Source organism: Alloscardovia theropitheci, from assembly GCF_004332295.1.
GTDB classification, from domain to species: domain Bacteria; phylum Actinomycetota; class Actinomycetes; order Actinomycetales; family Bifidobacteriaceae; genus Alloscardovia; species Alloscardovia theropitheci.
In genome coordinates this window covers 45,558-103,228 of record NZ_RXLP01000026.1, presented here as the reverse complement: position 1 = coordinate 103,228, position 57,671 = coordinate 45,558, and the positions used below count along the sequence as shown (strand labels likewise).

General features: G+C 44.4%; 61 protein-coding genes and 2 tRNA genes. 58 read left to right on the top strand and 5 right to left on the bottom strand.

The window, feature by feature from the left end:
• Positions 1–222 precede the first annotated feature (222 nt).
• The 3 genes from EJ419_RS06985 to fdxA all read left to right on the top strand — a co-directional run bounded on the left by EJ419_RS06985 (position 223) and on the right by fdxA (position 2,980).
• A complete protein-coding gene (locus EJ419_RS06985; protein ID WP_131284997.1) occupies positions 223–1,263 on the top strand; it encodes a thioester-forming surface-anchored protein in 1,041 nt (346 codons plus the stop codon).
• 157 nt (positions 1,264–1,420) lie between these two features.
• Positions 1,421–2,617 carry a UDP-N-acetylmuramate dehydrogenase gene (locus tag EJ419_RS06980; protein ID WP_131284995.1) on the top strand — a complete coding sequence of 399 codons (1,197 nt, stop codon included), beginning with the start codon at positions 1,421–1,423 and terminating at the stop codon, positions 2,615–2,617.
• Positions 2,618–2,638: 21 nt separating this feature from the next.
• Positions 2,639–2,980, top strand: coding sequence for a ferredoxin (gene fdxA / locus EJ419_RS06975; RefSeq protein WP_131284993.1), 342 nt, complete (start codon positions 2,639–2,641; stop codon positions 2,978–2,980).
• A 23-nt stretch (positions 2,981–3,003) separates the two neighbouring features.
• On the opposite strand, the gene dinB is transcribed toward fdxA, so the two are convergent.
• On the bottom strand, positions 3,004–4,317 hold the full coding sequence (gene dinB / locus EJ419_RS06970; RefSeq protein WP_131284991.1) for a DNA polymerase IV: 1,314 nt from the start codon (positions 4,315–4,317) through the stop codon (positions 3,004–3,006).
• A gap of 79 nt (positions 4,318–4,396) precedes the next feature.
• On the opposite strand from dinB, the gene EJ419_RS06965 reads away from it, so the two are divergent.
• The 3 genes from EJ419_RS06965 (at position 4,397) to EJ419_RS06955 (ending at position 6,655) form a co-directional block, all read left to right on the top strand.
• Entirely contained in the window at positions 4,397–5,407 is a 1,011-nt protein-coding gene (locus EJ419_RS06965; RefSeq protein ID WP_131284989.1) for an EamA family transporter, read from the top strand.
• A gap of 102 nt (positions 5,408–5,509) precedes the next feature.
• Positions 5,510–5,596: transfer RNA gene (locus EJ419_RS06960), tRNA-Ser, on the top strand.
• A 243-nt stretch (positions 5,597–5,839) separates the two neighbouring features.
• Entirely contained in the window at positions 5,840–6,655 is an 816-nt protein-coding gene (locus EJ419_RS06955; protein WP_131284987.1) for a TMEM175 family protein, read from the top strand.
• Positions 6,656–6,783: 128 nt separating this feature from the next.
• Here the strand turns inward: EJ419_RS06955 and EJ419_RS06950 are convergent, their stop codons facing one another.
• Positions 6,784–8,409, bottom strand: a complete 1,626-nt coding sequence (locus EJ419_RS06950; RefSeq protein ID WP_165496271.1) for a DHH family phosphoesterase — start codon at positions 8,407–8,409, stop codon at positions 6,784–6,786.
• A gap of 310 nt (positions 8,410–8,719) precedes the next feature.
• Complete coding sequence (locus EJ419_RS06945; protein ID WP_131284983.1) at positions 8,720–9,481, bottom strand: acetoin reductase; 762 nt, start codon at positions 9,479–9,481, stop codon at positions 8,720–8,722.
• Positions 9,482–9,676: 195 nt separating this feature from the next.
• Between EJ419_RS06945 and EJ419_RS06940 the strand changes: the two genes are divergently transcribed.
• The 49 genes from EJ419_RS06940 (at position 9,677) to EJ419_RS06700 (ending at position 51,426) form a co-directional block, all read left to right on the top strand.
• Positions 9,677–11,032 carry an Mbeg1-like protein gene (locus EJ419_RS06940; RefSeq protein WP_131284981.1) on the top strand — a complete coding sequence of 452 codons (1,356 nt, stop codon included), beginning with the start codon at positions 9,677–9,679 and terminating at the stop codon, positions 11,030–11,032.
• Positions 11,032–11,664, top strand: a complete 633-nt coding sequence (locus EJ419_RS06935) for a YigZ family protein (RefSeq protein ID WP_131284979.1) — start codon at positions 11,032–11,034, stop codon at positions 11,662–11,664. The genes EJ419_RS06940 and EJ419_RS06935 overlap by 1 nt, the downstream gene beginning before the upstream one ends.
• Positions 11,665–11,673: 9 nt before the next feature.
• Positions 11,674–12,276, top strand: coding sequence for an AbrB family transcriptional regulator (locus EJ419_RS06930; protein WP_131284977.1), 603 nt, complete (start codon positions 11,674–11,676; stop codon positions 12,274–12,276).
• Positions 12,277–12,606: 330 nt separating this feature from the next.
• Positions 12,607–13,056 (top strand): 50S ribosomal protein L13, encoded by a 450-nt coding sequence (gene rplM / locus EJ419_RS06925; RefSeq protein WP_131285232.1) that lies wholly within the window; start codon positions 12,607–12,609, stop codon positions 13,054–13,056.
• A gap of 20 nt (positions 13,057–13,076) precedes the next feature.
• Complete coding sequence (gene rpsI / locus EJ419_RS06920; RefSeq protein WP_131284975.1) at positions 13,077–13,565, top strand: 30S ribosomal protein S9; 489 nt, start codon at positions 13,077–13,079, stop codon at positions 13,563–13,565.
• 98 nt (positions 13,566–13,663) lie between these two features.
• Positions 13,664–14,338 (top strand): TM2 domain-containing protein, encoded by a 675-nt coding sequence (locus EJ419_RS08505; protein ID WP_131284973.1) that lies wholly within the window; start codon positions 13,664–13,666, stop codon positions 14,336–14,338.
• Positions 14,339–14,850: 512 nt separating this feature from the next.
• Positions 14,851–17,649, top strand: a complete 2,799-nt coding sequence (locus EJ419_RS06910) for an LPXTG cell wall anchor domain-containing protein (RefSeq protein WP_131284971.1) — start codon at positions 14,851–14,853, stop codon at positions 17,647–17,649.
• 72 nt (positions 17,650–17,721) lie between these two features.
• Positions 17,722–19,821: a pilin N-terminal domain-containing protein gene (locus EJ419_RS06905; protein WP_165496270.1), complete on the top strand. Its 2,100-nt coding sequence runs from the start codon at positions 17,722–17,724 to the stop codon at positions 19,819–19,821.
• A gap of 45 nt (positions 19,822–19,866) precedes the next feature.
• Complete coding sequence (locus tag EJ419_RS06900; RefSeq protein WP_131284967.1) at positions 19,867–20,826, top strand: MSCRAMM family protein; 960 nt, start codon at positions 19,867–19,869, stop codon at positions 20,824–20,826.
• 58 nt (positions 20,827–20,884) lie between these two features.
• Complete coding sequence (locus EJ419_RS06895) at positions 20,885–21,865, top strand: class C sortase (RefSeq protein ID WP_131284965.1); 981 nt, start codon at positions 20,885–20,887, stop codon at positions 21,863–21,865.
• Complete coding sequence (locus tag EJ419_RS06890) at positions 21,852–22,805, top strand: class C sortase (protein ID WP_205668848.1); 954 nt, start codon at positions 21,852–21,854, stop codon at positions 22,803–22,805. Before EJ419_RS06895 ends, EJ419_RS06890 begins: the two co-directional genes overlap by 14 nt.
• A 219-nt stretch (positions 22,806–23,024) precedes the next feature.
• On the top strand, positions 23,025–25,751 hold the full coding sequence (gene adhE / locus EJ419_RS06885) for a bifunctional acetaldehyde-CoA/alcohol dehydrogenase (protein WP_131284963.1): 2,727 nt from the start codon (positions 23,025–23,027) through the stop codon (positions 25,749–25,751).
• Positions 25,752–26,266: 515 nt separating this feature from the next.
• The gene (locus EJ419_RS06880) at positions 26,267–26,662 is read left to right on the top strand and encodes a hypothetical protein (RefSeq protein ID WP_131284961.1); all 396 of its coding nucleotides are present in this window, start codon (positions 26,267–26,269) and stop codon (positions 26,660–26,662) included.
• A 91-nt stretch (positions 26,663–26,753) separates the two neighbouring features.
• Positions 26,754–27,350, top strand: a complete 597-nt coding sequence (locus EJ419_RS06875; protein ID WP_131284959.1) for a hypothetical protein — start codon at positions 26,754–26,756, stop codon at positions 27,348–27,350.
• Between the two features lie 396 nt (positions 27,351–27,746).
• Positions 27,747–28,055, top strand: a complete 309-nt coding sequence (gene rpsJ / locus EJ419_RS06870) for a 30S ribosomal protein S10 (RefSeq protein ID WP_006288664.1) — start codon at positions 27,747–27,749, stop codon at positions 28,053–28,055.
• A 12-nt stretch (positions 28,056–28,067) separates the two neighbouring features.
• Complete coding sequence (gene rplC / locus EJ419_RS06865; RefSeq protein ID WP_131284957.1) at positions 28,068–28,718, top strand: 50S ribosomal protein L3; 651 nt, start codon at positions 28,068–28,070, stop codon at positions 28,716–28,718.
• A gap of 4 nt (positions 28,719–28,722) precedes the next feature.
• The gene (rplD, locus tag EJ419_RS06860) at positions 28,723–29,379 is read left to right on the top strand and encodes a 50S ribosomal protein L4 (protein WP_131284955.1); all 657 of its coding nucleotides are present in this window, start codon (positions 28,723–28,725) and stop codon (positions 29,377–29,379) included.
• Positions 29,380–29,384: 5 nt separating this feature from the next.
• Positions 29,385–29,681, top strand: a complete 297-nt coding sequence (gene rplW, locus EJ419_RS06855) for a 50S ribosomal protein L23 (protein WP_131284953.1) — start codon at positions 29,385–29,387, stop codon at positions 29,679–29,681.
• 32 nt (positions 29,682–29,713) lie between these two features.
• Entirely contained in the window at positions 29,714–30,544 is an 831-nt protein-coding gene (gene rplB, locus EJ419_RS06850; protein ID WP_131284951.1) for a 50S ribosomal protein L2, read from the top strand.
• Between the two features lie 15 nt (positions 30,545–30,559).
• Positions 30,560–30,838: a 30S ribosomal protein S19 gene (gene rpsS / locus EJ419_RS06845; RefSeq protein ID WP_131284949.1), complete on the top strand. Its 279-nt coding sequence runs from the start codon at positions 30,560–30,562 to the stop codon at positions 30,836–30,838.
• Complete coding sequence (rplV, locus tag EJ419_RS06840) at positions 30,839–31,198, top strand: 50S ribosomal protein L22 (RefSeq protein WP_131284947.1); 360 nt, start codon at positions 30,839–30,841, stop codon at positions 31,196–31,198.
• Positions 31,198–32,010, top strand: a complete 813-nt coding sequence (gene rpsC, locus EJ419_RS06835) for a 30S ribosomal protein S3 (protein WP_131284945.1) — start codon at positions 31,198–31,200, stop codon at positions 32,008–32,010. The genes rplV and rpsC overlap by 1 nt, the downstream gene beginning before the upstream one ends.
• Before the next feature lie 5 nt (positions 32,011–32,015).
• On the top strand, positions 32,016–32,435 hold the full coding sequence (gene rplP, locus EJ419_RS06830) for a 50S ribosomal protein L16 (protein WP_131284943.1): 420 nt from the start codon (positions 32,016–32,018) through the stop codon (positions 32,433–32,435).
• Positions 32,436–32,669, top strand: coding sequence for a 50S ribosomal protein L29 (gene rpmC, locus EJ419_RS06825; RefSeq protein WP_131284941.1), 234 nt, complete (start codon positions 32,436–32,438; stop codon positions 32,667–32,669).
• A gap of 19 nt (positions 32,670–32,688) precedes the next feature.
• On the top strand, positions 32,689–32,955 hold the full coding sequence (rpsQ, locus tag EJ419_RS06820; protein ID WP_071414909.1) for a 30S ribosomal protein S17: 267 nt from the start codon (positions 32,689–32,691) through the stop codon (positions 32,953–32,955).
• A 142-nt stretch (positions 32,956–33,097) separates the two neighbouring features.
• Positions 33,098–33,466 (top strand): 50S ribosomal protein L14, encoded by a 369-nt coding sequence (gene rplN, locus EJ419_RS06815; RefSeq protein WP_021618612.1) that lies wholly within the window; start codon positions 33,098–33,100, stop codon positions 33,464–33,466.
• Positions 33,466–33,798: a 50S ribosomal protein L24 gene (gene rplX, locus EJ419_RS06810; protein WP_131284939.1), complete on the top strand. Its 333-nt coding sequence runs from the start codon at positions 33,466–33,468 to the stop codon at positions 33,796–33,798. The genes rplN and rplX overlap by 1 nt, the downstream gene beginning before the upstream one ends.
• Complete coding sequence (rplE, locus tag EJ419_RS06805) at positions 33,798–34,370, top strand: 50S ribosomal protein L5 (protein ID WP_131284937.1); 573 nt, start codon at positions 33,798–33,800, stop codon at positions 34,368–34,370. Before rplX ends, rplE begins: the two co-directional genes overlap by 1 nt.
• Before the next feature lie 3 nt (positions 34,371–34,373).
• Complete coding sequence (locus tag EJ419_RS06800; RefSeq protein WP_021618609.1) at positions 34,374–34,559, top strand: type Z 30S ribosomal protein S14; 186 nt, start codon at positions 34,374–34,376, stop codon at positions 34,557–34,559.
• A gap of 67 nt (positions 34,560–34,626) precedes the next feature.
• The gene (rpsH, locus tag EJ419_RS06795) at positions 34,627–35,025 is read left to right on the top strand and encodes a 30S ribosomal protein S8 (protein WP_131284935.1); all 399 of its coding nucleotides are present in this window, start codon (positions 34,627–34,629) and stop codon (positions 35,023–35,025) included.
• A gap of 14 nt (positions 35,026–35,039) precedes the next feature.
• Positions 35,040–35,579 carry a 50S ribosomal protein L6 gene (gene rplF, locus EJ419_RS06790; protein WP_131284933.1) on the top strand — a complete coding sequence of 180 codons (540 nt, stop codon included), beginning with the start codon at positions 35,040–35,042 and terminating at the stop codon, positions 35,577–35,579.
• Positions 35,580–35,951, top strand: a complete 372-nt coding sequence (rplR, locus tag EJ419_RS06785; protein ID WP_131284931.1) for a 50S ribosomal protein L18 — start codon at positions 35,580–35,582, stop codon at positions 35,949–35,951. It abuts the gene before it with no gap.
• On the top strand, positions 35,948–36,664 hold the full coding sequence (gene rpsE, locus EJ419_RS06780) for a 30S ribosomal protein S5 (RefSeq protein ID WP_131284930.1): 717 nt from the start codon (positions 35,948–35,950) through the stop codon (positions 36,662–36,664). The genes rplR and rpsE overlap by 4 nt, the downstream gene beginning before the upstream one ends.
• Positions 36,664–36,849, top strand: a complete 186-nt coding sequence (gene rpmD, locus EJ419_RS06775; protein WP_131284928.1) for a 50S ribosomal protein L30 — start codon at positions 36,664–36,666, stop codon at positions 36,847–36,849. The genes rpsE and rpmD overlap by 1 nt, the downstream gene beginning before the upstream one ends.
• Position 36,850: 1 nt before the next feature.
• On the top strand, positions 36,851–37,312 hold the full coding sequence (gene rplO / locus EJ419_RS06770; RefSeq protein WP_131284926.1) for a 50S ribosomal protein L15: 462 nt from the start codon (positions 36,851–36,853) through the stop codon (positions 37,310–37,312).
• 127 nt (positions 37,313–37,439) lie between these two features.
• On the top strand, positions 37,440–38,912 hold the full coding sequence (gene secY / locus EJ419_RS06765; protein WP_240680369.1) for a preprotein translocase subunit SecY: 1,473 nt from the start codon (positions 37,440–37,442) through the stop codon (positions 38,910–38,912).
• A 1-nt stretch (position 38,913) separates the two neighbouring features.
• Positions 38,914–39,477 carry an adenylate kinase gene (locus EJ419_RS06760; RefSeq protein WP_131284924.1) on the top strand — a complete coding sequence of 188 codons (564 nt, stop codon included), beginning with the start codon at positions 38,914–38,916 and terminating at the stop codon, positions 39,475–39,477.
• Positions 39,478–39,559: 82 nt separating this feature from the next.
• Positions 39,560–40,132 carry a LemA family protein gene (locus EJ419_RS06755; RefSeq protein WP_131284922.1) on the top strand — a complete coding sequence of 191 codons (573 nt, stop codon included), beginning with the start codon at positions 39,560–39,562 and terminating at the stop codon, positions 40,130–40,132.
• 180 nt (positions 40,133–40,312) lie between these two features.
• Positions 40,313–42,619 (top strand): DUF2207 domain-containing protein, encoded by a 2,307-nt coding sequence (locus tag EJ419_RS06750; RefSeq protein ID WP_165496269.1) that lies wholly within the window; start codon positions 40,313–40,315, stop codon positions 42,617–42,619.
• A gap of 160 nt (positions 42,620–42,779) precedes the next feature.
• The gene (gene infA / locus EJ419_RS06745; protein ID WP_003827269.1) at positions 42,780–42,998 is read left to right on the top strand and encodes a translation initiation factor IF-1; all 219 of its coding nucleotides are present in this window, start codon (positions 42,780–42,782) and stop codon (positions 42,996–42,998) included.
• Between the two features lie 12 nt (positions 42,999–43,010).
• Entirely contained in the window at positions 43,011–43,127 is a 117-nt protein-coding gene (rpmJ, locus tag EJ419_RS06740) for a 50S ribosomal protein L36 (protein ID WP_021618597.1), read from the top strand.
• A gap of 154 nt (positions 43,128–43,281) precedes the next feature.
• The gene (gene rpsM / locus EJ419_RS06735) at positions 43,282–43,659 is read left to right on the top strand and encodes a 30S ribosomal protein S13 (RefSeq protein WP_131284918.1); all 378 of its coding nucleotides are present in this window, start codon (positions 43,282–43,284) and stop codon (positions 43,657–43,659) included.
• 68 nt (positions 43,660–43,727) lie between these two features.
• A complete protein-coding gene (rpsK, locus tag EJ419_RS06730; RefSeq protein ID WP_018143440.1) occupies positions 43,728–44,126 on the top strand; it encodes a 30S ribosomal protein S11 in 399 nt (132 codons plus the stop codon).
• A 78-nt stretch (positions 44,127–44,204) separates the two neighbouring features.
• Positions 44,205–45,200, top strand: coding sequence for a DNA-directed RNA polymerase subunit alpha (locus EJ419_RS06725; protein ID WP_131284916.1), 996 nt, complete (start codon positions 44,205–44,207; stop codon positions 45,198–45,200).
• A gap of 117 nt (positions 45,201–45,317) precedes the next feature.
• Positions 45,318–45,812 (top strand): 50S ribosomal protein L17, encoded by a 495-nt coding sequence (gene rplQ / locus EJ419_RS06720; RefSeq protein WP_131284914.1) that lies wholly within the window; start codon positions 45,318–45,320, stop codon positions 45,810–45,812.
• A gap of 442 nt (positions 45,813–46,254) precedes the next feature.
• Entirely contained in the window at positions 46,255–47,211 is a 957-nt protein-coding gene (locus EJ419_RS06715) for a tRNA pseudouridine synthase A (protein ID WP_131284912.1), read from the top strand.
• A 132-nt stretch (positions 47,212–47,343) separates the two neighbouring features.
• Positions 47,344–47,429: transfer RNA gene (locus tag EJ419_RS06710), tRNA-Ser, on the top strand.
• 473 nt (positions 47,430–47,902) lie between these two features.
• Positions 47,903–49,906: a glycoside hydrolase family 127 protein gene (locus EJ419_RS06705; protein ID WP_131284910.1), complete on the top strand. Its 2,004-nt coding sequence runs from the start codon at positions 47,903–47,905 to the stop codon at positions 49,904–49,906.
• 101 nt (positions 49,907–50,007) lie between these two features.
• The gene (locus tag EJ419_RS06700; RefSeq protein ID WP_131284908.1) at positions 50,008–51,426 is read left to right on the top strand and encodes an MFS transporter; all 1,419 of its coding nucleotides are present in this window, start codon (positions 50,008–50,010) and stop codon (positions 51,424–51,426) included.
• Positions 51,427–51,675: 249 nt separating this feature from the next.
• On the opposite strand, the gene EJ419_RS06695 is transcribed toward EJ419_RS06700, so the two are convergent.
• Entirely contained in the window at positions 51,676–52,695 is a 1,020-nt protein-coding gene (locus tag EJ419_RS06695) for a LacI family DNA-binding transcriptional regulator (RefSeq protein WP_131284906.1), read from the bottom strand.
• Positions 52,696–53,124: 429 nt separating this feature from the next.
• Between EJ419_RS06695 and EJ419_RS06690 the strand changes: the two genes are divergently transcribed.
• The 3 genes from EJ419_RS06690 to EJ419_RS06680 all read left to right on the top strand — a co-directional run bounded on the left by EJ419_RS06690 (position 53,125) and on the right by EJ419_RS06680 (position 56,479).
• Positions 53,125–54,447 (top strand): ABC transporter substrate-binding protein, encoded by a 1,323-nt coding sequence (locus EJ419_RS06690; protein WP_131284904.1) that lies wholly within the window; start codon positions 53,125–53,127, stop codon positions 54,445–54,447.
• A gap of 267 nt (positions 54,448–54,714) precedes the next feature.
• Complete coding sequence (locus EJ419_RS06685; protein ID WP_131284902.1) at positions 54,715–55,641, top strand: carbohydrate ABC transporter permease; 927 nt, start codon at positions 54,715–54,717, stop codon at positions 55,639–55,641.
• Between the two features lie 19 nt (positions 55,642–55,660).
• Positions 55,661–56,479, top strand: coding sequence for a carbohydrate ABC transporter permease (locus EJ419_RS06680; RefSeq protein WP_131284900.1), 819 nt, complete (start codon positions 55,661–55,663; stop codon positions 56,477–56,479).
• Positions 56,480–56,705: 226 nt separating this feature from the next.
• Here the strand turns inward: EJ419_RS06680 and EJ419_RS06675 are convergent.
• On the bottom strand, positions 56,706–57,671 hold a 966-nt coding region (locus EJ419_RS06675), incomplete at its 5' end, for a LacI family DNA-binding transcriptional regulator (protein WP_240680368.1).

The window sequence follows — 57,671 nt, the reverse complement described above, 5'->3', positions numbered from 1 at the left end:
TGGTCAAAATCTGCATCTCCTGAATTTAGCGCCAATGTGCATAAGTTACGCCCCTTAAGAGCTCTATTTTTCGGCATATTTCGTATATTCTTTTCATTTGTCTGATATGTGGGGTATAATGAAAATATCTCATTTTTTTGTTGGGATATTTAAAAGAGGGGGTAAAAGAATGAGGGTTTTTGTTCTTTGCATCCCTTCAGAGATTTGAAGGAGAGTAGATAGATGTTGAAAAAGCATATTCGAATTGTTGTTGCTTTTCTTGCTTCTGTTGCATTAGTCGTAGCTGGCGTATTCGCTGCAATGCCATCAGCTATGGCGGCACCTGCACAGACTGCAACTGTTAAGATTTCAAAGAATGACGATAATGGTGCTGCCTTGGCAGGCGCTCGTATGCAGATTACTCACAAGAATGCTGCTGGTAAAGTAGTAGTAGACGATGAATGGACCACCGATGGTTCAGTTCATACAGTAGACCTTGCTGCTGGAGATTACACTTTGACTGAGGTTTCTGCACCTGAGGGATACACCAAGGCTGAAGATCAGACTTTCACTGTAACTGTTCCTGCAAGCCGTGCTCGTAACAATTACACATTCAATCTTATTAACTCAAGCTTGCGTGAAAGCACCTTGACCTCAAACGATGGAACAACAGTTGTAAGCTCGTTCTATTGCTTTAACTCTACAAAGCCAAATCCAGTAACTGGTGTACAGTATACCGAATTTGAAGGAAGCGCATCTGTCTTTAACCAGTTGGCTACTCAGCCACGTGGTACTGCAAATGAACTCTATCAGAATGTTTTGCGTATCCTCTATAACGGCTATCCAAATGACAATGCAGGCATTAAAGCTGCTTACAACTTGACTGATGAACAATTCCATTATGTTACTCAGCAGGCTGTGTGGTACTACACTGACTCTACAGCTCTTCTTGAGCCAGGTTCAACTATTTCCCAGCCAGCTCTCATGCCAGCTGTTCTCGCTTTGATCAACAGCACTGCAAATCTCCCTGAGAACATGACTTTGGACATTTTCGAATCGGCAAATGATCAGTATCAGCATATGCTCACTACCACCTTCCGTACTGTAACTCCACCAATCGAGTTGACAATGGTGGATCATAAGGCTCCAGCTCCTGTAGTTGAAAAGCCAAAGGCTGAGCTAGCTAACACCGGTAGCGACATTTTCAACGTAGCAGTAGCTTCTGCTCTTGTAATGATGCTTGGTGCAGCTTTTGTACTCGTTCGTAATCGTATGCGCAACTAGTAGCTATGCTCAATACAGATAACGCGTCGATATAGTGATATCTGGCGGGGCGGAAACCTTGAAGAAGGATTCCGCCCCTTACTATATTCACGTAGAAAAGCTGTGCTTATAATCACATTCGTCTGTACTGAGTCACTTGCTTAAGTACAATAAAAACATGGCACTTTCTGAAACTCCACGATTTTCTGATATCACAACTATTGCAGTGGGTGGTCGTATTGCGCGCTTTGTCGAGCCTACAACGCGCGCAGCATTTTTAGAGGCGGTTATCATGGCTGATACCACCGGGAAACCATTATGTGTCATCGGTGGAGGCTCAAATATGCTGGTATCCGATGATGACTTTGATGGGGTTGTTATTAGGGATGCCAGGCGAGAAATATCGGTCTTGGATGAGGTTACTCCTGTTGAAGAAGGGGCGGATCCGAGTGTTACCATAAGTGCCACGGCTGGAGTGCATTGGGATGATTTTGTCGCTTATTGTGTACGCATGGGTCTTGCTGGTGTTGAAGCATTATCGGGTATTCCTGGCACGGTTGGCGCGAGCGTTGTACAAAATATTGGTGCATACGGTCAAGAGGTCGCGAGCACAGTTTCAAGCGTAGAGGTATGGGATCGAGAAGAACGTACAGTAAAAACACTCAAGAGTGATGAACTGCAATTTTCGTATAGAGATTCGCTATTAAAACGCAGTATGTATACTAATGGCGCGCATAGTGCACCTAGTAGGTATTTTCCGTCACCGCGTTATATCGTTTTGGAAGTTACTTTTACCCTTAAGCATGCCACTCATAATACGGTTAATATGACTCAACTTGCCAGAGCTCTCAACGTGACAGTGGGGCAGGATTTCGAGATAGGAGAGATTCGTCGTGCTGTTCTCGATATTCGTGCTGGTAAAGGCATGGTCGAAGATGAGCATAGATATATGAATCATTGGATGAAAGATACTGTTGTTTCATCCGAAATCTACGACACAATGAGCTTAGAGGATGAGGATAGAAATCGCTATAGTTGTGGCTCATTCTTTATGAATCCTATTCTTTCTCAGGAAGTAGCAGATACTCTTCCTCAAGATGCTCCACGTTTTGATGCTGAACTTCCAGATGGAAGTAAAGGTATAAAAACTTCTGCTGCATGGCTTATCGATCATGCTGGATTTAAGCCTGGATATAAAATTGACGAATCAAGCCGAGCAGGATTATCGACAAAACATACTTTATCATTAACAAACCGCGGCGATGCGAGAGCTGTCGATATTATTGAGCTGGCACGCGTAATTCGCGATGGTGTGCGACAAACCTATGGAGTTACGCTAGTGCCAGAACCTGTATTTATTGGCGTGGAATTGTAAAGAATAAGGTAGAGTTAAAACATGACATACGTAATTGCTGAACCTTGTGTGGATGTTAAAGATAAGGCATGCGTGGACGAATGCCCTGTCGACTGCATTTATGAAGGGCCACGAACTCTTTATATTAACCCAAATGAATGCGTCGACTGCGGTGCATGTGAGCCAGTATGTCCGACTGAAGCCATTTTCTATGAAGATGATTTGCCGGATGATTGGGCATGGTATAAGGCAGTTGCTGATGACTATTTCGCCGAGGTTGGTGATTTCGGTGGAGCTGCTGGAGCAGGGCCAATTGATCATGATCACGCGGATATAGCCAAATTGCCAGCGGATATTAATGCTGAATATTTAGCGAATAATTAAAATTTGGTTGTCCTATAAAACAATTAGATACCAAAGTTTATAGCATCTTTCCCAAAACGCTTGCGTATATCGTCAAGCGTTTTTTCTGCTTTACGGGTACTTTTTAGCGTGGAACGAGTAGATGATAGCTTGCTTTCTGTGGCGGAAGTACCACTGTCATCAGATTCATGTGATGTATGGGGATCATCATCAAATAAATCTCCGAAGCTATCTTGGATCATAGTTGTCGATACTGCGCTTAGGTTTGACGTGCTAATACCTGCTAATCGAATAAATTGAGGAAGCAAATCCTTCTCATCGTTACGCGGAAGAATGAGATTGAGAAGTGTCTTAGCGTGGCTAAAAAGTTCAGCTGCCGACTGCGTGGGATAAGTCATCGTGAACGATTTACTCGCATAATTCAAATTCGCGAAGCGAAGTTTGACTGTAATAGTCCGTGCTACTAGGCCACGCGCGCGAAGCGTAGATGCAGTTGCGTCGCAACTTTGCCGTAAGAGATTGAGGACCGTACGTGCATCTCGAGTATCTTCTCTCAAGGTTCGTTCATGTCCAATTGATTTTTCTGGAGCGTTTACGACCACTTTGCGCTCATCTTTTCCTTGAGCAGCGAGATAAAGATTATGACCGCTAACTGCTGAACCTAGCGCATGAATGATATCAATTTCTCGTAGCTGGCTTAATTGAGCGACGGTAGTTACGCCGTATTCTTCCAAACGCTTTTGAGTAGATGGGCCGACACCAGGAATAGAGCGAACTGGCATCATGCGAATAAAATCTGCATGACGATTGGCTGGAATAAGCAACATCCCGTTCGGTTTGGCATTTGTAGAAGCGAGTTTTGCGATAAGTTTGTTTGTCGCAATTCCAACTGAACAAGTTAAACCCAGACGTTTATAAACGGTTGCACGAATCCATCGTGCAATATCTACAGGCGATTTCCATATACGTAAAGCATTACTGACATCCATGAAGCATTCGTCAACGCTCACGTGTTCTATACAATCCGTAATCTCGCCGAAAATGTCAAAAACTTGATGAGATATCGCACGATAATAATCCATATCAACGGGTAAGAAGACACCATGCGGGCATAATTTTCTTGCGCGAGCCACAGGCATAGCAGAATTAACACCGAAAACACGAGCTTCATAATTAGCAGCAGATACAACTGAACGGGTACCTGTCCCGATAATAACAGGCTTACCAGCAAGCTCAGGGTGACGTCTTATCTCACACGATGCATAAAAAGCATCCATATCGATGTGGAGTATAGTGCACCCAGAAGCATCATGACCCCAGTCACGCTTAACAGCCTCATTTCGTGGTGCAGTACTCATACGCTTATCATACTGTCAGACTTGCATATATCTTGCATATATTCAACGTTATCGGCTCAAGGCGATACTCTATTACCTTATGAAGAAATGGATAAGTCATGCGTTGTACACGTCACCGGTGTTGTATGTACTAGCATTCCAAATGATAGCTATCTCCTTAGCGAATGAGCTAAGCAAAATTGCCTTTACTCAAATCGAGCCTTTATATGTTTCATGGTGGCGAGTGGCGTTGACTGCTATCATCATGATGGCGTGGCGTCGCCCCTTATCGCGTAAAAAACGTGCACAGTTGCCTAAGGATGCTAAGACATGGATTATTCTTGCTGCTCTTGGTGTTGCGGTTGCAGGGATGAATGGAGTTTTTTATATAGCTATTAAAACTCTCAATTCTGGAGTAGCGATGGCAATTGAATTCATTGGCCCACTTGCAGTTGCAGTTTTTACCGGTAAGACTTGGCGCGAGTATTTAGGTGCTGCATTAGCTTTTGTAGGTTTGCTTACTCTGGCTGGTGGGGCAATTTTTGGAATCGGCCCATCATCGATCCCCGGTCTGATTGCGATTATCTGCAGTGGCATTATGTGGGGCATATATATCGTGCTTGGACGTATGGTAGCGCATGGTTCGTCCGGGCTTGATAATTTGACGATTTCCTTGACTTTAGGATGGATTATTCAAAGTTTCGTGTTAGCAGTTCCTGCAATACGTGGCGTTATGAATCCTGCTCCATATGCGACATGGGCTCGTGGAAATCATGGATGGCTCAAGCTTATTGTTTTGATGATTGTTATCACTTTAGGAGCATCAATCGTTTCATATGTTCTTGATCAGGTGCTCATGAGGCGTATGACGGCAAATCGTTTCTCTGTTATGCAATCGTTATTGCCAGCGGTAAATTTGTTCGTCTCGTTACTGTTTGGATCACGTCCTGGAATATTGGATTATTTAGGAGTGGGAATTATCGTTTTTGCTGTTGTTATTAGCTTCTCTAGTGATAATTCGCCTCTCCCGTCGCACGATTTGACGTCACGACATCATGCGAGAGTGGTCAATGACGAGGGGCAAAGTGAAGAAATTGATATCGAAGAATAATATAATGTCTTGGAATATATACGAATGTATCGTATAGTGTACACACCGATTTGCTCATTGCCGAAAAAATGATAAACTAGCAAAGTTGCATGTTTATGCAATGGAGACGTGCCTGAGTGGCCGAAAGGGGCACCCTGCTAAGGTGTTAACTGCGTAAGTGGTTCAGGAGTTCGAATCTCCTCGTCTCCGCGAGTAAGGCTTCTTAGATTTCGTGTGAATCTAAGAAGCCTTTTGATTATCTATTGCGACTGCTGTACATCATCTCTAAAGCGGCATACTCGCAGTTAGATATACTTAAGTATGTCGTCACAATGACTTGGTTTATAGGCAAGAATGTGCTTATAGGAAGTAATGAATAGTGATGCCTGGATGATACGTCCGCTTAGGCCATGTATACAGATGTTTTGGACAGAAGCGGGGAAGAGATAAAGTATGAGCGAAAAAGAGAATCGCGAAAATCGTCAAAATCGCCGTGCCGAGATGGAAAAAGAGCGCGAGAATCTTAACCGTGAATTAATAGAGAAAATTCAAGGTGCACATGAAGCACATAATCATATTCAAGATAATCAAGAGCAATTTATTCACGAACATATGAATGCTCTTGCTGATGGAATTTTCGCAATTGCGATGACAATTATCGTATTAGAAATTGCTGCTCCCCGTCAGTGGAGTGCTGTGCCAGAGGTTACAGTGCAAATAGGATTTTTTGCATTAAGCTTCGTTGTCCTAGCGAATTTTTATTTTGAGCGCTCGCGGCTTATGTCTATTATCACACACGCGAATATCCCTCTTATCACACTTGATTTCTTTTTCCTCTTAGGTATCTGCTTATTACCACTTTTTACGAAATTCATGTTTGAATATGAAAGCTATAATATTTCCGTCGTGGCGTACGGAACTCTCATATTTATCGTATCTTTGATAAGCACGCTGATGCAATGGCTGGTGCTGAAATATCGTCTTATTGATTCTGAAATGATGAATGATGCTTACACGAGTGATACGGCATTTCGTATTATTCGACGCGAGTTTGGGCGACGTACGGTATGGGATATCGTAACGATAATTATTGCTTACTTCTCACCATATTTCGGTTTGGGATTCTTTGTTATGCTTCCTATAGCTCAATTTGCGCGACGCTATCGTGTCGGAATTTACCATGAGAAGCAAGGTCTAAAATCCCCAACCATATACGACGAAATTCTTAATCACTGGTTACGACAAAGTAGCAGGCGCAGACGCGGTTAACAGTATAGAGCGATTCCATATCTCTGGCAAAGATGCGGCTGACACTTCTTTGCTCCTATGTTAAAAAAGAGCCACAGAAAGAGCTATGGAAAAGAGCCAATGGAGGTATCAAGGAAAGATTTGACGAGTTAATTCTCTCCAATCATTTGCAATGTCTTCCTCCCGCGAAAAACATTATATCCAAGACGTACTCGAACACTATCGGGTACGTCTTTCGCATTCCACAGAAGCAGTGGAGGGCATCCCGCCATATTTACTTTGAGATGCTGCTTAGCGCTTCCTATAGCTATAGCCTGTGCACCTTCAGGTATGCGCAACTCGATAATGGGATACTCAAAATCTTTGCCAAATGGCCCCACAGCCTCGAGGAAATTTGCGACTTCACTTAGCGCTGGCAAATCCCACCAGAATACATCTACTGGCTCAGCGCTTGAATTATCTCCGATGATAAGCGCTGGTTCTGGTTCATAATCATGTGGTACATGGACACCATGAAGAGCATCAACAAGCGACTCAAGTGGTCCTGTAACTCCGCACGCGCCTTGATGTCCGATAGTCACAAGACCATCGCGATTGTTGAGCATATCGATGAGAGGATAATAGTTTGGAGACCTCATCGACCCATCAATACACTTTTCATCAGCGTCGATATGGACGACGGCAGTAGGCAAAGATGATTGATGCATGAGATGACCAGCAAGTAGGCCAAGCATTCCTTGTGGAGCGTCAGTTATGTAAATATATGGGGCATACGTATCATCAATTGTTTCTAAATATTCAGCTACAGCTTGTTTGCGCTGATTATTTGCCTCAATAAGTCGATGAATGCATTCTTTGCGCTTCTGCGCATCAGAGCTAACAAAAACATGGAAGGCATCAGCAATATCGGTACCCACACGACGTGGCGCATTAAACATCGGCGAAAGAGTGTATCCGTAAAATTGCTCATCTACATTATCGACTGAAATATGTAACTCATGTAAGAGCTGTTGGTAACCTTCGCAAGCATGTACGAGAGCAGCATGAGCATCAGGATCATTTTTCATCGTAAGAAGTGCTGATGGATTACTGACGAGTTCGCGTGATAATTGCAAAGATTTGCGTACGAGGAAACGATTGTCATGGACTAACGGCATAACATCCGAGATAGTGCCAATTCCAGCAAAAATTTGTAATGAGTTGAGATAACGACGTTGTTTCGCAGAGCCGTATTTACGTGCATAGGCGCTTACAGTAAGAAAAGCTACGGCAGCTCCACAAATGCCGGGCAATGGATACGATGAATTGCGTTGGCAAGGGTCAATCATGGCATCTGCAGGGCACTCAACTTCTTGTTCATGATGATCGGTAACAAGAACAGCTAAACCGAGAGATTGTGCGTATGTGATGCCCTCTATGGAATTGACTGCGCTATCACAGGTAAGGATAACGGTCGTCTCAGGATGATCAGAAATAATATCGTCGACATCAGCCTTACAAAAATCATGACCATATGTGTAGTTTGGGATATGGAGATTTACTCGAAAACCTAATTGGCTTAGCCCAGCGTATAAAATAATTCCCGAAGTAATGCCATCCATGTCAAAGTCGGGCGAAATGGTTATGTTATTTTCGCGGTATGAATGCAATACATCAATAAATTTCTCCATACCATCAAGTTGAGCAGCATATGGCTTATTTATGTCCTTGAGAAAATCATCAGTAAAACCTGTCCGCTCAATTAAAGTCTGAATGATAGGAGAAAAGTGAGGCATGGATTTCATTGTAATCTGGGGGAGTAATAACGGGCGGAGTGGCGTAGTTTTTGGCTCTTTTGTGCATATCGGTCAATTTTAGACAGCTATTTCTTCTCGTATCTCATAAAAAGCGACCCTATATGCACAAAAGGTTGGGAAATGCGTGCTTCTCGCAGAATTTAGTTCGTACTAACAGTATCTTGAGATATTCAATGCGATATTCATGAATGAGTAGATACAAGAAACCCCTGTATACGCAAGTCCGCAGTAGATATGCATATACAGGGGGAGTCGTTAGTGAGGTATCGAAAATTTACGATACAAAAGTTTAGACGTACTTCATACCACCATCAACCAAGATTGCTTGGCCGGTGATGTAATCAGACTTCTCGCTTGCGAGGAAGGAAACCAGGTTTGCAACGTCAGCAGGAGTTTCACCACGGCCGAGCGCAATTCCCTTCATCGTAGCCTTCAAGCTCTCACCGACTGGAACATGGTTGATTTCGCCAAGACGACGATCAATTTCATCCCACATAGGTGTCAAAACAATTCCTGGGCAGTAGGCATTTACAGTGATGCCGTACTGTGCTAATTCCTTAGCAGCGGTCTGAGTTAAACCGCGAACAGCAAACTTTGTAGCTGAATATGCTGCCAAAGGAGTGAAACCTTCATGCCCAGCGATAGAAGAAGCGTTGATAATCTTGCCCTTCGTGCCCTGCTTGATGAACTGGTGAGCAGCTTCATATGTTCCGTAGAAAGCGCCTTTTACATTGATATTGAGCAAATCATCCAAAGCTTCGTCTGTTTGCTCAAGGAATGGTTCTACGCGGCAAATGCCCGCGTTGTTCACCATAACATCGATATGGCCGAAGTCAGCTACAACGTCCTCGACAAGTTTGCGAACCTCATCATGAGAAGCAACATTTACTGAGTAGCCCTTAGAGCCGTTGCCTACTTCTTCGGCAACTCGCTGAGCTGCTTCTGTATTGATATCGGCAACAGCAACTGCAAATCCATCTTCAGCGAGCTGCTTTACGATACCTTCGCCGATTCCTTGACCGCCACCTGTTACGATTGCTACTTTCATCATGTCCTCCTTGAAATGACAGTGAAACTGTGAATATGGTGCGCGACTATGCTTGCGAGATATAAGTTGATGAGACAGATATGTCGCAGATATGTCGCTTTCATGTTTGCGCTCACTTGGTTCGTGCACTTAGTGTCTGCATTCACTAGTGTGAGCGTTCACACGATTAGAATACCACGATTGCATTAGAATGTGAATATGACTCTCGGTACGATAACAACATATGCGCAAGAAATGTTGAAAACATTCGAGGAAACGCCATTTAATGATGTTGATGCGGCGATTCTTTCTCAACTATCTTATGCGCAATTGGATGGGGGAATTGTTCCTACTCTGGAAACTACGCGTCAATTAAGCCGACTTAACCATGATGGTAATTCTTCATCACGTAGCAATTCATGGTGGGGACAATTGCACAGCAAACTACGTCATCGGATTAATAGACGTGAATTCGCTGAAGATAAGGGGCCAGAACCCCTTGACGATAGTCTTCGTTTTGTTTCCCTTTATGAGGCATTTTGGCGTAGCGAGGACTTCGAGTCGATTTTTCCTTCAGAGGCTAATCGCTCGCAAATGATCGAGCTAGTCAGTGCTGTTATCGCTTCTCCACGTTTTCGAGATATTCAAGTGGGCGAATTTACATACGAATATAATGACGAACGATATAATGACAAACAGTTCGCAGCTATGACTTTTTTACTTCCCGATGAAACCGAATTTATTTCGCTTCGAGGCACTGAAGCTACATTTGTGGGGTGGAGGGAAGATTTCGAGCTCGCTTTTAATAAAGAAATTCCATCGCAGCATAGTGCGCTCGCTTATATTAATGAAGTTCATGCGCATGCGGGCAATCGTGAGATGATGGTTGCAGGACATTCAAAGGGTGGAAATACTGCAGTGTTTGCAGCAAGTAAAGTCTCCCCAGAGATTCAAAGATATATTCGCGGAGTATATTCTTTTGACGGACCAGGATTCATTACCGATCTTATGGAAAGTGATGGGTATAAAACTATCGAACCGCGCATTCATAAAATAATTCCGCAAGACTCTTTTATCGGACTTATGTTTGAGGGGCGTGAGCCTTATGGTGTGGCGAGAAGTACAGCATCTGGCCTATTGCAGCATTTCCTTTTCAGCTGGCAAGTCGATACCGAGCAAGCAGACTTCCTTCGTCTTGATGGAGTTACAGAAAATGCTCTCAATATAGCGAATTCATATGTCGAATGGACTAATTCGTTAGGCATGACTGAGCGCAGACAGGTGATTGATAGTATATTTAATGTTCTGGAATCTACTGGATATACGACATTCACAGAGGTCGCGGACAATATTTCAACGGCAGCGCCGGTTATGTGGAACGCTGTAAGTAATTCAAATCCGCAAAATAGAGATATCGTAATTTCTGCATTTACGAATCTGTTCTCGAGGATTTTTGGTTTCAACCGTTATATCGTTCAAGTCGATAGTTTCTTACAACGTTTGCCATTCAGATTTGGGCAAAATGACGCGCCGCAAGAAATAGAAAGAGACGATGGTATGGATCGTGGTAATTAATGCTGACAGTTGTTGATACGAGTGAAAACCCAGCGCACTACTCGTTCATTGAGAAAAAATCCGAATTTATTGCGGACGCATGTCATATAAATTCATTAGATGAGGCCGTGGAATTTGTGGAATCGATACGGCAGCAGCATCCTAAATCTCGTCATGTGTGCTATGCGGCAATTATCGGAGCTGACCAAGCTCAATTCCAAGAACGAATGAGTGACGATGGTGAGCCGAGCGGTACTGCAGGAAAACCAATACTGCAAGTGCTCAGACAATCAGGAACGACTGATACCGTCATTGCAGTAACGCGATATTTCGGTGGAATACTTCTCGGAGCAGGAGGTTTGGTTCGAGCATATTCGAGTGCAGCAGCTGGCGTATTAAAAACGGCTCATGTGAGCGAAGTTATTGCAGCTCAACAGTTTTCGTGCACCATGGATTACGCTCAGTATGCCGTTATGCAAAGAATTATTGCGCAATATCATGGAAGTATACGAAACGAAAGTTTTACAGAAAAAGTAGCTATCGAGTGTGCTATTCCCGTAGATAAGAGCAATGATTTTGAAAACGCGGTGGAACAAACTTTTCATGCAACGATTAAGCCAATTCGCACAGAATTTGGCTCGCTCATGGGATAGGCTAAAGCTATGAGTTCTCAAGAATCGCTAACAACAGAATACGAATTTCTTCGTCATACTGATGATGTGGAAGAGTTAAGTAGACGTTGTCATACGCCACTTCCTGACCCTAGTGATGCTGCAGCCTTTTCACGCGCTACAGCTTTATTGGAAGCAGTAGCTGGTAATATGAGCACTCCCGAGGAAGATAGAATTTTCCTGGCGAGTACAATGCCATATCCGAATATTCTTGTGAAATTATCCACTGACCCGTTAGCTTCGGTAAGAGAGGCGGTGGCAGCTAACACTGATTCAAAGGACTGGTTAGTAGGCAGGCTAACAAAAGATGAAGATGCTCAAGTGCGCGCAAAGGCTCTGATGAACCCGGTTACTACATGGCGAATGCGCATGGAAGGCGCACAGGACGAGCGAACTACTGACGAAGTTTTGCGATTTTTGGCAACGGTGGGAACGCAAGAAGGAGACAAAGCACCAGTAGTTCTTGCGGCGATGGTACGACGAGCGGTTGCTCAGAACCCTCATGCTGATGATGACATACTTCACAATCTTGCTTCGGATAGTGTTCCTGATGTGGCTCACGCGGCTCAGCATGCGCTAGAGAATCGCCAGTAAATTCGTCGAGATATCGTTACCCCTGTCGAAATCGTGCTGGCAATCACCATACACGTGATTTCAATGCTTCGTAATCTCATAAAATATTCAAAATACGTTCTAGTTTACCAGTGCTTATTTGGAAAAATAACCCCGAAAAGGAACATACACATTGATTCTCGATGGGCTTTGACACTGGTCGCGTATACCCGCTATCATTAAAGATTGTTGTGTTTCCCTATAGGGGTCCAGGAAAGCGCTTTCCCACTCGCTCACTAGGACTTTCAGGGAGCCCACGGATAAAGGATGTCACAAGGCATCTGGAACACAATGAAAGAAAAGGTTATTACAGTGAAGACTTTCACTCCAAAGCCAAGTGACTTGACCCACGAATGGTACGTCGTAGACGCTACTGATGTGGTGCTCGGTCGTTTGTCGGTACAGGTAGCAAACTTGCTTCGTGGCAAGAATAAGCCAACATTTGCTCCACATGCAGACGGCGGTAACTTCGTTATCGTTATCAATGCGGACAAGATTGCTTTGAGCGGCAATAAGTTGGAAAAGAATCTTTACCACCACTCTGGATTCCCAAGCGGTTTGCGCGCAGATTCCTACGCAGAACTTCTTGAGAAGGATCCAGAACGCATTATTCGCACAGCAGTTAAGGGTATGATGCCTAAGAATAAGCTTTCTAAGGTACAGCTTGGCCGCTTGCGCGTTTATGCAGGTGCAGAACACCCACATACCCCAAACAAGCCACAGGTTGTAGAGATCGCACAGGTCTCTCAGCAGGCTAAGTAGGACCGAAAGGAGAATCCACAATGGCTGAAAATGCAAGCTCCGCGGTTCTTGAGACCGAGGTAGAACTCACTTCTTATACTTCTGAGACCAATGCAGGTGCTGGTACTGGTACTTCTGCAATTGCTCCTGGCTACGGCACTGGTCGTCGCAAGGAAGCTGTTGCACGAGTCCGTTTGGTTCCAGGCTCTGGTAAGTGGACCGTAAATGGTCGCACTCTTGAAGAGTACTTCCCAAGCCGTTTGCACCAGCGCGAAGTTAACTCACCAATCGTTTTGCTTAAGCTTGAAAACAAGTTCGATGTAATCGTTCTTGTTGATGGTGGCGGTGTTACTGGTCAGGCAGGTGCTATCCGTCTTGGTGTTGCACGTGCTTTGAACAGCATCGATCGTGATGCTAACCGTGCAGCTTTGAAGAAGGCAGGTTTCTTGACTCGCGATGCTCGTGCAGTAGAGCGCAAGAAGGCTGGTTTGCACAAGGCACGCAAGGCTTCTCAGTACTCCAAGCGTTAAGTTTATACTTTTCGTTTATGTGCTTCGAGCCCTACTCCATATGGAGCGGGGCTCTGCTATTATTGTGCTAAATTCGATACTTCTCAGAAAGATATATTATGACTGATCAGGTACCATACGAACAGTTTGGCGACGACAATCCAGTTCCACAATCCCAGCCTTATACACCACAGCCTTCTGAACCAGCGACTCCAGCAGAGTTTTCTCAACCGAGCGAGCAGGCTGCAGGTGACAATCAACCATCCCAGTCATATGGGCAACCAGTGGAATCTGACTATAACAACGCGCCTTCACAGCTGCAGTTTGCACAACCACAGTATAATCAAGTACCAAATGCACAACCTCAATTTGGGCAGTCTCCATATGTGCAACAGCCGCAGCAACCTCAGTATGCACAACCACAGCCTCAGTATGCACAACCGCAATATACCCAGCCACAGTATGGTCAGCAGGTTCCACCAGTTATGCCTCAAGCTGTTCCACAAGCAAATGGTTGGGCTCCAAATGGTGCTCCATTAATGGTCGGTACGAAGAGTAAGGTGCTAGCGGCAGTTCTTGCGTTCTTCCTTGGCGGAATCGGTATCCATAACTTCTATCTTGGAAAGACAACTCGCGGTATTATTCAATTAGTTATGGGAACTGTTGGTTGGATTCTCATTGTTCCTCCACTCATTTCCGCAGTATGGGGCTTTGTAGAATTCATTCTTATCTTAGTTGCAGCTCCTGGTACTCCTTATCACCAAGATGGTATGGGATACGAGCTTCAAGACTAAATTAAGGTATTTCATAAATAGCTTTATAGGGTGCTCTTCAGTAGGAGAGCACCTTTCCTTATATGCGTCTATTTTCGGAGTGCCGTACGCAATGATGCATATGGTACGTGCTTCATCATTGCTATGGTATTTAAATCATTTTTTGATATACGCGTAAAAATATTTTCAGATAGAAGATCAGATAGCTCACAAGACATGAGGTATCAAGTGCTATAAATGTAAAAAATTGCAATTTCTTGAGTTTATTCATATTGTGGCAGATTTTGGAATTTCTTATATATCATGTGAGCGGTAGAAAAAATTATAGCTACGACACTTTGTTAATAATTCTAAAAATAATCGCTTTTCTAGTGTATAATAGAAGGCGTTAATAGGGGACTTGTACAAAGTCGTATTTCAGCTAAAGAATACTGAATAGTTTAATTGTCAAAAAATTTAGCCCTTCTATATCGTGTAGGAGTGCTATTTGGCGACAGAGTTTTCTCTGCAATGGACAAGAGAGGGGAAACGAAGTGGTTATACAGACTAAACATTTAGTAGGGCGTACAATCACGATAGTACTCACTTTTGTAGTAGTGTTGGCCTTTTTGATTGGTTCAACACCACGTGCTTATGGGCAGGATGTTCTTACTCCGCGAGTTACATTCGATGGTATTTCTCGCATATATAACAGCAATTGGTCTCTTAATTCTTATGCAGTTAAGTACACCATAACGATGGATCAACCACGTACATTTGGTATGAAGCAAACACATAACAGCATGAATGTTCAGTTGGTTGAGGAAAGTGGTAATGCTCTGACGAATAATTCTGACGTAGACGGTTATACATTCACCCAAGTTGGGACGAATCTTCAGTCAGAAGGGTATACATCAATTTTTACCCCAAGTACGAATGCTGGAAATAAGATAACTCTTACTTTTAAGCTTCCTCAAAATAATTATTGGGCCTTAGCATCAGCATTCAAGTTTGACTTTATGTTTCTCGAGAAGCAGGCAGATGGAACATATAAACAGCTGTCTTCTAGCCAGTCGGGGACTACTGGGAACCAAAATGGACAGTCCATTAAAACTAACTATATTGCTTATACGGCAAGTGATGGTCCGGGGTATAAAATACATGATCTCACTGGTGCCACACCTGACATCCGCGTAATGTGTATCGATCCGTTTACTGAGATGTCCACGGTTTTTCTCAATCCTACAAAGCCGGACAAATACAGTGATGCAATTGCCAAAAATATGTACTATCAGCGCATCTCAGAAGACAATCCATTAATCGGAACTGCTCAGGGGCCGTTAAGCTCATTAGGATCTGGCGCTAATCGTAAATGGCAAGGCCAAGAGTTAGTAAAGCATCTAAAGATGGCATATTATTATCTCGAAAATAACTGGGATACTGATCCTCTTGTCCAGAGAATGAAGCAATACACTTTTGGTGTTGGAGGGCAGCATTATAACGATTTCGAAGTCAAGCATTATATGGCAACATTGCTGGGCTGGGTATTTGTTACTAATATCGCATATGAAAATAGTGGACCATATTCATTTGTTAATGCCTTTACGGAGCCGTGGAAGCCGAGTATTTGGACAGATACTGAAGCATTGCGAATAAGAAATGCGCTAGGAGGCACACGCGGTTTCAAACAGTCTGAGTTGCAACAGTTAATGGATAGAATTGACTCTCAAGTCCTAACTCAAGATCAACTCGATAGTGTGACAATCACCATCTATCAGGGAGTAGGCCAGACTACAAATACTACATCGGATAAAGCAACGCGTCCTACGCAAGACCTTATTACATATGAATACTCTCCAAGTTTTCCACTAAATGTCCTCAAAGTTGATTCGACAGATATGACTCGGCCACTGCGTGGCGCAACTTTTGAATTGAGAGATAGCAGCAATCGCATTATAGATACTCAGACATCTGATGATAATGGAGATCTCAGTTTTAGGAAGATAAAGCCGGGTACATATACATTACGCGAGACCCAAGCTCCAGAGGGGTATGATATCAACTCAACTGTGTGGACTGTAGTGGTAACTACTACTGGAGTGACAGTTAGAAACGGTAGCCAAACAGTTGGATTAGTCTCTGAAAAACTAATTGTAGGCGATACTGCACGTGTTAGAGTCAATTTCTCACTTCATAAGATTGACAAAGATAATAAATCGAGTGCACTTCAAGGAGCTGTGTTCATTCTTTCAGGTCAAGGTCTATCTCTCGAGAAAGAGACGGATAATCAGGGCAACGTTTCTTTTGAAAATCTAACTCCTGGTAATTATATCTTGCAGGAAAAAACAGCTCCTGCGGGATACGTACTTAATCCAATGGTTTACACGATTACTATTAGTGTAACGGGGGTCATTACCGTCCGTGATGATCAAGGAAACATAGTTGATATTAATAGCTCTGGTCAGCTTGACGTTACAAATGAGAAAATTCGTGGGAAATTTAGGATTCATAAGGTTTCGAAAGACACGCAACAGTCACTTGACGGAGCTGAATTTGTCCTTAAAAAGGATGGTCAAAACATTGATACGCAGACTACTCAGGATGGAGGGTGGGCTACTTTTGAGCATCTAGACCCTGGCGAATACACAATGTACGAGTCTCAAGCTCCATCTGGATATATGACTAATGGAGTTACTTATACGATTACCGTGAAAAACGATGGGAATGTGAGCTATCGCGGTTCAGACGGTAGCTCTGGCACAGATTCGATTGATATGGTGATGACCATTGAAAATTTGCCAAGCGTCCCCGCGAAAATGCTTCTTCGAAAGTATACGCATGACAGTAGTGGTAACGGTTCTCCTATTATTACTGGCATCTTAAAATTGACTCTCACTCCAGCAAATCAAGAAGCAAGACCAATTAAGGATGGTCAAATTGTTTACACACTAGACTTGTCGCAGCAGGAAAACAATAAAGATTTGGAAATAGAATTTCCTGATTATCTTGAGGGCGAATATCTGCTTACAGAGACACAAGCACCCGCCGGATTTATAAAGACACAAGAGACATATCGTATCCGAATAACGAGTACGGTGAATTCTCAAGGACGTATGACGAGAAAACAAGTTTCAATTCTTCGTGATACATGGGAAGTCGTCTATACATGGCTTAGCGGTGTCGAAATTTACGGTGGGCATACATTAGAGATTTATAACGAAAAGCCAGAATATCCACACACGGGTGGAATGGGAACGCACCCATTCCTATTCGCCGGTGGTGTGCTTATGCTGACCGGAGTTATGTTCGGTTTACGACGTCGTATTCGAGCGATATTCGTAATCCGCAAATAATTGAAGATCGGTGCGATGTCTCGCACAAATATTGGTATAAATTACACCCACATAGCTAAGAAGAGAGGGAAGATGATGCGAGTTAAATATAAGGCATTAGCCATTCTCGTAGCACTCTTTATGATGATCGGTGCGTGTGCATCTGCGATCATCTCAATGCCTGCAGCACATGCCGCAGGTGAGAAGACCAATACTGTGACGATTCATAAGCTCATGATGACGGATTCTGAGCTCACTGCATGGAACTCAAACGGGCCAACAGGCTATGATGGATCACAGGATTTTAACGCCTTCCAAAATCTTGTTACAGGACAGACGTTGAAGCAGGTTCCTGGTGTCTATTTCGCCGCTCAAAAAGATGGCGCATGGATTAAAGCTGATGGAACCGTAACAACCGATGTTAAGGAAGCGCTTGGTGGCTTAACAACAGCTGATGGTCTGAGCCTTGATGTTTCCCAGCTACCACAGACTTCACCAACCAAGTATACATTCGTAGAGGTCAAGGAGCTTTCAGAATACCGCGGAGCGGATGGTCAGACTTTGTCTCGTCAGAAAGCAACACCAGTGGAAATAACATTGCCTTTTATTAAGGCAGATGGTTCGGTACTCGAGGATGTTCATGTATATCCAAAGAATACGGAAGCTGGAAAGCCTGACCATACAAAGGATCTTGACCGAGATAAGACAGATATCGATGAACATGGCATGTCCGTGTACAAGGGGCAGAATGTTCCTTACGTACTTAATACGACAGTTCCTGCTGGTTCTACGTTGAACAAGGCAGACTGGAACGATATTATGTCCGCTGGGCTATCCATGAATCATGATGTCACAATTAGTGCTGTCACAGCTGATGGTGCTGATCTTGGTCTTACCGCAGCTGATTACGCAATTACATACGGCGATAATGGATTCGTTCTTTCTCTTAACGCCTCTGGCTTGACAAAGCTCGCGCAAGTTACTGCACCAACAGATGCAAACTTCAAAGTGCTTGGAGCAGATCCTGCAATTCAGGGACAGAACAAGGAAGTGCGTTTTACGCTTCGTTATTCCGCAAATGTCACTGAACAGGCGATTATCAATGATGCTTTGAATAACCAGTCGACATTCCACTACGGTAACAATCCTGGCTACACTACGGAACCTGGAGATAACAATCCGCCTACAACTAAGCCAAAGAATAAGCAAATCGAGGTTGAAAAGTCCTTTACCAATGGGCCTCTTTCCTCATCTGCAAAGACGACATGGCCTACTGGATTAAGCATCCACTTCACCTTGCAAGTCTATGACCCAGCAAGCGCTGGTGCTAATGGGGCAGATGCAGGTAATGGTTGGACGGATGTAGCTGGCAAAGAGTTAACACTTGATGCAACTCATACTACAGGCTCGTTCACTGGATTGGATAACGATAAGAACTATCGAGTTGTCGAAACAGTAGTTGATGGATGGGTTCCAAACTATCAGCTCGAAGATGGCAAAGTAGTTATCGTTAACAAGAAGAACGTTAATCCAAAGCCGGTAGGACCAAAGGACTTTACCGTTCGTACATTTGGAAAGAAGTTCGTAAAAACTTCTGAAGATGAAAATACTCGTCTTGCCGATGCTCGATTCGTAGTAAAGAATGCGGAAGGAAAATTCCTAGCGCTTGTTGATGATGCCACGAATCAAGCAAATAGGGCGGCTTACGAGGCTGCGCGTACAGCATATCAGGAAGAAATCGCTAAGTACAATAACGATAATTCCTCAACAACTCAAGCAAATATTGATACGAAGTATCAAGCTGCAAAGGCTGCTTACGAAGCAATGAATGAGCAGTATCGCTGGGTAGACAGTGAAAATGATGCATTCCAGTTTGCTTCTGATCAACATGGTCGTTTCGAGGTTGTGGGTCTGGCAGCAGGCACTTATACCTTGCATGAGACCAAGGTTCCAGACGGGTACGCATCAATATCTGATCTTACATTCGTGACAAATGCAAGCTCTTATGCAGCTGGAGATATTAAGTACAATTTGGAAGATCTTACTCAAACAGCAAGCCGGATCATCAATAAGAAGGTAACCATACCGCTTACCGGTGGTACCGGAACTATAATCTTCACCATTCTTGGTGTTGGATTAATGGCAGGTGCTGCATATGTAGCCAAGAAGAACAATTCTTCTCGCTCGGAGTAATTCGTACACAATTTTGTACACCAGTAGATAAGGAAGGCAACGAACATGAAGCTGCATAATCCGCATATTCGTCAAGCAATTTTGTTGTTTGCCGCTTTCCTGTCTCTGTGTGCCATGGTGCTGGGTGTTGTTATCTCTTCCAACACCCAGCTCGCCATGGCCGTTTCAGAGACATACTCCCTTAAGATACATATTGACAAATACGAAGAGATTTTAGCTCATTATTCAGGGCCGACAGCCGATCATTCTGCGTTGAAACTTGAAATGTGGTCGTTAAATCGTCATCAACTGATAAATAACGACCTTCAGACCACATTAGAGACTTTACATAATGAATCTGAAGCGCAATTGCGTACACGGTTTACGTCTTCGTATATTCCGATAATGCTCGAAAATCAGTATCTGTATGCTCAAGGAATTACGGAAGGGATTTATTATGTGCGTGGAAATCTACCTGTGAATGGAAAGGATAATAAATTTGAGTTTATTCTCGATACTTCCACTGCTGGATCAGTAAGAGAATTTGATATAACAGCCAAGACAATAGGGCAGCGAGAGACGCCAGTAGGTAGTTATTATTTCCTTAAGGTATCAGATGATGCGCGACGCAAGCCGCTGAGAGGAGCGGTATTTGAAGTGTATCGAAAAACTGATGCGGGAGAATATGTACCATATAAGCGTGATGGACGTCTACTAACTGTGCAATCGGGCGATGACGGAGAATTCAGCGTGACGAATGTGCCATATGGGCACTATGCTCTCAAAGAGGTTCAAGCGCCTAGAGGTTATGCCCTTGCTGAAAATATGGTCTTATTTACTGTTGATGCGAATCATGATGAGACTTTGCACGTGCATAAACAGCATGACGTCATCGTCATTACCAATCATCGTGTGCCGCCGTTAGCGAGAACGGGTGCATCGATTATTATTGTAGCTGTCTGTGTGATATGCGCAATTATTCTTGGCATATGTGTCCGAAATGGAAAGTTGAAGCGTGACGAGTAAGGTGCCATATGATGACATGAAAAGTGTAAATAAGAGGCGGCTTGTCATAAATATAACAATGGCAATAATTTTTGCTATTGGATTGTGCGTATTGCTCTATCCTTATGCAGCGCAGATGTACTATCGAATTGATGCTCAACGACAGATTGCTGATTTCGATACGACGCGAAAAAGTATTACGCAAGAAGAAATCGATAAGCGTATACAATTAGCGGCAGCATATAATGCTTCTCTCGCAAATACGGTCACAGACCCGTACGGTAAGGAGCAAAAAGAAGCTGGGCGCGCTGAATACGCTCGTATGCTGGAAATACGTGAAAAAATTGGCCACGTGGAAATCCCACGAATCAATCAAGACTTGCCTATGTATGCGGGGACCTCACAAGAGGTGCTCGAAAAAGGTGTGGGACATTTAGAGGGTACATCACTTCCTATCGGGGGCGAAAATACTCATGCCGTGCTGACTGCGCATGCGGGTTATCCGACCGCACGATTGTTTACGGATTTGAAAGATCTTAAAAGTGGCGATAAGTTTTATATCCATAACGTGAAGACGACTCTCGCATATCAAGTGGATAAAATTTCGATTATCGAACCAACTGATTTTTCGCAATTACTGATTTCTCCAGGGCATGATTACGTCACACTCTTGACGTGTACTCCGCTATATGTCAACTCACACCGTTTAATCGTACGAGGACATCGTGTACCGTATGTGCCAAATGTTGACGAAAAAATTATTGCAGAAAATCGATTAGCGTATACCTATAAGTATCTTTTCTACGCGTCGCTAGTCATTATTTCTGTTCTTGTTATTGCCGTTGTTTTCTTGTATCGACGTCGTGTAGCGCTTAAGAAACATTTAGATTTAGTTGAAAAGAATGCGCAAAAATACGATGATGTGTCTCACGAAGCTGTCCCTGAAGTTGTCACTGATATTGTGGATAGCCCAGTGGCTGTGGATAGCGCAGTGGCTGAGGATAGCCCAGAGACTGCTGGCGAAACTATGACTAAGCCGGTGAATGATGATGAACCATAGTTCACACGATAGTCACAATGAGCAAATTTTTTCACAATCAGCGTCTCAGCCAAACCCGCAGAATACTCAAAAGCGTAAAAAAGCAAATTTAATTATTGCAGTAGGCATTTTTATTTTAGGTTTGGGTATCTTTTTATACCCAACGATTTCAAATGTTTATTACACTTTTGATGCTCAAAAGGAGATTGCGGATTATGATCAATCCGTTAAATCTATTTCTGAGCAAGAAATCGATAAAAAGATTAAGCTCGCTCGAGCATATAATGCTGCGCTTGATAGCTCAAAACTTGTCGAGCCATTCACTCCATCCCAGAAAAAGGAAGGAATAAAAGAATATGCTCGCATGCTCGAGGTTAAAGAAAAAATTGGGTATATCGATATACCAGCAATCAAACAAAAATTACCGATTTACGCTGGAACATCTGATGAGGTTCTCAGTGAGGGAATGGGGCATATGGAGGGAACTTCGCTTCCTGTAGGTGGGCCAAGTACGCACACGGTCCTCGCTGGACATAGGGGGCTGCCGGATAAGAAAATCCTTACCGATGCTGATCAGATAAAAAAAGGAGATGTCTTTTATATTCATACCTTGAATCTTGTTCTAGCATATAAAGTTAATAGCATAGAGGTGATTGAACCAAATGATTTCGCACCAATTCTCGTGGAATCGGGGAAAGATTTGGCGTCGTTGCTTACGTGTACACCTTTGGGAGTGAATTCTCACCGTTTACTCATTACGGGATATAGAATTGCCTATGCGCCGTCTCATGAATCACCTCTTGACGAGATTTATGAGATGCAACGGCGTTATATCATTGCTTGCGCTATTTCATTATGCGTTATTATCGCTTTGATCAGTATGATATTTTTGCTTCGTAAAAATATTCACACGGGTATGAAAAATATGCGCATAACCAATGATAATAAGGATATTAGTTGATGGTAATCAACGGTCATAGAAGAGCCCAAAGTGTCTTACGACTCGAAAGGAACCGCGATAGAAGTACTAAAATCTGTATGTATTTGGTGAGGGAAATAACTTTCGTAAAGTAGCTTTACGAAAGTTATGTAGTTAGCTTGCATGTCGTATTTTTTATCCTTAAAGTGACCTATATAACAAAAAAGACGTTGCAGTCTGGACGACCTGAGGAGGTCACTCGTGGCAAAGACAGCTACCAAAGCACAGGAACCGGTAAAGGACACAGAAACTGAACCAGTTATGTCTGATGCAGAAAAAGAAGTAGACGCACTCGTTAAGCGCGCACTTGTCGCTCTTGATGAATATCAGAGTTTTGATCAGAAGAAGATTGACTATATCGTAGCAAAGGCTTCAATTGATGCGTTACATGCTCATCTGGAGCTTGCAAAGCTCGCTGTTGATGAAACAGGGCGTGGCATGGTCGAAGATAAAGCTACAAAGAACATCTTCGCATGTGAGCATATCACACATCACTTAGCAAACCAGCGTACCGTGGGTATCATCAGCGAGAATGATGTTGATGGAATTACTGAAATTGCAGAGCCTGTAGGTGTTGTAGCGGGTGTTACCCCAGTAACTAACCCTACTTCAACCACAATATTCAAGGCTCTTATCGCTTTGAAAACTCGTTGCCCGATCGTATTTGGATTCCATCCATTTGCACAGGAGTGCTCCAAGGCTGCGGCAAAGATTGTACGTGATGCTGCTGTAGCTGCAGGCGCTCCAAAGGATTGTATTCAGTGGATTGAGCATCCATCAATTGAAGCCACTGGCGCATTAATGAAGCATCCTGGGGTTGCGACCATTTTGGCAACCGGTGGTCCTGGAATGGTAAAGGCCGCATACTCATCTGGCAAGCCTGCTCTTGGCGTGGGTGCTGGTAATGCTCCTGCTTATGTAGATAAAGATGTAGACCTTGATCGCGCGGTCAATGATTTGGTTCTGTCAAAGCGCTTCGATTACGGTATGATTTGCGCTACTGAGCAGGCGATTATCGCTCATACTGATATTTACGATGATTTGATTGAAAAGCTCAAAGCTCGTCACACGTACATCGTCTCCGGTGAAGATAAGGCAAAGCTCGAAAAGTTCATGTTCGGAACGACCGCTTATACAAAAGACGGCACAAAGCCTAGCCTTAATTCGAAAGTCCCTGGAAAGTCCCCATTATGGATCGCTCAGCAAGCAGGAATTGAAATTCCGGAAGATACTGTTATTATCGCTGCAGAGTGCAAGGAAGTTGGCGAGAATGAGCCATTAACTTTGGAAAAGCTAGGCCCTGTTCACGCTATCTTACGTGCAGAGGACAAGGATCAAGCATTTGAACTGTGCGAGCAGATGCTCAAGTATGGTGAAGGTCATACGGCTGCAATTCACACCAATAACGAAGCATTAGTTCGTGAATACGGTTTGCGCATGCATGCATGCCGCGTTATTTGGAATTCCCCTTCATCCTTAGGTGGTATCGGCGATATCTACAACGCAATCGCTCCATCTTTGACCTTAGGATGCGGTTCTTACGGTGGAAATTCAGTAGCTGGAAACGTACAAGCAGTTAACCTTATTAATATAAAGCGTGTAGCAAGAAGGAACAACAACATGCAGTGGTTCAAGATTCCACCTAAGACTTATTTTGAGCCTAATGCAATTCGTTATCTTCGCGATATGGTTGGCGTCAACCGCGTTGTATTCGTTTGCGATAAGACAATCCTTGACCTTGGAATTATTGATAAGGCAATTGCACAGCTTCAGCAACGTTTGAATAAGGTTGAATGGCGAATTATCGACTATGTCGAGCCAGAGCCTTCTATCGAAACTGTTGAGCGTGGCGCAGCAATGATGCGTGATGAATTCCAGCCAGATACGATTATCGCTATTGGCGGTGGTTCTCCAATGGATGCTGCGAAGATTATGTGGTTGCTCTACGAACACCCAGAAATTGAGTTCCGCGATATCCGTGAAAAGTTCTTTGATATTCGTAAGCGCGCATTCCGTTTGCCAGAACTCGGAAAGAAGGCAAAGCTTGTTTGTGTGCCAACAACTTCTGGTACTGGTTCTGAAGTAACTCCATACGCTGTTATTACTGATACCAAGACTGGAATTAAGTATCCAATTACAGACTACTCTTTGACTCCTTCGGTAGCAGTCGTTGACCCTGTTCTTGCACGTACACAGCCACGTCGAGTTGCATCTGATTCAGGTTTTGATGCTATTACTCACGCGATGGAAGCTTATGTTTCCGCATATGCAAATGACTTTACAGATGGTATGGCGTTGCATAGTGTAAAGCTCTTGTGGGAGAATCTGGCAGCTTCTGTCAATGAAGGCCAATCAAATCCAGCTGCTCAAGAGAAGGTTCATAATGCGGCAACCATGGCTGGTATGGCATTTGGATCTGCATTCCTTGGAATGTGCCACTCGATGGCACATACTATTGGTGCACTGTGCCATGTAGCACACGGTCGATGCAATTCAATCCTGCTTCCATATGTCATTCGTTACAACGGTCAAACTCCATTGGAGCCAATTTCTTGGCCAAAGTACGATAAGTATGTAGCTCCTGAACGTTATCAAGATATTGCAAAGCAGCTCGGTCTTCCAGCAGCCACGCCTGAAGAAGGTGTAGAGAACTTGGCAGTGGCTGTTGAGGACTATCGTGACAACAAGCTCGGTATGGATAAGTCCTTCCAAGCGGCAGGTGTTGATGAAGAATACTTCTGGTCTGTACTTGATCAAATCGGTATGCGTGCATACGAAGATCAGTGCACTCCAGCAAATCCTCGTATTCCACAGATCGAGGATATGAAGGATATCGCAATTGCTGCATACTATGGCGTATCTCAGGAAGAAGGAAAGCACCTTCGTGCTGAGCGTGCAGAACGAGAAGAGCGTGCAGAAGCAAAGTAAAGTGTGTCAGTAATCATTAAATAAGAATATTGCTAACGCATTGGGTGGTATATAGTGTCGAACTATATACCACCTTTTTCATAGCAAAGTGTATTTATTGACGTGCTGAAGTTAGGTGTTGAAGATGATACGGCATCGTTATGAGGAGATATGCCTTTGTGCTGTATAGTAAGAGGCTGAATCTCAAATAATAATGAAGTAGAATATATTATGTGTTTGGTAAGCGTCAAAGGAATGATTTCGCACAGGCAATGAGTGTTAGCAAAATTATAAACTTATTCAGCATTATTACTCTTGGTGTAATTTGTGTATTTCCTGAACTCTATCATAGGCCGATCAGCATTGGCGCTCGTGGTTTACGTAATATGATGATTGGAACCATAGCTTATGTATGCGTATTCGTGCTTCTCATAATATTAAATACGTACGTACTTCTTCGAGCATACAGAAAATATAAAGCTAAAGAAGAATCAGATATAACTGCGGTGCCAAGTGTGCAAACTTCAAGCGAGTTCATGACTGATCCTTACAAGGAACCAGTATACGGAGATGAAGAAAAAGAAAAAGATTATTCTAATTCGCTTAAATCTTCTATTGTCGTCCTCATTTTTTCTTTCATATTTATCGGAATATATGGTGTAGATGCAGCTAATAGTATTTCTGATTTTCGTGCTGGTTCAGTAACTGTTCAAGCGTATATGTGTGGCACAAGTAGGCATAATTCACGTTATGGGAGAAGTCGTATTGACGTCACGTTTTGCGCAAAAGATGGACACGTAGATGAACGATATAAAGTGACAATCTATGAGCAAGATTATTTAACAGCATACGAATTGATGGGTAATAAAGAAATTGGGAAATTAACATATTATCCCCGAAGTCACGTGTTCGTCAGATTTGAGAATTTGTAAAGTTGTTTCCCGTTGGGCAACTATATATTAGTTTAAAACTGAAACGCGAAAAACGATATTGTATTCGACGTGAGTCAGTAAAATATTGTGTATGGAAGAGACGAAGCAGTCTTCATGGTTGAAGTTGCAAAGTACTGACATGCCTTTCAAACGGGTAGGTTTTCTACTGTACAGCGTGAGTTTTGTGCTGCTGATTGCATTGCGGACAATGGACACAATTGGAGTCGCAGCATTAGCAAGACAAGCAGTACAAGATATCCTAGGCCTTATACTCTGTATTCTTATAACGGGTTTTGGCATAAACACGGTTATAAAGGTGAGAACAAGTGTACGGAAAAAATCGATCACTGTAATTATTGCGATAATTGTAATGTGTTTAGGACTTTTTGCGGGATACGTGGTGATGAATAAATCAATAAAAACGACGATACTGGATATCGTAGAAGGGCCGTATAGTACGACAGCATATGTGCAATCGGTGAATAAGCGAAGACTAAAAGCAAATACTTTAGAAATAAATTTTGAAGATGGAAAGCTCGATGAAGAGATACAAGCCCAAGTGCAAACATCTGAATCTCATGTTATTGATTCGTTGAAGTCTATGGAGAAGAGATGGGTAAAAATCAACGTATATAGGCATAGTGGAATTCTTGTGGATTGGAAGCAACTTGATGTAGATATGGAGTAAATGAAAAACTGTGGAAATGAGGAAGTTTGTATGAATCGGTTGATCGAAGAGTCATGAGAAATAAAATAGGTGTATGCATGTCGAATTCACAGCGTCGTGTATTGTAGTCACGTACTCATTGCATGTACCTATGTAATATTTTCTACCAGTTGAAAATTCACGGGATTGTCGAATTCGACACGCCCGGATGAATTCGGGTATAGGTAGTGCTTAAATATATGAGTTGCCTGTTTTAGGCTCGCATGATTTTATGCTTAATATCTTTAATAGCGAGCGTAACAGCGGTAAGTGCCGCTAGTTACGCACTGATGGGATTTCGTCCATGAGGCGAAGTTTGCCGGTTAGTGCTCTAAACAGGTTGGAAATGTATCGATCGCAAGAAAGGGCGGACGGCGAATGGCGGGACAGAAAATCCGCATCAGGCTAAAGTCCTATGACCATGAGGTCATCGACCAGTCGGCAAAGAAGATTGTCGAAACGGTCACGAACGCAGGCGCAACAGTAGTTGGCCCAGTTCCACTTCCTACTGAGAAGAACGTATTTGTTGTTATCCGTTCTCCTCATAAGTACAAGGATTCTCGCGAGCACTTCGAGATGCGCACTCACAAGCGCCTTATTGACATCGTTGATCCAACTCCTAAGGCAGTTGATTCTTTGATGCGTCTCGATTTGCCAGCAGACGTAAATATCGAGATCAAGCTGTAGGGGAGGGGAGAAATGGTATCTAAGAACAATCGTCAGGCATTGTTGGGTAAGAAGCTCGGCATGTCTCAGATATGGGATGAGAACGGTTTCTTCGTTCCAGTAACTTTGGTGGAAGTTGACACCAACGTTGTAACAGCTGTAAAGAATGAGGATTCTGACGGCTATAAGGCTGTACAGATTGCATTTGGCGCAATTGACCCAACTAAGGTTACAAAGCCACTTGCAGGTCACTTTGCTAAGGCAGGTGTAACTCCTCGTCGTCACCTCGTTGAGTTCCGCACTGAGGACGTTGAAAACTACGAGCCAGGTCAGGAACTTACCGCAGAAATCTTCCCTGATGGTGCAGTAGTAGATATTACTGGTACTACAAAGGGTAAGGGTTTTGCAGGTACAATCAAGCGTTGGGGCTTCAAGTCCTATCGTCGTACTCACGGTTCCCACAAGAATGAGCGTCGCCCAGGTTCTGTAGGCGCATGTGCAACTCCATCCCGTATTCTTAAGGGAAAGCGCATGGCTGGTCGTATGGGTCATGACACCCACACCACGCTCAACTTGACTGTAGTGTCCTCTGACGTCGAAAACGGCATTATTGCTGTTAAAGGCGCAGTTCCAGGACCAAAGGGTTCCCTCGTTGTAGTACGTACCGCTGTGAAGGGAGCATAAGGTTATGGCAAACGTAACTTTGAACATCACCGATGCTAACGGTAAGGCAGCTGGTTCTGTAGAAGCTCCTGTAGAGCTTTTCGGTATTGAGCAGGATGTAGTGCGTGCACACGTTCCACTCGTACACCAGGTTGTAATTGCACAGCTAGCAGCTGCTCGTCAGGGCACTCATGCTGTAAAGAACCGCGCTCGTATCTCCGGCGGCGGCAAGAAGCCATGGAAGCAGAAGGGCACCGGTCGTGCTCGTCAGGGTTCCATTCGTGCTCCTCAGTTCGCTGGTGGTGCTGTAGTTCATGGTCCAGTACCACGTGACTACACACAGCGCACTCCAAAGAAGATGAAGGCAGCAGCTCTTCGCTATGTGCTTTCTGATCGCTTCAATGCAGGTCGTGTACACGTAGTTGACTTCGGTTTGGGTGAAACCCCATCTACTAAGACTGCAAAGGCAGCTCTTTCTGTAGTAGATAATCGTTTTACTACCGTTGTAGTTTCCCGTGAGAATATCAACGAATGGCTTTCTGTTCGTAACCTCACCTACGTACACGTGCTCTTCGCAGATCAGTTGAACACATATGACGTAGTTACCGCTGAAGATGTCGTCTTCACCAAGGAAGGCTTTGAAGCTTTCGTTGCTGCTAAGACTGCTGATAAGGAGGCCTAAGTAATATGGTCGCAATTCGTAAGACAGCACATGACGTCATCCTCAAGCCGGTTGTTTCTGAAAAGGCTTACACAAACTCTGATCGCGGTCAGTACACCTTCGTGGTTGCACCAACTGCAAACAAGATCGAGATTAAGCAAGCTGTAGAAGAAATCTTCAAGGTTAAGGTTACCAACGTTAATACTTTGAACCGTCAGGGTAAGCGTCAGCGCACCCGCACAGGTTTCGGTCGCCGTGCTTCTCAGAAGCGTGCAATCGTAACTGTTGCTAAGGGTCAAACAATTGACATCTTCGGTAACTAAGCAGTAGCCGAGAAAGTTAGGAAAAACATATTATGGCTATCCGCGTATATAAGCCAACAACTGCAGGTCGTCGTAACGCATCTGTCTCTGATTTCTCTGAGATTACGCGTTCTACACCTGAAAAGTCTTTGCTGCGTAAGCTCAGCAAGACTGGCGGCCGTAACTCTTACGGTCGTATCACCAGCCGCCATCGTGGTGGCGGTCACAAGCGCCAGTACCGTCTCATCGATTTCAAGCGTTGGGATAAGGACGGCATCCCAGCAAAGGTTGCACATATCGAGTACGATCCAAACCGTTCTGCTCGCATTGCATTGCTTCACTTTGCAGATGGCGAAAAGCGCTACATCATCGCTCCTGAAGGTATTAAGCAGGGCGATACAATTGAAACCGGCGCACAGGCTGATATCAAGCCAGGCAACAACTTGCCTCTTCGCAACATTCCAACTGGTACTGTAGTTCATGCAATTGAACTTCGTCCTTTGGGTGGCGCAAAGATCGCACGTTCTGCTGGTGCTTCTGTACAGCTCGTTGCGAAGGATGGTAACCTTGCTCAGCTCCGTATGCCATCTGGAGAAATTCGCAATGTTGATGCTCGCTGCCGTGCAACTGTAGGCGAAGTAGGTAACTCCGAACACGCTAACATCGAGCTCGGTAAAGCAGGTCGTGCACGCTGGATGGGCAAGCGCCCACATACCCGTGGTGAATCTATGAACCCTGTGGACCATCCACATGGTGGTCGTACCCGCGGTGGTAAGCCACCAGTATCCCCATGGGGTAAGGGTGAGGTTCGTACCCGTCGTCCTAAGAAGGCTTCGAACAAGATGATTGTTCGTCGTCGTCCAAACGGTAAGAACCGCAAGTAAGGGAGTGTCGAAGAGATGACTCGAAGCATCAAGAAGGGCCCATTTGTCGACGCCCACTTGCAGAAGAAAGTCGACGCTCAGAACGAAAAGGGTACTCACGACGTTATTAAGACTTGGTCTCGTCGTTCAATGATTACCCCAGACTTTATTGGCCATACTTTTGCTGTTCATAATGGACGCACTCATATGCCAGTATTCGTTACTGAGTCGATGGTTGGTCACAAGCTCGGAGAGTTCGCTCCAACGCGTACTTTCAAGGGCCATGTTAAGGATGATAAGAAGGGACGCCGCTAAATGGAAGCTAAGGCAATTGCTCGTCACGTACGCGTGACGCCACGCAAGGCTCGCCGCGTCGTTGACCTCATCCGAGGCAAGAAGGCGACTGAAGCCATCACCATTTTGAAGTTTGCTCCACAGGCTGCTGCAACTCCTGTACTTAAGACTCTTGAGTCCGCAGTTGCAAACGCTCGCGTTAAGGCAGAACAAGCAAACGAACCATTCCGTGAGAACGATTTGGTAGTAGCAGCTACTTATGTCGACGAGGGTGTAACTCTCAAGCGTTTCCGTGCACGTGCACAGGGTCGCGCAGGTCGTATTAACAAGCGTACTTCCCACATCACGGTAATCGTCGCAGATAAGGAAGGTGCACGCTAATGGGCCAGAAGGTAAATCCATTTGGTTACCGCCTCGGCGTAACCGAGTATCACCGTTCTAAGTGGTTCTCTGATTCCACTAAGCAGGGCGAACGTTACCGCGATTTCGTTCTCGAAGATGACAAGATCCGTAAGGCAATGAACAAGGATCTTGAGCGTGCAGGTGTATCACGCGTTGTCATCGAGCGCACTCGTGATCGTGTTCGTGTAGATATTCACACTGCTCGTCCAGGTATCGTTATCGGTCGTCGCGGTGCAGAAGCTGATCGTGTTCGTGCAAAGCTCGAAAAGATCACAGGCAAACAGGTACAGCTCAATATCTTCGAAGTGAAGAATGCTGCTATCGATGCTCAGCTTGTAGCACAGTCTATTGCTGAACAGCTTGCTAACCGTGTTACATTCCGCCGTGCTATGCGTAAGGCTCAGCAGGATGCAATGCGTGCGGGTGCAAAGGGTATCCGTATTAAGCTTTCCGGTCGCTTGGGCGGTGCAGAAATGTCACGTTCCGAGTTCTACCGTGAAGGTCGTGTGCCTCTGCAGACTTTGCGTGCATTGATTGACTACGGTTTCTTCGAAGCAAGCACAACCTATGGTCAAATCGGTGTTAAGGTATGGATCTACAAGGGCGATATGACTGAGAAGGAATTCGAAGAGCAGCAGGCTCAGCAGAACAACCGTTCTCGTCGTGGTTCTAACGAACGTCGTTCTCGCCGTAACAACCGTGGTGCAGCTGCACAGCGTGGAGCAAAGGAAGCACAAGCTAAGGCTGAAGCTTCTGAAGCACCAGCTGAAACTGCAGAAGTAAAGGAGTAAGTTAGATGCTTATCCCAAAGAGAACTAAGTACCGTAAGCAGCACCGTCCAGTGCGTACAGGTATGTCTAAGGGCGGAAACGAAATCGCTTTTGGTGATTTCGGTATCCAGGCTCTTGCTCCTGCATACATTACAAACCGTCAGATCGAAGCTGCACGTATTGCAATGACCCGCTACATCAAGCGTGGTGGCCGCGTGTGGATTACGATCTTCCCAGATCGTCCTTTGACAAAGCATGCTCTCGGTGCTCGAATGGGTTCCGGTAAGGGTGCACCTGAATTCTGGGTTGCTAATGTACGTCCAGGACGTGTTATGTTCGAAATTTCAGGCGTTTCTGAAGAAGTTGCTCGTGAAGCACTTCGCCGTGCAGTTGATAAGCTGCCTATGAAGTGCCGCATCGTTGCACGTGAAGGCGGTGACAACTAAATGGCAAACGCATCAGATTACTCGATCAAGACTTTGAACGAGAAGACTAACGCAGAAATTGAGGACTTCCTCAAGAAGTCGAAGGAAGAGCTTTTCAACCTTCGCTTCCAGAACGCTACTGGTCAGCTTGAAAATGCATCTCGCATTAAGACTGTTAAGCGTGATATTGCCCGCATGTACACTGTTCTTCGCGAACGTGAACTCGGCATCACCGAGTCCCCAGTGCAGGAATAGGAAATTCTGAGGAGAAAAAATGGCTGAAAAGCTGGAACGCAACGATCGTAAGGTCCGCACAGGCTACGTAGTGTCTGATGCAATGGACAAGACGATTACCGTTGAGTTGGAGCAGCGCTCAACCCACCCACTATATGGTAAGGTTGTTCGTAGCAACAGCAAGGTCAAGGTCCATGACGAGAACAATGACGCACATGTCGGCGATCTTGTTACAATTATGGAGACAAGGCCTTTGAGCAAGACGAAGCGTTGGCGTCTCAACGCTATCGTTGAGCGTGCTAAGTAAATAAAGTTCGGCAAGGCTCCGCGTACAACCTTGTAGTCCAATGGGGTAGTGATGCTTCCTGCAAGTAGAAATACTTGTATAGCATCGCTGCCAGCGGGATTATAGGGTGTACGGGGAGGACCAGCTCGGCTAAGGAGAATCAATGATTCAGCAAGAATCGCGACTTCATGTCGCCGACAACACGGGTGCTAAGGAAATCTTAGCTATTCGCGTGCTCGGTGGATCGAAGCGACGCTATGCCGGAATCGGCGACGTTATTGTCGCTTCCGTTAAGGATGCAATTCCTGGCGGTTCGGTAAAGAAGGGTGACGTAGTTAAGGCTGTCGTTGTCCGTACAGTAAAGGAACGCCGTCGTGCAGACGGTTCCTACATCAAGTTTGATGAGAACGCAGCTGTTATCCTTGGTAACGGTCGCGAGCCAAAGGGCACTCGTATCTTCGGACCAGTAGGTCGTGAATTGCGCGATAAGCGCTTCATGAAGATCGTTTCTTTGGCACCGGAGGTGATCTAATGGTAGCTAAGATCAAGAAAGGTGACCTCGTAAAGGTTATCCGTGGTAAGGATCGCGGCGCAGAAGGCACCGTCCAGCGCGTACTTCCAAACGATCGTTTGATTGTTGAAGGCGTTCAGATTGTCAAGAAGCATATCCGTGCAACAGTTCAGGGTCAGCAGTCTGGAATCGTGTCTGTAGAGGCACCAATCCATCGTTCTAATGTAATGCTTATTGATCCAGAAACTAAGCAGCCTACTCGCGTTCGCGTAGAGGTTAAGGAAGAAGCACGTGATGGCAAGGTAAAGCGCGTACGTGTACGCGTTGCCAAGAAGTCCGGAAAGGAGCTGTAATGAGCGAAGTAACTATCGAGGCTCCTGCAACTCCTCGTCTTAAGACTCGTTACAAGGAAGAAATCATTCCTGCCATGGAAAAGGAATTCAACATTTCTAATCCAATGCAGGTTCCTGGTGTAGTAAAGGTTGTTGTATCTATGGGTGTTGGTGCCGCAGCTCGCGACTCTAAGCTCATCGAAGGTGCAGTTCGTGACCTTACAGCAATCACCGGCCAGAAGCCAAAGATTACTCTCGCAAAGAAGTCTGTAGCACAGTTCCATTTGCGTGAAGGTCAGGCTATTGGTGCATTCGTTACTCTTCGCGGCGATCGCATGTGGGAATTCTTGGACCGTCTTTTGACCTTGGCTTTGCCACGTATCCGTGATTTCCGCGGTATTAACGCAAATCAATTCGACGGTAATGGCAATTACAACTTCGGTCTTACTGAACAGTCCATGTTCCATGAGATTGATCCAGATTCCATCGATCACCGCCGTGGTATGGATATCACAGTAGTGACCTCAACAAAGAGTGATGAGGAAGGCAAGGCTTTGCTTAAGCACCTCGGCTTCCCATTCAAGGAGGACTAAAAGATGGCAAAGACAGCTCTTAAGAACAAGGCTGCTCGCAAGCCAAAGTTCGCAGTACGTGCTTATACACGTTGCGAGGTTTGCGGACGACCACATTCCGTTTATCGCAAGTTCGGCCTCTGCCGCGTATGCCTTCGTGAGAAGGCTCACCGTGGTGAGCTTCCAGGCGTAACGAAGTCCAGTTGGTAAATCGACGTTGAAGGTCCGCGGCCCAAGAGGGCGGCGGAAACCACGACGAGGAAGGGCATCAGCCCAAATGACAATGACAGATCCAATCGCAGATATGCTTACACGTCTGCGTAATGCGAGTGCGGCAAAACACGAGACCGTGGACATGCCATACTCAAAGTTTAAGGCACATATTGCCGAAATCCTCAAGCGTGAGGGTTATATCGCTGATTTTACAGCGAAGGAAGCTCGTGTAGGTCAGACTCTTGAGATTACTCTCAAGTATGGCAAGCACGGTGAACAGAGCATCCAGGGAATCAAGCGTGTATCTAAGCCAGGTTTGCGTCGTTACGCAAAGTCTGATGCACTCCCAATGCCACTTGGTGGTTTGGGTATCGCAATTATTTCCACTAGCTCTGGTTTGATGACTCAGAAGGAATGCCTTGAAAAGGGCATCGGCGGCGAAATCGTCGCTTATGTGTGGTAAGGAGGGCTTAAATTATGGCATCACATATTGGTAAGCTCCCTATCGCTGTTCCAGCTGGAGTTGAAATTACAATTAATGGAAATATTTTCCAAGCTAAGGGTGCTAAGGGAACTGATTCTTTTGAAGTTCCTGAAGGTATCTCTGTAGCAGTAGAAGACGGTCAGATTGTTTTCACACCTGAAGATGATTTGCGCCCAACACGTGCTAAGCATGGTTTGGCTCGTTCTCTTGCTGCAGGCATCGTTGAGGGTGTCTCTCAGGGCTTTACAAAGCGTCTTCTTATTGTTGGTACTGGTTACCGTGTAGTTGCAAAGGGTAAGAACCTCGAGTTCTTCTTGGGTTATTCTCACACAATTAATGTGGAAGCTCCAGAAGGTATCGAATTCGAAGTTGTAAATCCTAATGAGCTCTTGGTAAAGGGTACAGATAAGCAGGCTGTAGGCCAGATTGCTGCAAATATCCGCAAGCTTCGTGCACCAGAACCATATAAGGGTAAGGGCATTAAGTATGCAGATGAGCGCATCATCCGCAAGGCTGGAAAGGCTGGTAAGTAAATGACGGTTAAGATTTTTGGTAAGGGCAAGAACGTTGCTCGCTTGCGCCGTCACGCACGTCTTCGTAAGAAGATCTCCGGCACAGCAGAGCGTCCACGTCTCGTAGTCTTCCGCTCCAACCGCAACATGGTTGCTCAGATTATTGATGACACCAAGGGTGTAACTCTTGTTAGCGAATCTACTTTGCACAATGACTTCGGCACTTTCGAAGGCACAAAGGTAGAAGCTGCTAAGCGTGTTGGTGAATTGGTAGCTAAGAAGGCAATTGATGCAGGCATCACTACCGTAGTATTTGACCGCGGTGGTTATAAGTATCACGGTCGCGTAGCTGCAGTAGCAGAAGGCGCACGTGAAGGAGGTCTGCAGCTGTGAGCGATAACGAAAAGGAAATCAACGTGGCTGAAGAAACTCAGACTACCGAACAGGCTCCAGCAGCTGAAGAGCGCAAGGGCCGTCGCGGTAACCGTGGCGAAGGTCGTCGTGGAGAGCGTCGCAATCGTCGCGACCGTGGCGAACAGCGCGAAGAGCTTCTCGATCGCGTAGTAACTATCAAGCGCGTAAGCAAGACCAACAAGGGTGGTCGTACAATGAGCTTCGCAGCTCTCGTCGTTGTAGGTGACGGAAACGGCACCGTAGGCGTAGGCTATGGTAAGTCTCATGAAGTACCTTCAGCAATTGCTAAGGGTCAGCTTGACGCTAAGAAGCACATGTTTACTGTCCCACGCGTTCGTGGAACCATTACTCATCCAGTAATTGGTCACGAATCTGCTGGAACCGTACTTCTTCGCCCAGCAGCACCAGGTACTGGTGTTATCGCTGGTGGTGCAGTACGTGCAGTGCTCGAGTGCGCTGGTATTACTGACATCTTGTCTAAGGACATGGGTTCCGGTAATGCAATCAATACTGTTCGTGCAACTGTAGCAGCTTTGAAGCAGCTTGAAGAACCAGAAGAAGTAGCGGCACGCCGTGATCTTTCTCTTGCTGAAGTTGCTCCAGATCAGCTCTTGCGTGAACGTGCTAAGGGTATTGATGAAGCTCGTAAGGCACGCGAGGAAGCTCAGGCAGCAGCAAAGGATGGTGAGTAATGGCTAAGCAGCTTAAGATCACCTTGAAGAAGGGTCTCGTTGGCTCTACTCAGGTACAGAAGGATAACGTACACTCTTTGGGTCTTCACAAGATTCATCAGACTGTAGTGCGTGAAGATACTCCTGTATACCGTGGTATGGCAAACAAGGTTCGTCATCTTGTAACAGTGGAGGAGATTGACTAAAATGGCAAATTCCAACGAAGTCGACATCCTTCAGATGCATGACTTGCGTCCAGCTCCTGGTGCAAAAAAGTCCAAGACCCGCGTTGGTCGTGGTGAAGGCTCCAAGGGTAAGACTTCTGGTCGCGGTATGAAGGGTACAAAGGCACGTTACCAGGTTCGTCCTGGTTTCGAAGGTGGCCAGCTCCCACTTTACATGCGTCTTCCTAAGCTCCGTGGCTTCAAGTCCCCATTCAAGGTGGAGTTCCAGGTCGTAAATCTTGCTGACTTGGCAACTTCCTTCCCTCAGGGTGGAGAAGTAACCGTAGAAGCACTCGTTAACGCAGGTCTCGTTCGTAAGAACCAGCCAGTTAAGGTGCTCGGTGAAGGCGAAGTTACTGCAGCTTACACCATTAAGGGCGTAAAGTCCTCTGCATCTGCAAAGGCAAAGATCGAAGCAGCTGGTGGCTCAATTTCTGAAGATTAATCTTCATTAGAGCTTTGAACTGCTAGGTTTAGTAGGTCCTTGACACTTTAAGGGTGTCAAGGACCTTATCTTTTGTTATAGTGGTAAGCAGTGTGTCTATAAATTCGGACACTTCAGGAGGAACTCAGTGAGAACGCTTATTCAAGCATTGCGCGCAAAGGAACTGCGCAATAAGATTTTGTTCACATTGTTTATTGTGATTGTTTATCGTATTGGTGCGGCTATTCCTACGCCTGGTATCGATTACAAGGTTGTGAGCGATACAGTAAGAAACGCATCGAGCGGTGAAAACTTTGTAGCACTGGTGAATTTGTTCTCTGGTGGTGCATTACTTCAGCTTTCGGTATTTGCCTTGGGTATTATGCCATATATTACTGCATCCATCGTTGTGCAGTTGCTTCGCGTTGTTATTCCACGATTTGAAGCTCTTCATAAAGAAGGTCAGTCAGGTGAGGCGAAGTTAACCGAATACACTCGTTACTTAACAATTGGTCTTGCTTTCTTGCAGTCCACAACAATTTTGGTGACAGCTCAAACAGGTGCATTGTTCGGTACGGCTGCAACCGGTAAGATTATCCCAGATAGCTCTGTGCCTAATCTGTTGTTCATGATTATTATCATGACTGGTGGTACAGGACTTGTGATGTGGATGGCTGAACTTATCACCGACAAGGGTATCGGTAACGGTATGTCAGTCTTGATTTTCACATCGATTTGCTCTGGCTTCTTACCTCAATTGTGGAATATTGGTTGGGTAAATGGCGACTGGGCACGTTTTGGTATCGTCTCGGGAACGCTACTATTCGTATTGATTTTCGTTGTTTATGTTGAATTGATGCAGCGTCGAATTCCGGTCCAGTACACTCGTCGTATGATCGGCCGAAAGATGTATGGAGGTACTTCAACATATTTGCCACTGAAGGTTAATATGTCAGGTGTTATCCCACCAATCTTCGCATCTTCTATACTTGCTATACCTACATTGATTGCTCAGTTTGGTGACCGTAACGCTCAATGGGTTACATGGATTAATACGAATTTGGCGAATACTACTTCCATGTGGTACATCGGCTTGTATTCTGTGATGATTGTATTCTTTACTTTCTTCTATACATCCATTACATTCAATACCGATGAAACTGCTGATAACATGAAGCAGTATGGTGGATTTATTCCTGGTATCCGTGCAGGTCGTGCTACGAGCGAATACTTGACATACATTATCAATAGATTAAACACTGTTGGTGCTGTGTATTTGCTCTTCGTGGCTCTCGTACCTACTGTTTTGATTCTTGCTCTCAATATTGGTTCGCAATTGCCATTCGGCGGTACAACGATTTTGATTATCGCTGGCGTTGGTCTTGATACATTGCGTCAGGCTCGCGCTCAGACCGAGCAATTCCAGTATGAAGGCTTCTTAAATATCAGTACTGAAAAATCAAGTAATGTTAAAGAAGAAGATGAAAAGGATGCTAACATGAAGGAAAAATCTGAGCATTCTTCTCATGAGGATGACGTCGAAGAAATTGAAGTTACTGAAACTGTAGAAACAGAAGAGGTATCTGAAATTTCTGAAGAAGATTCAGTAAAGGAAGACTAGTATGCGTTTACTTATAATGGGACCTCAAGGTGTTGGTAAGGGCACTCAAGCTGCTAAGCTTGCAGAGCATTTTGGTATTCCTGCAATTTCTACAGGTGATATCTTCCGCTACAACATTAAGAATGAAACTGAGTTGGGCAAGCAGGCATTGGCTTTCATTAATAAAGGTGAGCTTGTTCCTGATGAACTGACCAATTCCATCGTTAAAGATCGTCTTGCAATGGATGATGCTAAGAATGGTTGGATTCTTGACGGATATCCTCGAAATGCATCCCAGGTTGAAGCTCTTGATGCAATGCTGGAAGAGCTTGGAACTCCGTTAGATGCTGTTGTCGCTTTGGATGCCGATCATGATGTTCTTATGGAACGTATGATGAAGCGAGCAGAGATTGAAGGTCGTGCAGACGATACTCCTGAAGCAATTGCAAAACGTCTTGACGTTTATGCAAAGGAAACCGCTCCACTGCTTGACATTTATTCTGAACGCGGACAGCTTGTTAAGATTAATGGTGTTGGCGAAATTGATGAGATTCAGGCTAATATCGTTTCCGAATTGGAAAAGTAAATAATTACTTAACATTAATGAGGTGGTATATAGTTTCTATGTATCACCTCATTTTCGTATGCTGTTGTGTAAAATAATCCTTATGAACCCTACAGTTATTACTATTATCGTTGTCGTTGTAATTCTTCTCCTCATTGCGATGTGGCTTATTAGCGGTTACAACAATCTTGTAAGCTTGCGCAATCGTGTAGCCAACGCATGGTCACAGATTGACATACAGCTTAAGCAACGAGCAGATTTGATCCCGAATATTGTTAATACAGTTAAAGGATATGCTCAGCATGAATCTGATGTGTTTATCCAAGTAACTCAGGCTCGTACTGCCGTACAAGCTGCATCGAATTCTGGCAACCTTAATGAACGTATTAATGCCGAGACACAGCTTGATAAAGCAATTGTTAATGTCCTTGCTGTAGCCGAGGCATATCCGGAACTGAAAGCAAACGCTAATTTCATGAGTTTGCAGTCGCAATTAAGCGATCTTGAAGGAAAAATTGCGTATGCGCGACAGTTCTACAATGACGTCGCACAGAAGTTGAATATTACTGTTGAGAGCTTCCCAAGCAATATTATTGCCGGTCTTTTCCACTTCGAAAAGGCTGCATACTTCGAAGTTGCTGAGGCGGATCGACAGGTTCCTCAGGTACAGTTCTAACGCAAAGCACTTGAATCGGGTCTATGCGTATAGTCGTGTAGATCCGATTAGTGTATCTATATATAGCACAGAAGATTTATTCATTAAATAAAGCAGTTATTACAATTTTATTGTATAAGTCAGTTCATCGAGTATATTAGAAAATTCATTGAGAGAGAGAAGAACATGAATATTTCGCGTATGGCACGTGGTATAGGCATGGCGATAGTGTACGTCTTTGTATTCATTCTGTGTGCTGGCCTAGTATTTGGTTCCTTCCGAAACGCTCGTGTTGAAGAGGACACGGATACACTTTTAAGTTACAGTAATCTTAACTACGACATAACTACTCTTGACAATGGTGACGTTCGAATTAAGCAAACTGTTACAGTTAACATGCAAGATCGTGGACGATCATGGCGTCAGCTTTTCCAGAAATATCAGCTACGTCAATCAGATTTGACAAATATTACTGGTATTTCGGTAAAGGATGTTACTAGCGGAGACACATACACTCGTGCTAGTTTCAAAGATGTTGATACTGATAGGGTATCGCTCTATGATTGGGACAGTGTGGCCGCTAAGACATGGTATCTTCGAGATATTAATACTAACGAAGATATTACAGATGACAACGGTTTGTCTCTCAATAATTCTGAATCTTCCAGTTTAACGGCGACTGAGCGTTCTGTAGAACTCGGTTGGAATATCCCTAGGACAGACAGTGGCGTCCAAATTTTCGAAATCGAAATGACATGGAAGAATGTATCTACAGCACTACGAGACGGTGCATATTCCAAGATTGAGCTAATTTCAGATGATAACTCTATTCCGATTGATAATTTAAGCGGTTCCATCACGTATTCAAGCTCTTCAACGCGCGGATGGCTATGGATGCATTATTCGGGCAATGGTCGCGTAAAGAAAGAAAGCGAACAAAAGTTTACTTTCTCAGCTAAGCCTGTTAAGACAAATGAGCATGTTGATTTTGTAATGCTCTATCAAGCCGATGATGCAGTACTTAGTCAAATGACACGACAAAATGTATCGGGTTCTGTGGAAAAGGTTATTTCTCAAGAGCGTCAAGAATACAATGATGCTATATCGGCACAGCGAGGAGCAGCTACTGCGCGAATAGCTATTTTTGGTCTGTCAGTCCTAGTAGCGATAATTTTGACCCTATGGCTCATCTATGGAGCTATTACCACACGCCGTTATGCGCAATATCATGGCGATGTAATCTATTTCCGCGAGCCAGTGCCAGTATCGCCAGCTGCAGCTGCGCAGATTTACGCGGTTCTTAAGGGAGAAAATTATACGGATAAGAAGATTACGAATAGAGCACTGAGTGCTACCATGCTTTCTTTGATGTCTAAGAAAGCAATTTATATACTTCCGGGAGACGCGTCACAGTATCAGTCTCTACCTCTCGATTTTGCTTCTTCGGCTAATTTGGATAATCAAATGGGATCTTTGACAAAGTTCATGACTCGAGGTGAGCAAGCGGGTATGTCTGATCAAAATGTAGCGGCGGCGTATCAGACAATTTCGCAGTCCTCTTCAAGTTCTTCACGCTCTGTAGCATATGTGCTTTCTCAAGAAGCATTTGATATGAAATTTGCTTCGAGCAAGCACCTGAGCGCGTCTGAAGCACAGCTATTAAATGTTCTTTTGGACATTGCTACTGAACGTAATACGCTAATTTTCAGCGATAGGGATATCAAGAAGGTCGCGAAGAAATATAATAAACGACGCGCAACCACCATTAATAACATGTACATGATATTTAGGTCTGAGTTTACTCAGCTGGCTATTACTAAGACATCTTTCCTGCTTAATAGTTTGCCAACTGTATTGGCGATGATCTATTTGGCTTTTGCAATTGTTGCGATGAATCTTATGGGCAGCTACTTTGCTGGATTTATCATTACAGGTCTTATGGTTGCGGGCGCGTGTGGGTGGCTTAAAGGGTATGGTTCACGATTTATTCTTCGTGACCGTGACAACCAACTTGTCGGACAGGTTAAGGGTCTTGCTCAATATCTTGAAGATTTTAGCGACTTTAGTGATCGTGGAATCGAAGAGATGAAACTGTGGGATCGCTATCTTGTATATGCTGCAGCATTTGGAATGAGCGATAAGGTAGCACGTGCGATGAGACAGACCGCAATGAATATCGCCGTGAATAATCCTGAAGCAATGGACGACGTTCCGTATTATCCAACTCAGTGGATGTGGATGCCACATTATCATTCAACTCCAATGGATGTAGGAAGTACAAATGGATATGCAATGAACAGCCCATGGTCAAACGTCGGACCAGATTTCTCCAGTATGGATAATTTTATGAGTTCGTTTAATAGTAGTCTTAATAATATCCAATCCGATTTCAATACGGCTACAGTTAACCCGGCAACGAGTTCAGGTAGTTCATCCTTCGGTGGAAGTGGTGGAAGCTTCGGTGGATCTGGCGGTGGTGCTGGTGGTGGAAGCTTCGGTGGACGCTAAAACAAAATATTTGAGATTCGTGTACTATCCAACCGATATACTATAAACAAACCGCACATGCGCGGACTGCAGGAAATGTAGTCCGCGCGTTCTGTTATCATTTTTAGTTGGTGTGTTTTCACAAGAAAATACTCTAGTAATCTAGCGAGGAATGAGGCCAATGGCTAAAGACGGTGTTATCGAAGTCGAGGGACAAGTTGTTGAGGCGTTGCCAAATGCAATGTTCCGTGTCGAGTTAGAAAACAAGCATATCGTTTTGGCTACTATCTCGGGAAAGATGCGAAAGAATTACATTCGCATTCTTCCGCAAGATCGTGTGGTTCTGGAAATGAGCCCATACGATTTGACTCGCGGTCGTATTACATACCGTTACAAGTAAAGGAAAAACCCCATGAAGGTTAGCCCAAGTGTTAAGCGTATCTGCGACTCTTGCCGCGTGATTCGCCGTCACGGTCGCGTAATGGTAATCTGCAACGCAAACCCACGCCATAAGCAGCGTCAGGGCTAGTAGCAGGTCACAGCGACCACAATAAGGCGCTAAATCACAGACTGCGTTCGCAATAAAAAAGAATGCAGCTGAACCTCAAGTACGGAGGCTTGAGCCGCCAATAGGGCGGAGGATTTAGTGCACGACCCCCGTAGAACAGAAAAGGAATTCGAAGATGGCACGTCTTGCCGGAGTCGACATCCCTAATGAGAAGCGCATTGAAATCGCTCTCACCTATATCTTTGGTGTGGGCCGCACTCGCGCTAAGGAGACACTCGAAGCAACTGGTATTTCTCCAGATATTCGTGTAAAGGACCTCACCGACGAACAGCTTATTCAGCTCCGTGATTACATCGAAGCAAATTACCAAATCGAAGGTGATTTGCGCCGTGAAATCGATGCAGATATTCGTCGTAAGATTCAGATTAATTCTTATCAGGGTATGCGCCATCGCCGTCACCTCCCAGTGCGCGGCCAGCGTACCAAGACTAACGCACGTACTCGTAAGGGTCCAAAGCGCACAGTTGCTGGAAAGAAGAAGGCTACTAAGTAGTACATAAGCCACGCTGTAACAGGCATCGCTTACATTACATATAAGCTATAAGGAAATGAGGGTCTCTCATGGCAGCTGCAAAGCAAGCCACGCGCAAGCCTCGTCGTAAGGACCGTAAGTCGGTTCCAGTCGGCCAAGCGCATATTAAGTCCACATTCAATAACACTATTATCTCCATTACAGATCCTTCAGGTGCAGTTATCTCCTGGGCATCTGGTGGCGATGTAGGCTTCAAGGGCTCCCGTAAGTCCACACCTTACGCAGCAGGTATGGCAGCAGAAGCTGCAGCTCGTAAGGCACAGGAACACGGTGTCAAGAAGGTTGATGTATTTGTTAAGGGTCCAGGTTCCGGTCGCGAAACCGCAATCCGTTCCCTCCAGTCTGCTGGTCTCGAAGTCGGATCAATCTCTGACGTAACACCACAGGCACATAATGGTGTACGCCCTCCAAAGCGTCGCCGCGTCTGAGCACAAGACAGACAATTATTAGTCCAACCCGCGAAGATCAGGAAGTGCACACTGGTCTTAAGCTGAAAGGATACGAAGGTGCTTATTGCACAACGTCCGTCACTGACAGAGGAAGTTATTAATCCTCAGCGTTCACGCTTTACTTTCACTCCATTGGAACCAGGCTTTGGCTACACTTTGGGTAACTCTTTGCGTCGTACGCTTTTGAGCTCCATTCCAGGTGCCGCAGTGACATCGGTTCGCATCTCAGGTGCTTTGCATGAGTTCACAACTCTGCCAGGTGTAAAAGAAGATGTAACCGAAATCCTCCTCAATATCAAGGGGATTGTGCTCACTAGTGAATATGACGAGCCAGTTACCATTTATTTGCACAAGAGTGGCGAAGGTGAAGTTACCGCAGGTGATATCACTGAGGTTGCTGGTGTCGTTGTAGCGAATCCAGATTTGCATATCGCAACTCTCGCAGAAGATGGCGAATTGGAAATTGAGTTCACAGTAGAGCGTGGCCGTGGCTACGTTCCAGCTCAGATGAACAAGCAGGATGGCGATGAAATCGGTCGTATTCCTGTTGATTCGATTTATTCACCAGTATTGAAAGTAAGCTATAAGGTTGAAGCAACCCGCGTTGATCAGCGCACTGACTTCGACAAGCTTATTCTTGACGTAGAAACCAAGCAGGCAATTTCTCCTCGCGATGCTGTAGCTTCCGCAGGTTCTACTTTGGTAGAGCTCTTCGGTCTCGCACGTGAGTTGAATGAAGAAGCTGAAGGTATTGAGGTCGGTTCTGCTCCAGTAGTAGAAGAAAGTGACCCAGAACTTGAGATTCCAATTGAGGATCTCAACCTTACACAGCGTTCATACAACTGCCTCAAGCGTGAAGGTATTCACACTGTTGGTGAGCTTGTCAAGCGTACTGAGCAGGATTTGCTTGATATCCGTAATTTCGGTATGAAGTCCATTGATGAAGTTAAGGAAAAGCTCGAAGAACGTGGTCTTTCCTTGAAAGCTTCTCCATTGGGATTCAATCCGGTAGACCTTGAAGGTGGTACATTCTTTACTCCAGATGATATGTAATTATTGCGTTCGTCGCAGTAATGAGAAATCGTTTGGTAAGAATACCATCGTCATAATTTAAAACCCGACTCAGATGTTCGGGCTTATGCCCACCTGTGTCGGATAAGGAGAACAAAAATGCCAAGACCAAAGAAGGGCCCACGTCTGGCTTCAAGCCCAGCACATGAGCGTCTTATGCTCGCGAACATGGCTACAAGCCTGTTCCAGAACGGTCGCATTACCACTACTTTGCCAAAGGCAAAGCGTTTGCGTCCACTTGCAGAGCGCCTTATCACCCTTGCTAAGCGTGGTGATTTGCACTCTCGCCGTCGCGTGATGCGCGTGATTCGCAACAAGTCTGTTGTACACGCACTCTTCACAGTGATTGCAGAGCAGATGGAACAGCGTGAAGGTGGCTACACCCGCATCGTTAAGATTGCTCCACGACAGGGTGATAACGCAGCAATGGCTGTAATCGAGCTCGTAACCGAACCAGTATCCCCTAAGAAGGCTGCTGTTAAGGAAGCTGAAGCTGCAGTTAAGGTTGCAGAAAAGGTAGCTGAAGAAGTAGAAGAAACTCCAGTTGAAGCAGAAGCAGCAGCTGAGGAAACTACTGAAGAAGTTGCAGAGTAGTTAAGATAAACTATTCGAAATTTGAGCCTGGTACACGAAAGTGTGCTGGGCTCAACTTTTTATTTGCGGGTGTTTGATACTTGCATCGATATTGGACGATGATGCTTGACGATGATGACTAAAGTTGATATTGGGTATTTGAAATACGAATTTTAACGATGTTCGAGGTTTTCTTGTCGGAAGCCTCGTTGTTTTGTCGATTATGCGTATATTCCCGTGCTTTTGTGCAGAAGGGGTCACTTTAATGAATCGTAATCGTAAATTGTGGCAAAGAAACGACCTGTTTTGCTCAAGAGTGGATCGAATTGGATAGAAATAGAAAAGTATGGAATCATTCGCAGGTAGGACTGCTTAGCTGTTCACACACTTTTCTATCAGAATTATATGATTGATCTGAACTACATGACACCGTGCGTACAAAGTATCGCATACAATAATTCCTATGCGATTGAGGATTGATCTAGCGTATGACGGTACGCAGTTTCACGGTTGGGCTCGCCAGGCTGATCAACGAACGGTTCAGGGCGAAGTTGAAGCTGCAATTGCTAAAGTGCTTAGGCTTGATTCCTCTGACGTTTGTCTCACTGTAGCTGGGCGCACAGATGCAGGTGTACATGCTAGTGGTCAAGTATGTCATATCGATGTAGATGATGATGTGTTGAACCGGGCTATTGGACATATGCATGATGTTTCAGGAACACAAGCGCTATTTAGAAGAATTCGAAGAATCGTTCCTGACGATATAACGATTTACTCGGTTGAGGAAGCGGTACATGGTTTTGATGCCCGATTCTCGGCTTCAGACAGAGTTTATGTGTATAGGGTCGCGGATGAATTAGCTCACGCAGATCCACGATTGCGTAATATGGTTTTGCGAATAGACGATACTCTTGACGTTGAAGCAATGAACGAAGCGGTGTCATCTACGATCGGACTGCACGATTTCGGATCATTCGCTCTTCCTAATCCGGGAGGGACAACTATTCGTGAAGTTAAATTTGCGCGTTGGCAGCGCGTACCGGACATGAATCTTACACCGATGAATATTTATCATGGGGGAGCGGATAGTCTAGACACTCAGGCCGTAGGAGCTGATCCAAGAACTGATGAAAGTGCTTACGAGATTGAGTTTGCAGAATCAGGACTTTTGACTTTCACAATTATCGCTGATGCGTTTGCTCGGAACATGGTCCGCTCACTCGTAGGTGCGAGCATAGCGGTAGGTCGTGGAAAGAAAACTGTTCAGTGGTTTGCTGATAAGGTCGCGCATCCTCAGCGTGAAGGTTTGACTGGACCGGCTCCTGCATGTGGATTAACTCTAGAACGAGTGAATTACCCAGAAGACGGATTGTTAGAAGAACGTGCTAACGCGATTAGAGCGGTGCGGAGTTTGGATTAATACCTGCTGTCAAGATGAAAACGGGTGCTAAATCTTGACTCACCAACACTAATAAATTAGCGTTTTTCGCTATCTTGTGGCATACTTAAAAAGTTCGCATTTTACAGATGAAAATCGAAAAGATGCAAACAAGGATGATTGTCCGAGCGGTCGAAGGAGCACGACTCGAAATCGTGTGAGGCTAAACACCTCCAAGGGTTCAAATCCCTTATCATCCGCATTCAGCCCCTCTCGAAGCGTTTCGGGAGGGGTCTTACATATTGGAAATATGCTAGTCAATAGTTAATGAGTGGATGACATGAAACGGCTACTCAGCAAAATAGTTATTATTCCATTAAGACGAGCAACTTCAGGTCCATTAATCAGAGTCCAAAAGAACTCAAGCGAATAATGAATTTTCATGTGTGAGTGAGATCTTATTGTATATTAAAGTTAGAACTAGCCTAGGCATCCGTTGTTGGTTTTAGTGTATCTTCATGATTTCATATGTTTTCAAATAGCATAATGTGACTAGAAAACATTATAAATCATGCGAAACTTCGAGCGAAAACAGAATAAAAAAATAGGAAAATTTTCGCAACTGTGTACTTTTGCAATCAATCGAAATCACATCTTTATTATATAGAAGTAGGAAAGAGACGGATTTTTCTCAACAAATAATAACAATAATCAATGGCGAAAGGAAGACAACATGGTTGCGAATGTTACAGTTACTTCTCCTTTCTGGAAGCAATACCGCGAGAATGTTGCCAAAGAAGTTATTCCGTATCAGTGGGCTGTTATCAATGATGAACAGCAAATTGATATACCAGAAGATCCTTCTGGAGTAGAAGTAGAAGCTCTCTCTCACGAATGGAGCCATGCAGTACGAAACTTGCGTGTCGTTGCTGGTGATGAAAATGCAGATTTCAATGGTATGGTTTTCCAGGATTCAGATGTTTATAAGTGGCTCGAAGAAGCTGCGTATGCATTAGCGTATGATAATAATCCTGAATTGAAGAAGATTTGCGATGAACTAATCGATTTAATTGCGCGTGCTCAGGATGAGGATGGCTATCTTGATACACCATTCCAAATTAAGTCGGGCTCATATAATGCTCGCCCTCGCTTTAGTCAGCTTCAGCAAAGCCATGAAATGTATGTCATGGGGCATTACATTGAAGCAGGTGTAGCGTATTATGAAGTGACCGGTAATGAGCAGGCTCTCAATATTGCCCGTAAAATGGCTGATTGTCTAGATGAAAACTTCGGCGATGAAGAGGGAAAGATTCACGGTTCTGATGGGCATCCTGAAATTGAACTTGCTCTTGCACGTCTCTATGAAGCAACGCATGAAGAGCGTTATCTCAAGCTCGCTCAATTCTTCATTGATGTACGTGGTAAGGATCCTCATTTCTATGACAATCAAAACCGTGCTGCACGTGAATCAGGCGCAACACCTATCTTCCCACAGATGTTGGGATGGAGCCACGAATATACACAGACAGCTCGTACAATTCGCGAGCAGCAAACGGCTGAAGGACATGCAGTACGTGTCGCTTATATGCTCACTGGTGTAGCACATGTAGCACGATTAGCCAAAGACGAAGGGCTTCGTGAAACTGCTCAACGTTTGTGGGAGGATATCGTACGTCGTCGTATGTATCTTACTGGTGGAATTGGTTCTACTCACGTAGGTGAAGCATTTACTTACGACTATGATCTTCCAAATGATACAATGTATGGTGAATCTTGTGCTTCCGTCGGGATGAGTTTCTTTGCGCGTCAAATGCTCGATATCTCCATTAAGGGCGAATACGCGGATGTTCTTGAAAAGGAAATCTTCAACGGTGCCATCTCCGGCATCGCGCTCGACGGAAAGCACTTCTATTATGTCAATCCACTTGAAGCTGATCCTCAGGCGTCAGAGCATAATCCAGACAGAGCGCATGTTTTGATGCATCGTGCTGAATGGTTTGGTTGTGCATGCTGTCCAGCAAATATCGCTCGTTTTATTGCTTCAATTGATCGTTACCTCTATACGGTCCGAGAGGAAGAACGAGTTATAGCAGCCCATCAGTTCATTGCTAATGATGCAGAGTTCTTTGATGGTATAACTGTTTCTCAGAAGTCAAACTTCCCTTGGGAAGGCAATGTTGAGCTGACAGTAGACGTGCCAACAGGTGCAGAACCAGTGAAATTCATGGTTCGTATCCCACAGTGGTCGCGTTCTAACTACAGCCTTCTAATCAATGGCACTGATGTGACACAGTCTACTTCTCTCGAGGATGGATTTGTTTCATTTATTCTTGAGCCAGGTACAACTGTCCTCGACCTTGAATTCGATATGTCGGTACATTATATGCGTTCTAAGTCCAATGTGCGTCATGATGTTGGAAAGGTTGCTGTAATGCGTGGCCCTGTAGTCTACTGTGCTGAGGAATCAGACAACGCAGGTCCATTGTGGAACTATCGAGTTGAGCGCGAGAGTGTTCATCATGCATCAAGCGAATACGTTGCGCACGAACTTAATGGAATTGAACGTGTTATAATTCCTGCTCTTAAGCGTGTTGATGATGCGACAGATGCTCCGCTCTATATGGATGCACATGATGTGGAACCAGAGGAACGTACAACTCTTTCGTTGATTCCATATTATGCATGGGCTAATCGTGAGATTGGTCAAATGCAAGTGTGGTTTGATTCTAATTTCTAAGCTCCATCTCAAGAATCAAAACACAACCCAGTATACATGGGAACTTCAGGGTGCTTGAGCACAAGCAAGCACCCCAACTTTCTTTACGAAAGGATAATACAATGAGCCATAATAGCTCCGTTCAAGCAGCCCGAAATTCAGGTGCCGTGAAATTGTCTATGAAGGAGAAAATTAGCTACTCCTTTACCGATATGGCAGGAAATCTGCTATACGTTACAATTTCATCGTACATCATGTATTTCTATACAGATGTCTTCGGTATTCCGGCAACGGGCGCTGTAGGCGCTGCAACAATTCTTCTAATTGCGCGTTTTGCTGATGCTATCTCAGCAATTATCTGGGGATCTATTGTAGATCATACAAATACTAAATGGGGACAGAGCCGACCATGGTTCCTTTGGTTATGCGTACCGTTTGCTGTAACGGCATTCATTGCTTTCACGGCGCCTGATTTACCAAATGGTGTGTCAAAGTTCTGGTATGCGTTGATTACTTATATTCTTGCTGCAGGTGCGGTATATACCGGTGTGCAAACTCCAATTACTGCAATTTTGCCGAACTTGACATCGGATTCAAATGAGCGCAATATTGCTAATTCGTATCGTATGCTTGGTGGTAATATCGGAACTTTCATTACTTCGTCTTTCACTATTCCGCTTGTTGGTTTCTTTGGGACAATGATTGGTGGCGGTGATAAGACAGGCTTCATGGTTGTGACCGCTATCTATGGCGTCATTGAAATTATTTTGCTGGTGACGGCATTTAAAAATTTGAAAGAATATAACTACCAACCAAGTAAGCAGAAAGCAATTCCATTTAAGGATTCTTTGAAAGCAGCATGGAAAAACTGGCCATGGCTCATCCTCGTCACTGCTTTCGTAATTTATTGGATTGCCCAATCGACCCGAAACGGTGTCGCAGTGTACTATGCGAAATACAATCTCGGTAATGAAAACTTAACATCGCTGTTTAATGGTGTGCAAATAATCGGTATCGTTGGTACTCTAGCAATGCCAATCTTAGCAAACAAGCTCAAGAATAAGACTCTGACGATGATTATTGGTTTAGGCATTGGCGCTTTAGGGCAGTTACTCATGCCGTTGGCTGGTGATAATGTTGCGCTTGCTGTAATCTTCTGGACAATTGGCGTTATTGGCGCGGCTATTGCGTGTGGTATGCCATTCGGTATGCTTGCAGATACTGTTGATTACGGCGAATGGAAAACCGGTATTCATGCTGCTGGATTCCTTACGGCTGTAGGATCAGCATTTTGCATTCAAGTAGGATCCGGACTGGGAGCATTCCTACCACTTGAAATCATGAATGCCAATGGCTATGTAGCCAATGCACAGCAAAGTCAGCAGGCTCTGGATTCTATTAGTTTCTGCTTTATTTGGCTTCCAGTTATTGTCTACGCAATCGTTGCTTTAATTATGTGCTTCTATCGTAAATACGAAAAGATGGAACCACAAATTAAGAAAGAACTTGCTCAGCGCAGTGAACGCCTGAGTAACGAATAAAATTATTGCCTGATAGAAAGGACTATCCTACAACTTAATCATTTCTTTTCTTCCTTCCATACCGAAGTGGGATTGTTTTATCAAGTTTGATAGAACAATCCCACTTTTACATGCTAAGATGACTGAATTTTTACATATCAAAATACAGAATAATGGCGTTGATAATAATTTATGTTGATAGTTCTTCTTAAATTATATGCGTTGGCGCATCAATATCTACCAGGCATCGAGACCGGTTTTGCATCATAATCAGTCAAGAGGCAGAGTAGAATCTCGTGCAATAAGTCTGCATGGAACATATTCGACACCATGGTGAGGGTGATTCTCGATAGCGTCCATAAGCGCGCGAGCAGCTATGCGTCCGAGATTTTCACTGTTATTGTCAATGCTAGAAAGAGGAGGTCTGGAACTTGTCGTTAAGACAGTCCAATCATCATGACCAATAACAGCTACGTCGGTTGGTATTTGTAGTCCTCGCTCTTTCAATGCGTCAATGCAGCCGCGAGCTAGCTGATCACTTTGACATGCTACAGCATCAAATTCAACACCTTGATTGAGAAGCAGTCGTGTTGCTGCGCGACCCCAGTCTTCATCCCAATGTCCAAAACGTATCGGTCCCGCGACTTCTAAGTTGGCGCTGTGAAGAGCATTCCTCGCGCCTGTTAATCGATCGTGAGCAGCAGTATATGTTTCATCTCCAGCGATAATAGCGATCTTCCTCTTCCCACAAGAAATAAGATGCTCTATAGCAATTCGGCCGGCTGCAACATTGTCACATACCACGGAACAGTCCCGAGGGTCGCTCGAAGGCCCATAGACATAGACCAAAGGCACTCCAAAATCATGGCCGAGGCTTGGGCGGGCGTTAGTTTTTGATTGGACGATAAGTAGTCCATCTACCTTAAGAGAAAGCAATCTATCGACATGATCGCGCTCTAACGTAGACTCACCGCGTGCGTTTGCGAGAACAACCATAGCAGAATGTGAGCGGAATTCGTTTTCCGCTCCGATAAGTATCGGAGTAGAAAAACGTCCTTGTAAGTCTGACGTAATCAAGCCAATAGTGCCTGAACGCCCTTGTACCAGAGACTGAGCAAGTTTATTAGGGGAGTAGTTGAGCTGTCTCGCAGCATCGAAAACTCGCTGTCGTGTTTTTTCGCTAACTCGAGGGCGGCCACTAAGAGCTTTAGAAGCTGTTGCAATGGAAACCTGTGCCAATTGAGCAACATCTTCAAGGCGTGATGAGTGGTTCGTGTCAGGATACTCCATAGTATGACCTCTTCGTGTGAGAATATGGGGGGCATCTTTGCATATCATCATATATTATATAATGTCATGCGAAAATTTTCGCATATGTGTTTGAAATTTACTGTAATAGCAAAAAGCTTAAATTTTGTCCCCGTGCGGTACATTGTCAAGTTGGAATTCTAAAAATGAAAATTTTCCGAAAATGACACGTTCTCTGTTAAAAATACTATCGAATTATAAGAGAAAACGTTGATTTTAAGCCGTTTCTATGTATTGATGGGATAGATTATTTTCCGAAATAGCACATTTTGAATTTGAGAAAAATTTGCATACACTGAGAAAAGGTTTTCGCAAAGGAACACAGTCAACGAAGGGTGAAAGGGCGAAAGCAAAGTGACGGAAATACCGTCAACTGTTCAAAGCAGAACAGGTTAGAGAAAGAAGTCGAATATGGTAGCTTTCCATAAGTTCGGTCGTGTACTTGCAGGATTGGCGACAGCTGCATTGCTTCTTCCAATTGCTGCATGTGGTTCTTCAGGTGGAACTTCAGCAAGCTCAACTGCTGATATTCCAGTAAATGGAACGGATGATGGTACCACAATTACCTTGTGGACCCGTTCTCCTTTGGAACGTCAGGCGAAGAATGCGGTAAAGGCATACAACGCCTCTCATAAAAATCAAGTCAAGCTTGAGATTATTCCTAATGACGATATGGAAGGAAAAGTTGGTGGTGCATCACAGACCAATTCGCTTCCTGATATCCTCGCAGGCGATGTCGTCCGTATCCCTTACTGGGCATCAGAAGGTATTTTTGCTGACTTGAGCAAGCAAATTGATGAATTGCCTAATAAATCAGACTTGCAGCAGGGTCATATTGATGCAGGAACTATCGATGGCAAGAAGTATACACTGCCATTTATTACTGATGTTTCTGTGATGGTATGGAATAAGGCTCTCTATCGTCAAGCTGGTCTTGATCCAGAAAAAGGACCACAGTCTATCTCTGAATTTGTAGAGCAGGCAAAGGCAGTAGCAGCACTAAATCAGGACGGAGTGGCCGGATCTTACTTCTCTGGTCAGTCAGGTGGAGCCTTAGTATTCACTCTCTTCCCATCTGTATGGGCAGACGGTCAGAACGTTTTGAACGAAGAAGGCACTGAAGCGACATTGGATAATGCATCCATGAAGGCAGTTCTCGATGCGTACAAAGAACTTGCAAATACAAACAATGGTTTAGGTGCTGGATCTAAGGAAGAAACTGGAGCTACGTGGACCGCTCCATTTGCAAATGGCAAGATTGGCGTAATGCCATATCCGAACACATCCACAGCTGCTCTCTTTGAAGCCGAAAAGACTGGCGGCGTAGAGGTTGGTGTAACCCCTATCCCTGGTACTAAGGAAGGAAAGACCTCTACCTTCCTTGGCGGTGATGCTATGGGTATTTCTAAGGATTCTAAGCATGCTGCTCAGGCGTGGAACTTCTTGTCTTGGCTCATGAGTGAAGATGCGCAGAAAGAAGTATTCGCAGACAACGGTGATACTGCTTCTAACATTAAGACACTCAAGACTGCATATGAGAATGCTGATCCACGTATCAAGACTATTAACTCTGTAATTATTGATGGTAATGGTAAATCTCCAAAGGCTGTTGCATTCAACGAAGCGTTCAACGCAGCAGGCTCCCCATGGCAGCTTCTTGTTCAGAACGCCGTGTGGGGTAAAGGTGACCTGAAGACAGATAATCAGGCCGTGACCGAAGTTTTGAGCAAGTAATTATTAGAGTTATCAATTTGAGAAATAGTGAAAAACCTAACTAAATACTCAACATAATAACTAAAAACAGACCACACTCGTTGTGGTCTGCTACGGAGATTGTCTTAAGGTCCGGGTGAATGAGATAAGGCAGCCAGTTTTAAGACAGCCTTAAGACAATCTTTATAGCGGATTTCAACGTCTACAGAGATCTTGCCATCGTCGGTAAGAAGTATATGACTTCAAGAGGTACATATACTACACACTCATTAGCTCCAAGGAGGGAAAATGACCGTTGGTTCCAAGAACGCGAAGTCCATTCCAGTACAGCGTTCACGTTCGCAAGCTGCTGAAACTCGACGCGGTTTGCTCTATGCATTGCCTAACTGGGTAATGATTGTTGTTCTTTTCTTCGTGCCAATCGTCCTGCTTGTCATAATGGCTTGCTCACGATGGTCATTGCTCGGGGGAAATCGTGGCACAAACTTCCCAGAAAACTTTATTAAAGTTTTTGAGAATAAACTACTGCCGCAATCAATTTGGTTTACTCTTGAGTACACCGTTATCGTAACCATCTTCTTGCTCGCCCTAGGCCTCGTATTAGCGCTGATAGTCCAGGAGAGCAGTCGATGGAATAATATCTTGCGTACTTGCTTCCTGCTTCCATCAGCAACAGGTCTGGCATCAGCCTCATTGTTGTTCTACGCGCTGTATTCCCCACAGGTTGGTCCTGTGACTCGTATTTTGAGTTTCTTTGGTCTTATGCAAGAAGGCGGATCTGTTCTAGCTACCGGTCAAAGTGCTTTATGGGCGACAATTATTGTTATCGTGTGGCGTTTCTCTGGGTACTACATGCTCCTTATGATGATTGGTTTGCAAGCAATTCCAAGCGATTTGTATGAAGCAGCTCGTATGGATGGTGCAAGTACATGGAGAATTTTCCGTTCCGTAACACTTCCATTGATGAAGCCAACAATTGTTATGTGCTTGGTTTACTGCGTAACAGGATCAATTTTGGCATTTGATCAATTCTTCATTCTTACTAAGGGCGGTCCAAATAATTCGACGATGACAGTTGTTCAGCTGATTTATAACTTCGCATTCGATTCGAAGAAAGATTTGGGAATGGCAGCAGCTTTGTCTCTTGTTGTTCTCGCAGCTCTAGTCATTATTAATTCCATTCAAATGCGCGGTATGCGCGACAATACGAAGTAGTTAGGGGAGGGAAAATACTATGTCAACTCCAATGTGGAAACGCGTTATCGCTCGAATTTGTGAAGCATTTTTAGCTTTAGTATTTATCGCTCCTTTGGTGTGGGTAGTAATTAGTTCGTTTAGTCCGCAACCAGGCTCTGCACAGTCACAAGGCTGGGGTGTTAATAACTATTTGACATTGTTTGGATATCAAGATGGGCTATGGAAATATTTACTCAATTCGATTGTTGTGACCTTAGTAGCGGTAGTCTTCTCGGTTGTTGTATGTACTCTCGCGGGATATTCATTCTCACGTTTTAACTATCCAGGTCGAAATCTTGGATTTATGGTTACACTCTCCATTCTTATGGTTCCATATGCTTCATTGCTGATTCCTTTGATGGTATGGTACAAGCAAATAGGATTAAATGATTCCCTAATTGGCGTTGGATTGGTTATTACTCTCTTCCAGCTGCCAATGAGTACCTTCATCATGCGTAACGCTTTTGAATCAATTCCTAAGGATATGGAAGAAGCTGCTATGGTCGATGGTTGTAACTCGTTCCAAGCTCTTATAAAGATTCTGGTTCCTGTAGTGAAGCCATCAATGGTAACTGTAGGTCTGCTAGCATTTCTTGAAGCATGGAATAACTTCATGATTCCGCTGTATTTGTCTAGCTCGTCTAATGCAACTCTTCCTTTGACCTTGGTCAATATGCGTCAGCAAACTATGGGCGTTATTGATTATGGTGCAACTGAAGCAGGCGTAGTAATTTTGCTGATTCCTACAGCTATTTTGTTCCTCGCTTTGCAAAAGTATTATGTTAAGGGCTTTATGGCCGGTGCTGTAAAGGGTTAATAAACCATTTCATTATAGGCTTGTTGTTCCTAGGGAGTTGTGCCTTTTTGGGAACAATGGGGATGGCGGCGTGCATGTTTGGAGCCGTGTATGCCACCATCTAGGAATGGGAATTGGGTATTTTATGTCAGTGGCATAAAATACCCAATTTTTTAATTCCATACATGATAGATTTGCGCAAATCGAGGTGTTGTACAGTTTCAATTGCAAACTGTACAACACCTTTTTAGTATCGTTCGAGTCCTGTAAGTGAGCCAGATCCGCGCAACCTCATTCGCTTATGAGGGTCAGTGGACTCTCGGATAATAAGCGAACATTCCACTGTATGAATTCCATGATGGGGCTCTCCGTTTAGAGCATCAAGAAGAAGTCGTGCGGCTTTCTTTCCGAGTAGAGAGATATTGTTGTCAAATGTGGTGAGCATTGGATGCATTCCCGTACTAAACACTTCCCAATTGTCATGTCCTATAACAGCTACTTGGGAAGGAACATGATAATCGCGTACAGCAAACCCGCTACATGCACCACGTGCGATTTCATCACTGAGACAGTATACGGCATCTAAATGAGGATATCTGTCCAATAACCAATGAGATGCTCTATAACCCCATTCTTCGCTCCAACGATCATTAATAACAGCCAGTGGTTGCATATCGTACATGCGGAACGCGTCCATCGCGCCCTGCTGTCGGTCGCGTGAAGCTTGAAATGTATCAGAACCACTAATGATGGCGATATGTCGTTTTCCAAGATTAATCAAATATTCTATGGCTTGCCGTCCTGCGCCACGATTATCGCATACTACACTACAATCCGAAGCATCTGTAGATGGATCATAAGTGTAAACTGTTGGAAGTCCTTGTGTTACGTTTTCCGGTAATGGCGCACGGGGATTTGCTGTATCTCCTGCGACTATAAGTCCGTCAACACCATAAGAAGCAATAAGATTAATATGACGTTGTTCGATACTTGGCTTGCCATGGGAACTCATAAGAAGAGCTGCATGATTTGATGCACCTAGAGTAGTTTCTGCTCCCGTGAGAAGAGGAAGAGAAAAACGTCCGATAAAATCCGACGTAATAAGTCCAATGAGCCCGGATGAACTTTTACGTGAATTTTCAATTTTGATATATCCTAATTCTTTTGCTGCTGTTTGAACTAGGCGACGAGTAGCAGGTGCTATATGTCCCTT

Excerpts from the sequence above, each read along its gene's own strand:
- EJ419_RS06985 (WP_131284997.1), top strand. The coding sequence starts at position 223 with ATGTTGAAAAAGCATATTCGAATTGTTGTTGCTTTTCTTGCTTCTGTT.
- EJ419_RS06980 (WP_131284995.1), top strand. The coding sequence starts at position 1,421 with ATGGCACTTTCTGAAACTCCACGATTTTCTGATATCACAACTATTGCA.
- fdxA (WP_131284993.1), top strand. The coding sequence starts at position 2,639 with ATGACATACGTAATTGCTGAACCTTGTGTGGATGTTAAAGATAAGGCA.
- dinB (WP_131284991.1), bottom strand. The coding sequence starts at position 4,317 with ATGAGTACTGCACCACGAAATGAGGCTGTTAAGCGTGACTGGGGTCAT.
- EJ419_RS06965 (WP_131284989.1), top strand. The coding sequence starts at position 4,397 with ATGAAGAAATGGATAAGTCATGCGTTGTACACGTCACCGGTGTTGTAT.
- EJ419_RS06955 (WP_131284987.1), top strand. The coding sequence starts at position 5,840 with ATGAGCGAAAAAGAGAATCGCGAAAATCGTCAAAATCGCCGTGCCGAG.
- EJ419_RS06950 (WP_165496271.1), bottom strand. The coding sequence starts at position 8,409 with ATGCCTCACTTTTCTCCTATCATTCAGACTTTAATTGAGCGGACAGGT.
- EJ419_RS06945 (WP_131284983.1), bottom strand. The coding sequence starts at position 9,481 with ATGATGAAAGTAGCAATCGTAACAGGTGGCGGTCAAGGAATCGGCGAA.
- EJ419_RS06940 (WP_131284981.1), top strand. The coding sequence starts at position 9,677 with ATGACTCTCGGTACGATAACAACATATGCGCAAGAAATGTTGAAAACA.
- EJ419_RS06935 (WP_131284979.1), top strand. The coding sequence starts at position 11,032 with ATGCTGACAGTTGTTGATACGAGTGAAAACCCAGCGCACTACTCGTTC.
- EJ419_RS06930 (WP_131284977.1), top strand. The coding sequence starts at position 11,674 with ATGAGTTCTCAAGAATCGCTAACAACAGAATACGAATTTCTTCGTCAT.
- rpsI (WP_131284975.1), top strand. The coding sequence starts at position 13,077 with ATGGCTGAAAATGCAAGCTCCGCGGTTCTTGAGACCGAGGTAGAACTC.
- EJ419_RS08505 (WP_131284973.1), top strand. The coding sequence starts at position 13,664 with ATGACTGATCAGGTACCATACGAACAGTTTGGCGACGACAATCCAGTT.
- EJ419_RS06905 (WP_165496270.1), top strand. The coding sequence starts at position 17,722 with ATGATGCGAGTTAAATATAAGGCATTAGCCATTCTCGTAGCACTCTTT.
- EJ419_RS06900 (WP_131284967.1), top strand. The coding sequence starts at position 19,867 with ATGAAGCTGCATAATCCGCATATTCGTCAAGCAATTTTGTTGTTTGCC.
- EJ419_RS06895 (WP_131284965.1), top strand. The coding sequence starts at position 20,885 with ATGGCAATAATTTTTGCTATTGGATTGTGCGTATTGCTCTATCCTTAT.
- EJ419_RS06890 (WP_205668848.1), top strand. The coding sequence starts at position 21,852 with ATGATGAACCATAGTTCACACGATAGTCACAATGAGCAAATTTTTTCA.
- EJ419_RS06880 (WP_131284961.1), top strand. The coding sequence starts at position 26,267 with ATGACTGATCCTTACAAGGAACCAGTATACGGAGATGAAGAAAAAGAA.
- EJ419_RS06875 (WP_131284959.1), top strand. The coding sequence starts at position 26,754 with ATGGAAGAGACGAAGCAGTCTTCATGGTTGAAGTTGCAAAGTACTGAC.
- rpsJ (WP_006288664.1), top strand. The coding sequence starts at position 27,747 with ATGGCGGGACAGAAAATCCGCATCAGGCTAAAGTCCTATGACCATGAG.
- rplC (WP_131284957.1), top strand. The coding sequence starts at position 28,068 with ATGGTATCTAAGAACAATCGTCAGGCATTGTTGGGTAAGAAGCTCGGC.
- rplD (WP_131284955.1), top strand. The coding sequence starts at position 28,723 with ATGGCAAACGTAACTTTGAACATCACCGATGCTAACGGTAAGGCAGCT.
- rplW (WP_131284953.1), top strand. The coding sequence starts at position 29,385 with ATGGTCGCAATTCGTAAGACAGCACATGACGTCATCCTCAAGCCGGTT.
- rplB (WP_131284951.1), top strand. The coding sequence starts at position 29,714 with ATGGCTATCCGCGTATATAAGCCAACAACTGCAGGTCGTCGTAACGCA.
- rpsS (WP_131284949.1), top strand. The coding sequence starts at position 30,560 with ATGACTCGAAGCATCAAGAAGGGCCCATTTGTCGACGCCCACTTGCAG.
- rplV (WP_131284947.1), top strand. The coding sequence starts at position 30,839 with ATGGAAGCTAAGGCAATTGCTCGTCACGTACGCGTGACGCCACGCAAG.
- rpsC (WP_131284945.1), top strand. The coding sequence starts at position 31,198 with ATGGGCCAGAAGGTAAATCCATTTGGTTACCGCCTCGGCGTAACCGAG.
- rplP (WP_131284943.1), top strand. The coding sequence starts at position 32,016 with ATGCTTATCCCAAAGAGAACTAAGTACCGTAAGCAGCACCGTCCAGTG.
- rpmC (WP_131284941.1), top strand. The coding sequence starts at position 32,436 with ATGGCAAACGCATCAGATTACTCGATCAAGACTTTGAACGAGAAGACT.
- rpsQ (WP_071414909.1), top strand. The coding sequence starts at position 32,689 with ATGGCTGAAAAGCTGGAACGCAACGATCGTAAGGTCCGCACAGGCTAC.
- rplN (WP_021618612.1), top strand. The coding sequence starts at position 33,098 with ATGATTCAGCAAGAATCGCGACTTCATGTCGCCGACAACACGGGTGCT.
- rplX (WP_131284939.1), top strand. The coding sequence starts at position 33,466 with ATGGTAGCTAAGATCAAGAAAGGTGACCTCGTAAAGGTTATCCGTGGT.
- rplE (WP_131284937.1), top strand. The coding sequence starts at position 33,798 with ATGAGCGAAGTAACTATCGAGGCTCCTGCAACTCCTCGTCTTAAGACT.
- EJ419_RS06800 (WP_021618609.1), top strand. The coding sequence starts at position 34,374 with ATGGCAAAGACAGCTCTTAAGAACAAGGCTGCTCGCAAGCCAAAGTTC.
- rpsH (WP_131284935.1), top strand. The coding sequence starts at position 34,627 with ATGACAATGACAGATCCAATCGCAGATATGCTTACACGTCTGCGTAAT.
- rplF (WP_131284933.1), top strand. The coding sequence starts at position 35,040 with ATGGCATCACATATTGGTAAGCTCCCTATCGCTGTTCCAGCTGGAGTT.
- rplR (WP_131284931.1), top strand. The coding sequence starts at position 35,580 with ATGACGGTTAAGATTTTTGGTAAGGGCAAGAACGTTGCTCGCTTGCGC.
- rpmD (WP_131284928.1), top strand. The coding sequence starts at position 36,664 with ATGGCTAAGCAGCTTAAGATCACCTTGAAGAAGGGTCTCGTTGGCTCT.
- rplO (WP_131284926.1), top strand. The coding sequence starts at position 36,851 with ATGGCAAATTCCAACGAAGTCGACATCCTTCAGATGCATGACTTGCGT.
- EJ419_RS06760 (WP_131284924.1), top strand. The coding sequence starts at position 38,914 with ATGCGTTTACTTATAATGGGACCTCAAGGTGTTGGTAAGGGCACTCAA.
- EJ419_RS06755 (WP_131284922.1), top strand. The coding sequence starts at position 39,560 with ATGAACCCTACAGTTATTACTATTATCGTTGTCGTTGTAATTCTTCTC.
- EJ419_RS06750 (WP_165496269.1), top strand. The coding sequence starts at position 40,313 with ATGGCACGTGGTATAGGCATGGCGATAGTGTACGTCTTTGTATTCATT.
- infA (WP_003827269.1), top strand. The coding sequence starts at position 42,780 with ATGGCTAAAGACGGTGTTATCGAAGTCGAGGGACAAGTTGTTGAGGCG.
- rpmJ (WP_021618597.1), top strand. The coding sequence starts at position 43,011 with ATGAAGGTTAGCCCAAGTGTTAAGCGTATCTGCGACTCTTGCCGCGTG.
- rpsM (WP_131284918.1), top strand. The coding sequence starts at position 43,282 with ATGGCACGTCTTGCCGGAGTCGACATCCCTAATGAGAAGCGCATTGAA.
- rpsK (WP_018143440.1), top strand. The coding sequence starts at position 43,728 with ATGGCAGCTGCAAAGCAAGCCACGCGCAAGCCTCGTCGTAAGGACCGT.
- rplQ (WP_131284914.1), top strand. The coding sequence starts at position 45,318 with ATGCCAAGACCAAAGAAGGGCCCACGTCTGGCTTCAAGCCCAGCACAT.
- EJ419_RS06715 (WP_131284912.1), top strand. The coding sequence starts at position 46,255 with ATGCGATTGAGGATTGATCTAGCGTATGACGGTACGCAGTTTCACGGT.
- EJ419_RS06705 (WP_131284910.1), top strand. The coding sequence starts at position 47,903 with ATGGTTGCGAATGTTACAGTTACTTCTCCTTTCTGGAAGCAATACCGC.
- EJ419_RS06700 (WP_131284908.1), top strand. The coding sequence starts at position 50,008 with ATGAGCCATAATAGCTCCGTTCAAGCAGCCCGAAATTCAGGTGCCGTG.
- EJ419_RS06695 (WP_131284906.1), bottom strand. The coding sequence starts at position 52,695 with ATGGAGTATCCTGACACGAACCACTCATCACGCCTTGAAGATGTTGCT.
- EJ419_RS06690 (WP_131284904.1), top strand. The coding sequence starts at position 53,125 with ATGGTAGCTTTCCATAAGTTCGGTCGTGTACTTGCAGGATTGGCGACA.
- EJ419_RS06685 (WP_131284902.1), top strand. The coding sequence starts at position 54,715 with ATGACCGTTGGTTCCAAGAACGCGAAGTCCATTCCAGTACAGCGTTCA.
- EJ419_RS06680 (WP_131284900.1), top strand. The coding sequence starts at position 55,661 with ATGTCAACTCCAATGTGGAAACGCGTTATCGCTCGAATTTGTGAAGCA.